This window comes from Pseudomonas sp. GW460-LB5, from assembly GCF_059423245.1.
The window spans coordinates 1-41,313 of the sequence record NZ_JBWKXT010000056.1 but is presented as its reverse complement, the minus strand read 5'-3'; the positions used below and the strand labels follow the sequence as shown (position 1 = coordinate 41,313).

At 62.6% G+C, this 41,313-nt stretch carries 21 protein-coding genes; 10 read left to right on the top strand and 11 right to left on the bottom strand.

Going from position 1 to position 41,313, the window contains the following annotated elements; genetic code table 11:
- From AC07XM_RS25345 to AC07XM_RS25335, 3 genes are all read left to right on the top strand, one after another.
- Positions 1-5,116 (top strand): amino acid adenylation domain-containing protein (locus tag AC07XM_RS25345; protein ID WP_495045747.1); only part of this gene is annotated, 5,116 nt, incomplete at its 5' end.
- The gene (locus AC07XM_RS25340) at positions 5,113-17,439 is read left to right on the top strand and encodes a non-ribosomal peptide synthase/polyketide synthase (RefSeq protein ID WP_102689649.1); all 12,327 of its coding nucleotides are present in this window, start codon (positions 5,113-5,115) and stop codon (positions 17,437-17,439) included. The genes AC07XM_RS25345 and AC07XM_RS25340, both read left to right, overlap by 4 nt.
- A 31-nt stretch (positions 17,440-17,470) precedes the next feature.
- Positions 17,471-18,433 (top strand): alpha/beta hydrolase, encoded by a 963-nt coding sequence (locus AC07XM_RS25335; RefSeq protein ID WP_024717920.1) that lies wholly within the window; start codon positions 17,471-17,473, stop codon positions 18,431-18,433.
- A 154-nt stretch (positions 18,434-18,587) separates the two neighbouring features.
- Here the strand turns inward: AC07XM_RS25335 and AC07XM_RS25330 are convergent, their stop codons facing one another.
- The 6 genes from AC07XM_RS25330 to AC07XM_RS25305 form a co-directional block, all read right to left on the bottom strand.
- On the bottom strand, positions 18,588-21,014 hold the full coding sequence (locus tag AC07XM_RS25330) for a TonB-dependent siderophore receptor (protein WP_102689650.1): 2,427 nt from the start codon (positions 21,012-21,014) through the stop codon (positions 18,588-18,590).
- 118 nt (positions 21,015-21,132) lie between these two features.
- A complete protein-coding gene (locus AC07XM_RS25325; protein ID WP_102689651.1) occupies positions 21,133-22,782 on the bottom strand; it encodes a cyclic peptide export ABC transporter in 1,650 nt (549 codons plus the stop codon).
- 18 nt (positions 22,783-22,800) lie between these two features.
- Entirely contained in the window at positions 22,801-24,129 is a 1,329-nt protein-coding gene (locus AC07XM_RS25320) for a lysine N(6)-hydroxylase/L-ornithine N(5)-oxygenase family protein (protein WP_102689652.1), read from the bottom strand.
- 245 nt (positions 24,130-24,374) lie between these two features.
- Entirely contained in the window at positions 24,375-25,469 is a 1,095-nt protein-coding gene (gene ptaA / locus AC07XM_RS25315; protein WP_060519872.1) for a pyoverdine biosynthesis transaminase PtaA, read from the bottom strand.
- A gap of 21 nt (positions 25,470-25,490) precedes the next feature.
- Complete coding sequence (pvdO, locus tag AC07XM_RS25310) at positions 25,491-26,366, bottom strand: dihydropyoverdine dehydrogenase (RefSeq protein ID WP_016488303.1); 876 nt, start codon at positions 26,364-26,366, stop codon at positions 25,491-25,493.
- Positions 26,363-27,739 carry a dipeptidase gene (locus AC07XM_RS25305; protein WP_172455940.1) on the bottom strand — a complete coding sequence of 459 codons (1,377 nt, stop codon included), beginning with the start codon at positions 27,737-27,739 and terminating at the stop codon, positions 26,363-26,365. The genes pvdO and AC07XM_RS25305 overlap by 4 nt, the downstream gene beginning before the upstream one ends.
- A 146-nt stretch (positions 27,740-27,885) precedes the next feature.
- Here AC07XM_RS25305 and pvdP point away from each other — a divergent pair, with 146 nt between their 5' ends.
- Positions 27,886-29,496 carry a pyoverdine maturation tyrosinase PvdP gene (gene pvdP / locus AC07XM_RS25300; RefSeq protein ID WP_016488301.1) on the top strand — a complete coding sequence of 537 codons (1,611 nt, stop codon included), beginning with the start codon at positions 27,886-27,888 and terminating at the stop codon, positions 29,494-29,496.
- Between the two features lie 72 nt (positions 29,497-29,568).
- On the opposite strand, the gene AC07XM_RS25295 is transcribed toward pvdP, so the two are convergent.
- The 3 genes from AC07XM_RS25295 to AC07XM_RS25285 are packed head-to-tail and all read right to left on the bottom strand — an operon-like array spanning position 29,569 to position 34,134.
- Positions 29,569-30,987: an efflux transporter outer membrane subunit gene (locus tag AC07XM_RS25295; RefSeq protein ID WP_060519869.1), complete on the bottom strand. Its 1,419-nt coding sequence runs from the start codon at positions 30,985-30,987 to the stop codon at positions 29,569-29,571.
- The gene (locus AC07XM_RS25290; protein WP_016488299.1) at positions 30,984-32,951 is read right to left on the bottom strand and encodes a MacB family efflux pump subunit; all 1,968 of its coding nucleotides are present in this window, start codon (positions 32,949-32,951) and stop codon (positions 30,984-30,986) included. The genes AC07XM_RS25295 and AC07XM_RS25290 overlap by 4 nt, the downstream gene beginning before the upstream one ends.
- 1 nt (position 32,952) lies before the next feature.
- Positions 32,953-34,134, bottom strand: coding sequence for an efflux RND transporter periplasmic adaptor subunit (locus AC07XM_RS25285; protein ID WP_031312009.1), 1,182 nt, complete (start codon positions 34,132-34,134; stop codon positions 32,953-32,955).
- A gap of 230 nt (positions 34,135-34,364) precedes the next feature.
- Here AC07XM_RS25285 and AC07XM_RS25280 point away from each other — a divergent pair, with 230 nt between their 5' ends.
- Positions 34,365-34,865, top strand: coding sequence for a sigma-70 family RNA polymerase sigma factor (locus AC07XM_RS25280; RefSeq protein WP_095116961.1), 501 nt, complete (start codon positions 34,365-34,367; stop codon positions 34,863-34,865).
- Between the two features lie 37 nt (positions 34,866-34,902).
- Here AC07XM_RS25280 and azu read toward each other — a convergent pair whose 3' ends face one another.
- Positions 34,903-35,364, bottom strand: a complete 462-nt coding sequence (azu, locus tag AC07XM_RS25275; protein ID WP_023048064.1) for an azurin — start codon at positions 35,362-35,364, stop codon at positions 34,903-34,905.
- Positions 35,365-35,663: 299 nt separating this feature from the next.
- Between azu and AC07XM_RS25270 the strand changes: the two genes are divergently transcribed.
- From AC07XM_RS25270 to AC07XM_RS25255, 4 genes are all read left to right on the top strand, one after another.
- Positions 35,664-36,143: a hypothetical protein gene (locus AC07XM_RS25270; RefSeq protein WP_023048065.1), complete on the top strand. Its 480-nt coding sequence runs from the start codon at positions 35,664-35,666 to the stop codon at positions 36,141-36,143.
- Positions 36,144-36,215: 72 nt separating this feature from the next.
- Positions 36,216-37,541, top strand: coding sequence for an MFS transporter (locus tag AC07XM_RS25265; RefSeq protein WP_060519867.1), 1,326 nt, complete (start codon positions 36,216-36,218; stop codon positions 37,539-37,541).
- A gap of 94 nt (positions 37,542-37,635) precedes the next feature.
- Positions 37,636-37,932: a type II toxin-antitoxin system MqsR family toxin gene (locus tag AC07XM_RS25260; RefSeq protein ID WP_060519866.1), complete on the top strand. Its 297-nt coding sequence runs from the start codon at positions 37,636-37,638 to the stop codon at positions 37,930-37,932.
- Positions 37,933-37,934: 2 nt separating this feature from the next.
- Positions 37,935-38,336, top strand: coding sequence for a type II TA system antitoxin MqsA family protein (locus AC07XM_RS25255; RefSeq protein ID WP_024717924.1), 402 nt, complete (start codon positions 37,935-37,937; stop codon positions 38,334-38,336).
- A 70-nt stretch (positions 38,337-38,406) separates the two neighbouring features.
- On the opposite strand, the gene AC07XM_RS25250 is transcribed toward AC07XM_RS25255, so the two are convergent.
- Positions 38,407-40,089: an electron transfer flavoprotein-ubiquinone oxidoreductase gene (locus tag AC07XM_RS25250; protein ID WP_080641073.1), complete on the bottom strand. Its 1,683-nt coding sequence runs from the start codon at positions 40,087-40,089 to the stop codon at positions 38,407-38,409.
- 533 nt (positions 40,090-40,622) lie between these two features.
- On the opposite strand from AC07XM_RS25250, the gene AC07XM_RS25245 reads away from it, so the two are divergent.
- Positions 40,623-41,313, top strand: a 691-nt coding sequence (locus AC07XM_RS25245; RefSeq protein WP_102667914.1) for an electron transfer flavoprotein subunit beta/FixA family protein, incomplete at its 3' end; no start/stop codon positions are given.

Below are 41,313 nucleotides of genomic sequence, written 5' to 3'. Positions count from 1 at the left end.
GGTGGTGCTGGACATCGACGGGCCGGGTGGCAAGCAGCTGGCGGGGTATCTGGTGGTCGGCGAAGCACCGGCCGACCTGCAGCAGCAGAACGCACTGCGCAGCGAACTGCGCGAGCACCTCAGGCACGGGCTGGCCGACTACATGGTCCCGACCCACCTGCTGTTCCTTGAGCCCCTGCCGGTAACGGCCAACGGCAAGCTGGACCGCAAAGCCCTGCCCAAACCCGACGCAAGCGTGCTGCAGGACAGCTACGTGGCCCCGCGCAGCGAGCTGGAGCAACAGATCGCGGCAATCTGGGCCGAGGTCCTGAAGCTCGATCGGGTCGGCGTGACGGACAACTTCTTCGAACTGGGCGGGGATTCGATCATCTCGATCCAGGTGGTCAGCCGGGCGAGACAGGCCGGGATCCACTTCACACCCAAAGCGCTGTTCCAGCATCAGACCGTACAAGACCTGGCCTCGGTGGCCACGCGCATGGAAGGCAGCGGCCCGCAGATCGACCAGGCCCCGGTGGTCGGCGAGACACGCTTGCTGCCTATCCAGCAGGCGTTTTTCGAACAGTCGATCGCCGAGCCTCATCACTGGAACCAGGCGGTCCTGCTTGCTTCGACGAGGCTCATCGATGGCGCCGCGCTGGAAAAGGCCTTGCACACGCTGGTCGAGCATCACGATGCGTTGCGCCTGCGCTTCACGCCACAACAGGACGCAGGCGCATGGCTCGCCGCCCATTGCGCCCCGGGCGACGTTGAGGCCGGGCTGCTGTGGGCAGAGACCCTGACCGACGCGAACGCGCTACAAGCCCTGTGCGAGCGAGCGCAGCGCAGCCTGAACCTGCAACAGGGTCCGCTGTTGCGCGCTGTACTGGCGACCTTGCCCGATGGCAGCCAGCGCCTGCTCCTGGTGATTCATCACCTGGCGGTGGACGGGGTGTCCTGGCGCATTCTCCTGGAGGACCTGCAGAACGCCTATGACCGCCACGTGGCAGGCCAACCTGCCGTGCTGCCCGCCAGGACCACCTCGACCAAAGCCTGGGCCGAACGGCTGCAGGCCTACGCGCAGAGCGATGCAGTGCAGGCAGAGCTCGGTTACTGGCAGTCGCAGTTGCAAGGGGTCGACGCGCAACTGCCCCAGGACAGGGCTGATGGATCGCTGCATGGCCGCCACACCGCGACGGTGCATGCGCGCCTGGACCGGCAGCAAACGTCGCGGCTGTTACAACAGGCGCCAGCCGCCTACCGCACCCAGGTCAACGACTTGCTGCTGACCGCCCTGGCCCGTGTGATCGCCCGTTGGACGCAGCGCGATGAGGTGCTGGTGCAACTGGAAGGGCATGGCCGTGAAGACCTGTTCGATGCGGTCGACCTGACCCGTACTGTCGGCTGGTTGACCAGCCTGTTCCCGGTGAAGCTGACAGCGGCGCCGACCCTCGATGCCTCGATCAAGCAGATCAAGGAACAACTCCGCGCGATCCCCGACAAGGGCATCGGTTATGGCGCGCTGCGTTATCTGGGGGATTCGCACGCACGGGATGTGCTGGCTCGCCTGCCAGTGCCCCCCATCACATTCAATTACCTGGGGCAGCTTGACAGCACCTTTGCCGAAAGCCCAGGCACAGCCACGGAGCGATTCCTGCAGCCGGCCAGCGAGAGCAGCGGGGCTAGCCAGTCTGCCGAGGCCTTGCTGGAAAACCTGCTGTCCATCAACGGGCAGGTCTACGCTGGCGAGCTGAGCCTGGCCTGGACGTTCAGCCAGGACATGTTCGACCGCGCCACGGTACAGGCCGTGGCCGACGACTATGTCAGCGAGCTTCAGGCGCTGATCGACCATTGCGTCGATCAGGACGTAGTCGCCCTGACACCGTCCGATGTCCCGCTGGCTGCGCTGGATCAGGCCCAGCTGGATGCCTTGCCGATTCCGGCAGGTGCCATCGAGGACATCTATCCGCTTTCGCCCATGCAGCAGGGCATGCTGTTTCACACGGTCTTCGAGCAAGGCCAGGGCGAGTATGTCAATCAGATGCGCGTCAACGTTTCGGGCCTGGATATCGAGCGGTTCAAGCGTGCCTGGCAGGCAATGCTGGACCGACACGACGTGTTGCGCGCCGCATTCGTCGCCAACCTTGAACGCCCGGTGCAGGTGATCCGCAAACACGTCGAGCTGCCGTTCGACGTGCTGGACTGGACCGCGCAGGAGGACATCGAGGGGCGGCTGGATGCCTGGGCCGAGGCCGATCGTCGGCGTGGCTTCGACCTGCAGGCGGCACCCTTGTTGCGACTGACAGTCATCCAGACAGACAGTGCGCAGCATCACCTGGTCTTCACCAGTCACCATATCCTGATGGATGGCTGGAGCAATGCGCAGCTGCTGGGCGAGGTGTTGCAGCGCTACGCGGGCGTTGCTTTGGCGCGACCGGCCGGGCGCTACCGCGACTATATCGAATGGCTGCAGCGCCAGGATGCCGAGCAGAGCGAGACGTTCTGGCGCCAGCAATTGCTGCACCTCAGCGAGCCCACGCGACTGGCCCAGGCGCTGCGCCTGGATAGAAGCCGCGCGGACACCGGCCATGGCGAACATCATCAGACGCTCGACGCAGCCTGCGCCCAGGCGTTGAGCGCGTTTGCAAGGCAACGACGGGTGACGGTCAATACCTTGCTGCAGGCAGCCTGGCTGCTGCTGTTGCACCGCTATACCGGCCAGGAAGGCGTGGCATTCGGTGCCACGGTTGCCGGCCGGCCGGCGGACCTGCGTGGCGTCGAGCACCAGCTGGGCCTGTTCATCAACACGCTACCAGTGGCAGCCAGGCTGCAGCCTGACCTGCGGGTGGGGGAGTGGGTCGAACGTCTGCAGGCACAGAACCTGAGCATGCGCGAACATGAACACACGCCGCTCTACGACATTCAGCGTTGGGCGGGCTCGGCCGGTGAGCCGTTGTTCGACACGCTGCTGGTGTTCGAGAACTACCCGGTCGGGGAAGTCCTGCAGCAGGGCTCCAGCGCAGGCCTGGCGTTTTCAGGCACGCAGAATCGCGAGCGGACCAACTATCCGCTGACGCTGATGATCGAGTCGGGCAATGCCCTGACGATCCACTACCACTACGACCGCAGTCACCTCGGCGACACCGGCGTCGAGCAGATCGCCCGGCACTTTGCCAATCTGCTGAACGCCCTGGTGCAGCACGCCGATACCCCGGTCGGTGAACTGCAGATGCTCGATGACGAAGAGCGACAGCGCATCGTCCACGACTGGAACCGTACCCAGATGCAGTACCCGCATGAGTGCAGCCTGCCCGAGCTGTTCGAAATGCAGGTCGCGCGCACCCCTGAGGCCCCGGCACTGTTGTTTGCCGAGCAGACCTTGAGCTATGGCGAGCTCAATCAGCGCGCCAACCGCCTGGCGGGCAAGCTGCGCACAATGGGCGTCGGGCCGGATGTGCTGGTCGCGATTGCCGTCGAGCGATCGGTGGAAATGGTCGTTGGCCTGCTGGCGATCCTCAAGGCCGGTGGCGCCTATGTGCCATTGGACCCGGAGTATCCGCGCGAGCGCCTGGGGTACATGATGGAGCAGAGCGGGGCGCATCTGCTGCTGACCCTCAGCCATCTGCTGCCGCAGCTGCCCACCCACAGCGTGCAGACCTGGTGCCTGGACAGCGACTGGCATCAGGTGGCGGCCTTCGATGGCGAGAACCTCGGTATCGAGCAGCATCCCGAGCACCTTGCCTATTGCATCTACACCTCCGGTTCCACCGGTCGGCCCAAGGGGGTCGAGGTGCGCCACCAGGCACTGGTCAACTTCCTTGCCAGCATGGCGGTCGAGCCTGGGATCGACGCCGGCGATCGGGTCCTGGCGCTGACCTCGCTGTCGTTCGACATTGCCGGCCTGGAGCTGTACCTGCCGTTGCTGGCCGGGGCTTCGGTGGTGCTGATCGGCGAGCGCCAGAACAAGGATCCGTCGGCGCTGCAGGCTGTGATCGAGCGCCACGCCATCACCACCCTCCAGGCCACACCTTCGACCTGGCGCATGCTGCTGCAGGCGCTGCCTGCGCAGACCCTGCGCGGTTGCAAGGTCATCAGTGGCGGTGAGGCGCTGCCTGTCGACCTCGCCGAGCAGTTGCTGGCGCTGTGCGGGCGCATCTGGAACCTGTACGGGCCAACCGAGACGACGATCTGGTCGGCGGCGTACTGCCTGGACAACCAACATCCCTTGCCGTTGCTGGGCAAGCCGATCGCCAACACGACCTTGCAGGTCATGGCGCACGATCTGTCGACTGCCGCGATCGGCATGGCCGGGGAACTGATGATCGGTGGCGATGGCCTGGCGCGGGGTTATCAGCGCCGCGCGGCATTGACGGCCGAGCGCTTCGTCCCGGACCCATACGATCGCAGCGGGCAGGGTGGTGGCCGGCTTTACCGTACCGGTGACCTGGCCAGCTATCGCAGCGATGGGGTGCTCGAGTACGTGGGCCGCATCGACCACCAGGTAAAGGTGCGTGGCTATCGCATCGAACTGGGCGAGATCGAGGCAAGGCTGATCGATGATCCTGCTGTGCGCGAGGCGGTGGTCATCGACATCGATGGCCCTGGTGGCAAGCAACTGGCCGGCTACCTGGTCTCGAGCGGCGAAGCAGCGGTCGTGACGGAGGAACAGCGCAGCGCCCTGCGTCGCCATCTGCGCGAACAGCTGCGCGCGACCTTGCCGGATTACATGGTCCCCGCGTACCTCACCTGGCTCGATGCGCTGCCGCTGACACCCAACGGCAAGCTCGACCGCAAAGCGTTGCCCCAGCCTGATCCTGGCGTATCGCAGCAAGGCCATGTCGCGCCGCAGAGCGAGGTGGAGCAGCAGATCGCTGCCGTCTGGGCGCAGCTGCTGAATGTCGAGAAGGTCGGCCTCAATGACAATTTCTTCGAGTTGGGAGGGCACTCGCTGTTGGCGCTATCAGTGCTCTCGCGCTTGCAACTTTCGCTGGGATTGACCGTGGAACCGGCCGTTCTCTTCCAGCACCCGGTCCTTGGCGATTTTGCCAGATACATCGAATCCATCGGCGATGCGTCGGCTTTCGACGAAAAACTGCAGCGTCTGGATAGGCTTTTTGAAGAGTTCGAGGTGAATGAATGAGTAACGATGCCGCGCTGAATATCGCCACGCGTTTTGTCACGCTGCCGCTGGCCAAGCGCAAGCTGTATCTGCAGAAGATGCACGCCGAGAACATTTCTCCGGCTAACTTGCCAGTGCCTTGCACCCAGGCGCTGTTCGACCGCGTTCCGGTATCGTTCGCCCAGCAGCGTCAATGGTTCCTGTGGCAGATGGATCCGCAGAGCACGGCCTACAACCTGGCTATTGCGCTGAGACTGCAGGGCGCACTGGATATCGACGCCCTGCGTGGCGCCTTCCAGGCCTTGATCGTACGGCACCAGACCTTGCGCACCACGTTCTCGCTCGATGACGAACAGCTCGTTCAGGTCATTCACCCGCCAGAATCGTTCGAAATCGACGCGCAACCCGTCGACGTCGGGGCGGCGCCGGAAACCGACTTGCAGATCAAGGCATGGGTCGAATCTGAGGCTCGCACGCCCTTTGACCTGGAGCGCCAGTGGCCGACCAGGGTCAGGTTGCTGCGTTTGCACGCGCATGACCATGTGTTGATCATCACCCTGCACCATATCGCTACCGATGGCTGGTCAATGCAGGTGCTGGTCGACGAGCTCATCGGGCATTACGCCCACGCATGTACCGGCGAGGCCGTGGACCTTGCTCCGCTGCCCATTCAGTATGCCGACTATGCCATCTGGCAGCGGCACTGGATGGAGGCAGGCGAGCAGGAGCGTCAGCTGGCGTATTGGCGGGCCCACCTGGGGGATGAACACCCGGTGCTGGAACTGCCCAGCGACCGGCCGCGTCCGGCGACGCAGCGCTTCGAAGGCGCGAGCCTGAAGTTCGAGCTCGAATCAGCACTGGCCGACGCGCTCAAGCAACAGGCGCAACAGCAGGGGGTGACGCTTTTCACACTGCTGCTGGCCAGCTTCCAGACCCTGCTGCACCGGTATTCTGGTCAGGATGAAGTGCGTGTCGGGATTCCCATCGCCAATCGTAACCGGGTCGAAACCGAGCGGCTGATCGGTTTCTTCGTCAACACCCAGGTACTCAAGGCGCAGTTCGATAGCTCGCTGACATTCACGGGCTTGCTCAGCCAGATGCACAAGACCACGCTGGCCGCTCAGGCGCATCAGGACCTGCCTTTCGAGCAACTGGTAGAAGCGCTGCACCCGGAACGAAGCCTGAGTCACAGCCCGTTGTTCCAGGTCATGTACAACCACCAGGCGCAAGCCAGGGGAAATGCCCGGCGCCTGCAGGGTCTGCAGGTCGAAGGCATCGCCTGGGAGCGACAGACCGCGCAGTTCGACCTCACGCTGAACACGGTCGAGCATGAGCATGGGATTGCGGTAGAGCTCAACTACGCGACTGCGCTGTTTGAAGCATCGACGGTCGCGCGCATGGCTTCGCATTTGACCCACTTGTTGGAGGCAATCGCCGAGCGGCCTTGGCAGCTTGTCGCCGAGTTGCCGATGCTCGGGCAGCAAGAGCATCGCCAGATTGTGGAGCAGTGGAACAGCACTCAAGCGTCCTACCCTGCCGACCAGGGCATGCATCAGCTGATCGAAGCGCAAGCCCGTGCGACGCCCCAGGCCCCTGCGGTGCTGTTCGGCGAGGATGTGTTGACCTACCGTCAACTGAACCAGCGCGCCAACCGGCTCGCTCACGCGTTGCGCGACAAAGGCGTGGGCCCGGACGTGCTGGTAGGGATCGCGGTGGAGCGTTCGCTCGAGATGGTGGTCGGGCTGCTCGCCGTTCTGAAGGCCGGGGGCGCCTATGTGCCGTTCGATCCCGACTACCCGGCCGAGCGCCTGGCCTACATGATGGAGGACAGCGGCATTCGTCTACTGCTGACCCAGACTACCCTGCGCGACCAGTTGCCAATCGCCCCCAGCATGGCCTGCATTGTGCTTGATGACGCAGATGAATGGCTGGCTGCCTATAGCGACGTCGACCCTGTCAACCTCAACGTGCCGGCCGATCTAGCCTACGTGATCTACACGTCGGGCTCGACCGGCAGGCCCAAGGGCGCCGGCAACACGCACCAGGCGCTGGTCAACCGGCTCTGGTGGATGCAGAAGGCCTACGGTCTGGATCACGGCGATACCGTGCTGCAGAAGACGCCCTTCAGCTTTGACGTATCGGTGTGGGAATTCTTCTGGCCACTGTTCACCGGTGCGCGGCTGGCAGTGGCTCGCCCTGGCGATCACCGGGACCCCGAACGCCTGGTGGAGGCGATCAGGCAACACAGGGTCACGACCCTGCATTTTGTTCCGTCCATGCTTCAGGCCTTCATGACCAGCGAGCACGTGGAGCGGTGCGAAACCCTCAAGCGCGTGGTGTGCAGTGGCGAAGCGTTGCCTGCTGACCTTTCAGAGCAGGTCCTGGCCAGGCTCAAGCACGTCGGGCTTTTCAACCTTTACGGCCCGACGGAAGCGGCGATCGACGTTACCCACTGGACCTGCCAGGCGCAAGCCAATGGCAGTGTGCCGATCGGCACACCTATCGACAACCTCAAGACCCATGTCCTCAGCAGTGCCTTGCTGCCGGTGCCGCAAGGTGTGGCAGGCGAGCTCTACCTGGGTGGTGTGGGTCTGGCGCGTGGATATCATCGTCGTCCGGGGCTTACGGCGGAGCGGTTCGTGCCCGACCCGCTTGATCGGAGCGAGCAGGGTGGTGCGCGCCTTTACCGCACCGGGGACCTGGCGCGGTACCGCTCGGGCGGCGTAATCGAATACGCTGGCCGCCTCGACCATCAGGTGAAGATTCGCGGCCTGCGCATCGAGCTTGGCGAGATCGAGTCCAAGCTCCTGGAGCACGACAGCGTGCGCGAGGCCGTGGTAATCGATATCGATGGGCCGGGTGGCAAGCAGTTGGCCGCCTATCTGGTGGTCGATGTACACGCTGGCGAGCTGGAAGAACACCTGCGCCGGCACCTCAAGGCCACACTGCCGGACTACATGGTTCCCAGCCATCTGCTGTTCGTCGACGCGCTGCCGCTGACCCCAAACGGCAAGCTGGATCGCAAGGCATTGCCACGCCCGGATGTACGTCAGCGGCAGAAACACCATGTGGCGCCGCGCACCCCTCTCGAGGCGCGAATCGCCGCGATCTGGGCTGACGTCCTCAAGCTTGAACGGGTAGGGGCCACCGACAATTTCTTCGAACTGGGCGGCGACTCGATCATCTCGATCCAGGTGGTCAGCAGGGCCCGCCGCGAGGGCATGACGTTCACGCCCAAACAGCTATTCCAGCTCCAGACAGTCGAGGGGCTGGCGGCCGTGGTCGCCAAGGGGCACGCCCCGGCCATGCAGATTGATCAGGGCGCGGTGCAGGGGCGCATGCAGCTCTTGCCGATTCACCAGGCATTCTTCAACGAAGACATCGCCGATCGTCACCACTGGAACCAGGCCCTTCTGCTCAAGCCCGGACAGGCCTTGGACAGCAACGTGCTCGACCGCGCGCTGCAAGCGCTGCTGGCCCATCACGATGCGTTGCGCGTGAGCTTCCAGCAGGAAGACGGCAGCACTTGGTCGGCCTGCTATCGCCAGATCGGCGAGCCAGCCCAGGCGACTTGCCTGTGGCAAGCGCAACTTCAGCACCCGTCCGAACTGCAGGCGCTGTGCGACAAGGCGCAACGCAGCCTCGATCTGCAGCAAGGGCCACTGCTGCGAGCCGTGCTGGCAGACCTGCCCGACGGTAACCAGCGGCTACTGCTGGTGATCCACCACCTGGCGGTGGATGGCGTTTCATGGCGAATTCTGCTCGAAGACCTGCAGGCCGCCTACCGTCAGGAGGCGCTGGGTCAGACCATTTCCCTGCCAGCCAAGACCAGTTCCGTCAAGGCATGGGCCGAGGCGCTGCAGACGTACGCCAACAGCGAGGTATTGCGCAATGAACTGCCGTATTGGCAGGCACTGTCAGCGGTCGATGCCACGCTCCCTTGCGACAACGTTGACGGTTCACTGCAGGCCAGGCATGCAGCTGTCGCCCGGACACGGCTCGATGAGCGCTACACCCGCCAGCTCCTGCAGGACGCTCCTGGGGCTTATCGCACTCAGGTCAACGACCTGTTGTTGACGGCCCTGGCCCGCGTGATCGCCCGCTGGACGAAGCAGGAAGAGGTGCTCGTGCAACTGGAAGGGCACGGTCGTGAGGAACTGTGCGATAACGTCGATCTCAGCCGTACCGTTGGTTGGTTCACGAGCATGTTCCCGGTCAGGCTCAGCACCGCCGAGGCGATGGACACCTCGATCAAGACCATCAAGGAGCAGCTGCGTGCGGTTCCCAACAAGGGGCTTGGGTTCGGAGCGCTGCGCTATCTGGGCGACCAAGAGGCCAGCCAGGCCTTGGCGGAACTGGCACCACCCAGGATCACCTTCAATTACCTCGGGCAGTTCGATGCCAGCTTCGACGAGCCTGCCGGCGAACTCGGCCAGGCAGCCTTCCTCATGCCTGCTGCCGAGCACAGTGGCGCAAGCCGAGGCGAGACAGCGCCGCTGGGCAACTGGTTATCGATCGATGGGCAGATATTCAAAGGCGAGCTGGGCCTGAACTGGACCTTCAGCCAGGCCATGTTCGAGGTCACGACGGTCGAACGCCTGGCAGCCGAATACGCTCGGGAATTGCAGGATCTGATTGATCACTGCGTATCCGAAAGTGCCTTCGGCAGGACGCCTTCGGATTTCCCCCTGTGCAACTTGAACCAGGCGCAACTCGACGCCTTGCCTGTGCCCCTCGTCGAAATCGAGGACATCTACCCGTTGTCGCCGATGCAGCAGGGGATGCTGTTTCACAGCGCCTATGAGCAGACCGGAGATTACATCAACCAGATGCGTGTCGACGTTCAGGGCCTGGACGCTGCGCGCTTCGATCAAGCCTGGCAAGCGATGGCGGCGCAGCATGATGTGCTGCGTGCCAATTTCATCACCTTGTTCGAGCAGCCCTTGCAGATCATTCGTGAGCAGGTGCAGATACCTTTCACCGAACTGGACTGGTCGGCGTCCAAGGATCTGCAACGCGAGCTCTGCGTCTGGGCCGAGCACGATCGTCGCAAGGGCTTCGACCTGCAGCATGATCCGTTGCTCAGGATAACCGCGATCCGTACAGGCCCCGATAGCCATCACCTGATCTATACCAGCCACCACATCCTCATGGATGGCTGGAGCAATTCGCAGTTGCTTGGCGAGGTGCTGCAGCACTACGCGGGGCAGCCGGCCGAGCGTAAGCCTGGACGTTACCGTGACTACATCCAGTGGCTGCAGGGACAGGGCAAGGATCGCAGCGAAGCCTTCTGGCGAGAGCAGCTTCAGGATCTGCAGGAGCCGACACATCTGGCGCAAGTGTTCCGACAAGGCAAGTCGAACAAGGACAGCGGTTATGCCGATCATTATCAGGTGCTGGACTGGCAGCCCACGCTGAGTGAGTTCGCCCGTGAACGACGGGTTACCGTCAATACGCTGGTGCAAGCGGCCTGGCTGTTGCTGCTGCAACGTTATACTGGCCAGGAATGCGTCGCCGTGGGCGCCACGGTCGCTGGCCGACCGGCGGAAGTGGCCGGTGCGGAGCATCAGCTGGGTCTGTTCATCAATACGTTGCCGGTGATCAACCGGCTGCAGCCGACGATCACCGTGGAGCAATGGGTCACCGAACTGCAGGGGCGGAACCTGGCACTGCGCGAGCATGAACACACCGCGCTGTATGACGTCCAGCGCCTGGCTGGCGTAGCGGCGGATGGGTTGTTCGATACCTTGCTGGTGTTCGAGAACTACCCTGTCTCCGAAGCGCTGCGCGAGGGTGCTCCCGCAGGCTTGAGGTTCATCGACACGCACATTCACGAGCAGACCAACTACCCCTTGACCTTGGCCATTGGCCTGGGTGCGCAGTTGTCCGTTCACTACAGCTATGACCGTTCGAGCTTCAGTGACCGGGACATCGAGCAAATCGCCGGGCACTTCGCCAACCTGCTGCATGCCATCATCCAGAAGCCGCAGCGCCTTATTTCCGAGCTGCCGATGTTGGGTGTGGATGAATGCCGTCGCATCGTGGAGGAATGGAACCACACGACGGTCGATTACCCTGGCGCTCACTGCGTGCACCAGTTGTTCGAGGCCCAGGTACTGCAACGACCCGAGGCCGTCGCCCTGGTATTTGCTGGGCAGCAGCTCACGTACCGGCAGCTCAATGTCCGCGCCAATGGCCTGGCGCACCGCTTGCGCGAGCGCGGCGTGGGCCCGGACGTATTGGTCGGTATTGCCCTGGAACGCTCGGTGGACATGGTTGTGGGATTGCTGGCAATCCTGAAAGCAGGGGGGGCCTATGTCCCTCTCGACCCTGAATATCCCCAGGACCGTCTGGCGTACATGATCGAAGACAGTCGAATCCAGCTGCTGTTGACCCATCGAAATGTCCAGCTACCTGCCTGTCCACACATCCACACCCTGATGCTTGATGAGCTGGATGACTGCCTGACGTGGCCGGCTGACAACCTGGCGTTTGCAGGGCACCCTGGCAACCTGGCCTATGTGATCTACACCTCCGGCTCGACGGGCAAGCCCAAAGGTGCCGCCAATACCCACGAAGCGCTGCTGAACAGGCTGTTCTGGATGCAGGACGCCTACGCGTTGCGCACCGATGACAAGGTCCTGCAGAAAACCCCTTTCAGTTTCGATGTGTCGGTCTGGGAGTTTTTCTGGCCGTTGATGACGGGAGCCCGACTGGTGCTCGCCCAACCGGGCGAACATCGCGACCCGGCGCTGCTCATGCGGCTGATCGAGACCGAAGCCATCACCACGTTGCACTTCGTGCCATCGATGCTGCAGGCCTTCATCAGTGGTGACAGCCCGCAGGCGGCCTGTACTTCGCTACGGCAGGTGATGTGTTCCGGCGAGGCGCTGCCGCTTGAGCTGCAACGCAGCGCGATGGCATTGCTGCCGGGTACCCAGTTCTACAACCTGTACGGGCCTACCGAAGCGGCTATCGACGTCACCCATTGGCACTGTGTGGACGAGCAAAGTCACAGCGTTCCGATCGGCCGGCCGATTGCCAACCTGCATACCTACATTCTTGACGATGAGCTCAACCCGGTGCCTGCGCCGGTCACGGGCGAACTGTATCTGGGCGGTATCGGCCTGGCCCGCGGTTACCATGAGCGCGCGATGCTGACGGCCGAGCGTTTCTGTGTCAGCCCCTTCGGTGACGGGGAGCGTCTCTACCGCACAGGTGACCTGGCGCGCCAGCGTGAAGACGGGGTGATCGAGTACGCTGGGCGGATCGACCACCAGGTGAAGATCCGTGGCCTGCGTATCGAGCTTGGCGAGATCGAGGCGAGCCTGCTGGAGCACCCGGCCGTGAAGGAAGCCGCTGTCCTGGCAATCGACCTGGCGACCGGCAAGCAACTGGTGGCGTTTGTCGTCATCGACCGTGAAGAACACCTGAACGATGTAAAGGCCGTACTGGCGCGCCGGCTGCCTGATTACATGGTGCCTTACCATTACGTTCTGCTCGACAGCATGCCGCTGTCACCCAACGGCAAGCTGGACCGCAAGCGCCTGCCGATGCCCGAGCTCAAGGCCAACGTGCAGCAATACAGCGCCCCGAGCAACGAAGTCGAAAGCGCCCTGGCGCTGATCTGGCAGGAAGTCCTGCAGCGGGAACAGGTAGGTATTCACGACAACTTCTTCGAGCTTGGTGGCGACTCGATCGTGTCGATCCGCATCGCCAGCAAGGTGCGGCTTGCAGGTTACGACGTCTCTCCGAAACGGGTATTCGAGCACCAGACCATCGCTCAGCTCGCCGCGACGTTGGAGCGCCATGCGCCTGTATCCGAAGCGCCAGTCATTGCCCGAGTCGCCGTCAGTGAAGAACAGCGAGCGTTGTTGCCCCTGTCCGCCGACGTCATCGAAGATGTCTACCCGCTCTCGCCGATGCAGCAGGGCATGCTGTTCCATTCCATCGAGGAGAAGGGTGAAGGGCTGTATATCCATCAGGTCAGCCTGCCGGTGACCGGCCTGAAGACCGCACCTTTCATTCAGGCATGGGCAGCGGTGACCGCGCGTCACGAGGTGCTGCGTACCAGTTTCCACTGGGCCGGCCTGGCCGAACCGCTGCAGGTTGTCCATACACAGGCGCAGATGCCCGTAAGGGAAATCGATCTGCAGGGCAGCGAGGCGCCTGACGCGACCGTGCAGGCGCTTGCCCATGAAGAGTGGCTGAACGGTTTCGACCTGACCCAGGCACCTCTGCATAGGCTATTGCTGGTGAAGCTGGACTCGAACACCTATCACATGATCTGGACCAGCCACCACATCTTGATGGACGGCTGGAGCACCTCCCGGCTGTTTGCCGAGGTCATGCAGCACTACGCCGGCAAACCAGTGTCCGGCAGTGTCGGTCGTTATGGTGATTTCATCGCGTGGCTGCATGCCCAGGACAAGGGGCGGCAGGAGGCCTTCTGGCGTGAAAGTCTGGCAGGTGTCGAGCCTACCTTGTTGGCCCAGACGATTCACCCGCGACACAGCGCCAACGAAACCGGGCACAACGCACTCTATTCACGCTGGGACAAAGCGTGGACGACGCGCCTGCAGGATTACTGCCGAAGCCTGAGAGTCACGCCCAACACCGTAATCCAGGGCGCCTGGCTGTTGTTGCTGCAGCGCTACACGGCCAAATCTGCAGTCACCTTCGGGGCGACCGTCGCTGGTCGGCCGGAGTCGCTGCCGGGCGCCGACAGCACCTTGGGGCTGTTCATCAACACATTGCCGGTATCGCAGGAACTTGACCCGACCGCCTGCCTGGAGGACTGGCTCCGTGACCTGCAGGCTTACAACCTGGAGCTGCGCAACTGGTCACATACCCCACTGAACGATGTCCAGAGGTGGTCCGGTACCCCAGGTCAGACGCTGTTCGACAGCATTATCGTGTTCGAGAACTACCCGATCGACGAGAGCATGCGCGAGTCGTCCGATGCCGAAGTGGGCTTTGGCGAATCCAGTGGCGTGGGTGTGACCAACGTTCCCATGGACTTGGCCGTGCATCTCAACGACACCTTGTCGATTGAATACCTGTACCTGCGCAACAGCTTCAGTGAAGCGGCGGTACAAGGCATCCGGCAGACCATGGAAGCCACACTGGACGCCATGTTGAGCCAGCCTCGGGCGAGGCTTGGCAATCTGCAGTGCTTGCTGCCTGCCCAACTGGAGCAGGCAGCGCAATGGGGCGCCGAGCCTGCGACGGTCTATGGTACGCAGACACTGGCGCAGTCGATTGCAGCGCAAGCTCAGCGCCAACCGGATGCCGTCGCGCTGGTGTGTGCCGAGCGAAGCCTCACCTACGCGGAGCTGGAGCGGCAGGCCGAGCATCTGTGCACCGTGCTGCGGCTCAAGGGTGCCGCGCCCGAAGTGATCGTCGGCGTGGCCCTGGAGCGGTCGCTGGAGCTGGTCGTGACGTTGCTGGCGATCATGAAGACGGGGGCTGCCTATGTACCTCTGGATCTCGAGTACCCGGCAGATCGCCTGGCCTGGATGATCGAGGACTCGGGCATGCAGCTGCTGGTGACGCGCCACTCGCTGCTGCAGCGCCTGCCGTCACTGGAACGTGTACACGTCATCGAGCCTGTTGCTGATCAGCAGGTCCCCCAGCCGGCGCTGCCTCCTGCGGCCATCGAAGACGGCAACCTGGCCTACCTGATCTACACCTCGGGCTCGACCGGCAAGCCAAAAGGCGTAGCTGTCGCCCAGGGCCCATTGAGCCGGCATTGTCAGGCTATCGTGGAGCGATACGAAATGGGGCCCTCGACGCGAGAACTGCATTTCATGTCGTTCGCCTTCGATGGTGCTCAGGAGCGCTGGCTGAGTACCCTGCTCTGCGGTGGCACGCTGGTCATACGCGACGGTGACGTGTGGACAGTGGAGCAGACCCTGCAGGCTTTGTGGCGCCAGCGCATCACCATCGCCTGTTTCCCGCCGGCCTACCTCAAGCAGTTGGCAGAGTCGGTGCAGGCCAGCGGCGATCAGCCGCCACCGGTGCAGATCTACTGCTTTGGTGGCGATGCGGTGCCCGAACAGACGTTCGAGCAGGTCAGGAAGACCCTCAAGCCCACCTGGATGACCAATGGCTACGGCCCTACCGAAACGGTGGTGACGCCGCTTTTGTGGAAGGTGCCTGGAGACGGTCATTGTGCGGCTGCCTATGCGCCTATCGGCCATGCGGTAGGTCGGCGCTCCCTTCGTGTACTCGATGACGAGCTCAACCCGCTGCCTCCGGGCTTCGCGGGCGAATTGATGATCGGCGGCGACGGCGTCGCTCGCGGCTATCATGGCCGCCCGGCCCTGACTGCGGAGCGCTTCGTGCCTGACCCATTGGGTAAGGAGGGTGCCCGTCTGTACCGCAGCGGTGACCTGGTACGTAGACGGGATGACGGTGTGGTCGACTACGTGGGCCGTATCGACAACCAAGTCAAGATCAGGGGGTTCCGGATCGAGCTCGGTGAAGTCGAAGCCGCTCTGCGTACCCAGGACGGGGTGCGGGACGCCGTCGTTGTCGTGCACGAAACGACGGTGGGCAAGCAACTGATCGGGTATGTGGTAGGCGAAGACACGAGCATGGCGAAGGCTTTGAGAGCCGTACTGGCTGCCCAATTGCCGGAGTACATGGTGCCGTCGCAGATCATCGTGTTGCCTTCATTCCCGGTCACGCCGAACGGCAAGCTCGACCGCAAGCGCCTGCCGGATCCGGTATTCGAGTCGTCAGGGCATGTCGCTCCTCGCAATGAACAGGAGCGATTGCTGGCGCAGATCTGGGAAGAGGTACTGCAGGTCGATCCCATTGGCATTACGGACAACTTCTTCGAGCTTGGCGGCGACTCCATCCTCAGCCTGCAGGTGGTGTCTCGGGTGAGGAATCACCCGACCTTGGACATGGAACTCAAACTCCGTGATGTGCTGCGTTATCAGACGATCGAGGCGATCGTCGGCAAACAGGAGCAGGCCGACCATGCGCCCGTGCAGGTGGCCGACACCGGGGCGGTCGACGGCCTGTTCAATCTGCTGCCCATCCAGGAGTGGATGTTCGCCGAGGCGCTTGCGGACCCCGCGCACTTCAACCAGGCCCTGATGCTCAAACCGCGCATCGCGCTGGACCTGGATGCGCTCGACCAAGCGCTTGCCTGCATCGAAGCGCACCATGACGCCCTGCGGCTACGCTTCGTTCAGGAGAACGGTCGTTGGCTGCAACGCTACCTGACACCTGATGAGGCCAGGCAACCGCTGCTGCAGCGGGAACAGGCTTGTGACGAGCAGGCGCTGATGACGCTGGCGAATCAGGCTCAACGTAGCCTGAGGCTTGTCGATGGACCTGTCTGGCGAGCTGTGCACGTACAGCTTGCCGATGGGCAGGCGCGACTGTTGCTGGTCATCCATCACCTGGTCATGGACGGTGTGTCATGGCGGGTACTGCTCGAAGACCTGCAGCGGGCTTACCAGGCCTGTACCCAGGGTGACACGCCGGCATTGCCTGCTCGCACCACGAGCTACAGGGCCTGGGCAGAGCTTCTGCGAAAAGAGGCTGCATCGATTGGCGCGCAGCAGGGTGACTGGTGGCTTGCTCAACTCGAACCGCTGTCGAACGAGTTTCCTTGCGACAACCCGCGCGGGCGCAATGAGGTCAGCGAGCAGGCGGCCGCCCATCTGTACCTGACACGGGAAAAGACTGCGCAGTTACTCAAACAGGCGCCTGCCGCCTATCGCACGCAGGTGAACGACATCCTACTGGCGGCGCTGGCACGTGTGCTGTGCCGTTGGAGTGGCGAAGAGGCCGCATTGATCCAGCTGGAAGGCCATGGTCGCGAAGACCTTTACGAAGGCGTGGATCTGTCCCGGACAGTGGGCTGGTTTACCAGCATGTTCCCGGTACGTCTCGCCCCTGGCGAGGCTGCGGCGGTCGGTGAGTCGATCCTGGCCACGCAACGGCAATTGGCGGCGGTACCTGACAAGGGGGTCGGTTATGGCGTGTTGCGTTACCTGGGCGAACCTCGGATGCGCGAGCGCCTGGCGGCAGTAGCTCAACCGCGGGTGACGTTCAACTATTTCGGTCAGTTCGACCAAAGCTTTGACAAGCACGCTTTGCTTGAGCCTGCGCCGGAAGGGTCAGGCGATTGCTATAGCCCGAGGGCGCGCCTGGCCAACTGGCTGGAGATCGTCGGCCAGGTCTACGACGGCTCGCTTTCATTGCGATGCGTCTACAGCAAACGTCGTTATCGGGCGCAGACCATCGACGCCCTGATGGAAAGCTATCGCGAAGAACTTGAACTGCTGATTGATCACTGCCTCTCCGTGACTGGCGCTGCCTGAGTGCAAGCGCCAGGCGGTTTTTTCAAGGAATATCAAGTTGAATAACGATCTGGAAGCGTTTCTCGATATGGTTGCAATGAACCCACAGGATCAGGCCTTGCATCGGCTGGGTCCGGTGCAGGCACGCACCCGTTTCGAGTTGGCCACGCAGCGTCTTCGCTGGCAAGCGCCGCAGGACCTGGCGCTAGGTTCGCTGACCTGCACCGCACGCGATGGTACGGCTTTGCCGTTGCGTGTTTACAAACCCGCGCAGGCCGATGGCCGGCCCCTGCCGGTGCTGGTTTATTACCATGGCGGTGGCTTTGTCGTCGGCAGCCTGGATTCACATGATGGCGTATGCCGTGAGCTGTGCGCACGGTCAGGCTGCGCGGTGGTTTCGGTAGGCTATCGCCTGGCCCCTGAGCACCGGTTCCCAACGGCTTTCGAGGACGGTTGGGATGTGCTCGAAGCGCTGCCCTCCATCGCCCAGGCACAGGGGCTGGACCTGCAACGCGTCGTCCTTGCGGGCGACAGCGTGGGCGCGACCCTGGCCACCACCTTGGCCCTGCATGCCGCCAGGCAAGGCCTGGCGGCCGCGGTACGGCCGATCGGGCAACTGTTGTGTTACCCGGTCACGGATGCGGGGGGCGAATACGCCTCGCGCACCCTGTTTGGGGAGGGGTACCTGCTGGAAGACGAAACGCTCGAATGGTTCTATGACCTTTATGCACGCGAACACCTGGATCGTCACGACTGGCGTTTCTCTCCCTTGCGCGCAGAAAGCCTGAGCGGTGTCGCTCCAGCCATCGTCCTGCTGGCCGGCCTGGATCCGCTGCTGGATGAAGGGCAAGCCTACGCTGAGCGATTGCAAGCATCCGGGGTGGATGTGGAAATCATCCTGGCGCAGGACATGACCCACGACCTGCTGCGCATGATGTCAGTGACTGCAGAAGTTTCGACAGTGTACAAGCGATTGGTCGACAGTCTGCTTGCGCTTATCGCCAAGGCACGATAGACCTCCAGCCCCAAGGGCATTGTGGTCGCGCTGAGCGCAATGCCCTGGCGAGCCCCGCGTCAGGGCCCTGCTGAATCAAGCAGACAGGTGGTGTAGGAACAGAGGAGGGAAAGGCGCCAGCCACCTTCGGCGGTGGCTGGCGCAGGGGGGGGGATCAGTTTTCGTAACGCAGGGTAAGCGCGAAATTGCGTGGGGCGCCGTAGTAGTTGCCGGTGTCTTCGCTGAAGATGGCAGTGTAGTATTTCTCGTCAAACACGTTGTTGAGGTTCAACTGCACGCTAACGTTCTGGTTGACCCGAAAGTTGGCATTGAGATCGACCAGGTTGTAAGCGCTCTGGGTGATGTTGTTCAGGTAGAGCTTGCTCTGGTGATAGACGCTGGTACCCACTCGCCACTGGTCCAGCGCACCCGGCAGCTGGTAGGTGGTAGCCGCCTTGAACAGTCGCTGGGGCGAGTTTTCCGTACCGTAGGTGTCGCCCTTGTTGGCCCCGGCAACGTACTTGGGATGGCTGTAGGTGTAGCCCATCGAAGCATTCCACCCAGGCATCAGCTCGCCTGACACTTCGGCATCGAAACCGCGATTGCGCACCTTGGCACCTTCGGTATAGCAACGTGCATCGCGGTTCGGTCCGCACACACGACCGGCTTCTGGCACGACCTGGGGCAGGCCAGTCTGATCGACCTGGAACAGCGCCAGAGAGGTGTTGAGCCTGCCGTCGAACAGCTCGTTCTTGAGGCCGATCTCGTAGTTGCTGCCCGTGGTGGGGGCCAGCAGCTTGTTGTCGACACTGTAGTTGCTTTGCAGTTTGTAGATTTCAGTGTAACTGGCGTAGACCGAGGTCTGATCGGTGATGTCATAAACGATGCCCCCATACGGAATGACCTTGCGGTCTTCCTTGAAGCGATCGGTTTCCCAAGGCCCTTGGGTATCGTAATCGACCCAGCTCAAGCGGCTGCCGAGGATTACGTGGAGGTCGTCGGTAGGATTAAGACGGGTAGCCGCGTAGATCCCTTTGTCCTTGCGCACGTGGCGGCTTGGCGTAAGGTTGCCGACTATTTCCGGTTTGGGGAATTGCGAAGCATTGAAGTCGAGGACGTCTACCTTGGGGTAGAAGCTCGGCGAGCCGGTCACGTACTGCAGGCGATCGCGGCGCATGCTTGTGCCCACGACCACTTCATGCTTCTGGCCCATCAGGTTGAACGCACCATTCAGCGCTGCATCCAGGTTGACCTGCTCGTCATCGTATCTGGCGCTGTTGGGGTAGTACTGCATCGACGAGTCGGTCTCGCCGGTGTGATAACCGACCTGTGCCAAAAAGTCCGCATTGGACCAGATGAGGTTGGTCGCGACGGTCAGGTTCCAGTCTTCGTTGAACGAATGCTTGATATCGGCGAAGACGTTGCGGTTCAGCTTGTCCAGATAGGCCCATTTGCCGGCCAGGGAGGTCGTGCGGGAGAAGTCGTAGAAACTGCCGTCCTGGTGTGTTGGCAGGCCACCCCAGTCGTAACCATTGTTGTTGTCCTGCTGCAGCGAGCCACCGAGGGTCAAGGTGGTCGAGTCACTCAGGTCAGCTTCGCCGATGGCATAGAACAGCTGGTTTTCCTTGCCGGCGTAATCCTGGTAGCTATTGCGGTTGTTGTACATCAGTACCGTTCGACCGCGCAGTGTCCCTTCGGCATTCAACGGACCGCCGACATCCAGCTGGGTGCGGTAGTTATCCCATGAACCTGCGCCGATCTCGGCCTTGAGCTGATAGCTCCGGGTAGGCCGCTTGCGCACCATGTTGATGGCTGCCGACGGGCTGCCCGCCCCCTGCAGCAGGCCATTGGCGCCGCGCACGATCTCGACCCGATCATACATGGCCATGTTATTGACCGACATGACGTCCATCGAGAAGCTTTCAGTCACGCTGGTCGGCAGGCCATCGACCTGCAGGTCGTCCACCTGGAACCCTCGCGAGTAATACAGTGGGCGCTCGGTGCCGAAACCCTTGACGGTATTGATCCCTGTCGCGGCCATGGCCACGTCTTCCAGGGACTGCATGTTCTGGTCGTCCATCTGTTGGCGGGTGACGACGCTGACCGATTGGGGCGTCTCCCGGGGTGACAGCCCCAGCCTGGTGGCCGTGCTGGTCACACCCGTGGTGTATGAGCCTGTGTTTTCGGTAGTTGCACCCAAGGCAGCGGACTGGATGCTCGTGGCATCGAGGAGCATTGCGCTGTCACCCTCGTTGCTCGCCTGCAAGGTCAATGTGTTGTCGCGCAGCTGATAGCGCAGCCCACTCTCCCCGAGCAAGATACGCACCGATTGATCCAGGCTGTGACGACCGCTTAACGCACCCGAGCGAAGGTTCTGCACGGCACCGGGCTCGTACAGCACCTGCACGTCGGTCAGTTCTGCAAACTTCTGCAGCGCCGAGCTCAGTGGCTGTGCCGGGATATTCAAAGTCAGTTGCTGATCTTGCGCCTGGGCCGCCAGGGGCAGCGCCAGGGTGAGCGCCAGCGCTGGCAGTTGTGCATTGAAAGCGCGTCGAAGGCCAAGCGCCCTGGTCAAGTGATTCAATCGAAGGTGGGTGGGCATTTCGGTGCTCGTTGTAGATGTTGAGTGGGCAGGCTGGGCAGATCTGTTTTTATGTCGACTACGGGTATGACGCACGATGGGTGACAAACCGGAATGCAAATGTTTCGCTTTTGTTGCATCAGGCGACGCACGTTTCGACCAGCACCCTACCGGCCTCCATGCGCACCAGTTGGTCGGCGACATCGAAATAGCGGTCATCATGGCTGATGACGATGATGGTCTTGCCCAGGCGCTTCAGTTCGGGGAGCAGCTCGGTATAGAAGATGCGCCGGAATGTCGGGTCCTGGTCCGCTGCCCATTCATCGAACACCAGCACCGGGCGCTCCTCGAGCCAGGCGTTGATCAGTGCCAGCCGCTTGCGTTGCCCGGTCGAGAGGTCGGTGGTGGTGAAACTGCCGTCGCGGATGCTGACCTTGTGTGCAATTTCCAGCCGCTTGAGATAGACCTCGGCGCTCTCCGGCACCTGCTGCGCGCCCAGGAAGGGGTCGTCGAACAGGTAGTAATCAGAAAAGACAGTGGTGAAGAGCTGGCGGTAATCGTCGCGATTGCGCGCGGTGATGGGTTGGTCGTTGATGCGTATCTCGCCTTTTTGCGGCGGATACAGACCTAGCAGCAGCTTGATCAGGGTGGTCTTGCCACAGCCGTTTTCACCGACGATGAACACGATATCGCCCTGGCTGACCTGCAGGTTCACCGGCCCAAGGGTAAACGGCGCATTGCCGTCGACCGGAGGGAAGGCAAAACGCACGTCATGCAACTCGAGAGTACGCAAGACGGGCAGCTGGCTGGCCTTGTCTTCGAGCAGCAGGTGCGGCTCGGGGGAGGAGAACTGTTCGGACAACTCGGCAATCCGGCGGAAGGCGATCTGAGCCCGGCTGACGATGGGCAACGTGCCTACCAGATATTCCAGCGGGCCTTTCATGTACAGCAGTACCAGCACGAAGCCGCTCATTACTGCCTTGTCGCCGCTAGGCCACAAGGATTGCAGGGCAAGGGCCAGGCCGATAACCACGAAGAACAGCATCGAGCCGAAGGTCTTGGCGATGACGAAGGTATTGATGGAGCGGATCTGGATATCGCGTATCTGGTCAGCTGTGCCTTGGATATTGCGGCTGAACATGCGTTGGCGGCGCGCGCGGTGGATGCGCAGCTCCTTGGCACCGGCGGCGATCGCATTGTAATGCCGTTGCAGTTCATCTTCGGCGTCCCGTGCCGCAACAAACCCTCGAATGCCCTTGGATCGGGCGATGTACTGCACGACGGTACCGAGTGCGATCGCTGCCAGCATCAGCAGGAACATCGGCCAGGAAAGCAATGCCAGATAGCCAAGGCAGCCCAAGGTAACGGTCAGGGCGATCGCCAATGGCGCGAAAGCGAAAGCGAAATCGCTGATGGTGTCCACGTCGTGCGTCAGCACGGGGATCAGTCGATGGCTGCGATAGCGCTCGATCTGTTCGATGGGGGCAGACAGAACCTTCTCGCCCAGTTCCTTGCGCAAGGCGGCGATGATGTTCTGGCCCACCCGGTTGCTACCGATGTCGGAAAACACCGAGCTGGCCAGGGCCACCAGGCAAAGCCCGGCGAAACCCCAGACAACGCCTTGGGTCAGGCCGCTGTCGTCGTGCAGGGCGCGGTTGATGGTGGCCAGCAGGAAGGTGATGCTGAGGCCGCCGACCATGCCCAGGATGACGGACAGCGCGACGGTATATTTGAACGGCTTGAGCAGGGCGAAGAGATCCTGCACGGCGCCGCGGGAGGACTGGGACATGATGGGCTCCTGAGTTGATCAGCCGACGCTGGCAAGGGGTTTGGTTTGCGCCTGGTGTGCGCTGCTGGAAAGGTTCAGGGCGCCATAGAGCGCTTTTCCGATCTCTTCGCTGCGCATCGGCAGCACTGAAAGCAAGGTGTCGCTCAAGCCGTGGGTGGCCTCGCAGAAGCCTTGCAGGAAGACTGGCGCCTTGAGCTGCGGGGTGGCCAGGGCGCGATAGGTACGGTCCACTTCCAGGCCATGCAGGTAAGGCAGAAGCGGTTCGAGCAGGTGCTGATGGCTGTTGCGCTCGTAGCCGGTGGCCAGTATCACGGCATCGTAGCGGTGGGTCTGCTGTTGCCCGGTGGCGAGGTCGCGCAGGGTCAGTTCGATGCCCCCTTCGACATCGACTGCCGCTTCCAGGTGTTGACGGCAGAGCACCGCGTGGCGGGGCTGACGGGTGATCTTCTGCCGGTACAGCACGGCATAAATGCGCTCGATCAGCCCCAGGTCGACGACCGAGTAGTTGGTGTTATGGTATTCGCCGATCAACTTTTCGCGGTCTTGCGGTGCTTGCTGGAAAACCAGGTCGGTGTACGCAGGGGCGAAAATTTCGTTGACGAAAGGCGAGTCGTCGGCGGGCTTGAGGGCTGAGCTGCGCAGGATCATTTCAGCCCGCACCGAAGGAAAGCTGTCGTTGAGGTCGATGAACGCTTCGGCGGCACTCTGCCCGGAACCGATGATCGCGATACGCATCGGCTTGCCTTCGCTGCAGGCCAGGTGCTGCATGCCGGTGAGGTAGCGGGAATGATGAAAAACCCGGGCATTGTTGCGCAGCGGGGCGAAAATGGCTGGAATCTTCGGTGAGCCACCGGTGCTGATCACCACCGAACGCGTGCGGCGGGTGCGCTGCATGCCTTGTGCATTGCGCGAGATCAGCCTGAGGTGATGAATGACCCCATTATCGAGCTCGGGCTCGATGCGCAACACTTCTTCGCCATACAGTGCCTGCTCGGCGAACTGCTCGGCGACCCAGGCCAGATAGTCGTTGTACTCCAGCCGGCACGGGTAAAAGGTGCCGAGGTTGACGAAGTCGACCAGGCGGCCCTGCTGCTTGAGGTAGTTGACGAAGCTGTAGGGGCTGGTGGGGTTGCGCAGCGAAACCAGGTCCTTGAGGAACGAGATCTGCAGTTCGCTCTGCGAGGACAAGGTATCCCCATGCCAGCGATAGTGCTCCTGCTTGTCCATGAACAAGGCGTCAATGGGCTTGCCATTGTTCTGGGAAAGCTCCTGCAGGGCGATGGCCAGGGCCAGGTTGGACGGGCCGAAGCCTACGCCGATCAGGTCGTGGAGAGTTGAGGCGCTCATGTCGTTGACTCCTGCTGTTGCTGGTGAGCGGTGAGTAGGTGTTAAACGAAGCCGCAGAGGCTGGATTTAGCCGGTCACGACCAGCCGGGCATGCACCCCACGCAGGTGTTCGCAGAGACGCAGAAGTTGTGATCCGAGGAGGGGCATACGTTGCGCGCTGGCGCACGAAAACCCCGCAGGCATGCTGCGCCAGGCGCCCGCCGGGGTTCGTGGCTCAGGGTAGATGCGGGTAGGCGCAGCGCAGCCTAGCGTTGCATGACGTCGAAGAACGCCTTCAGAAAGGCTTGCATCTGCTCCGCCGTGCCGACACTGACGCGCATCCACTGCGGCCACGCCTCGAATACCCGTCCAACCCGGACCCGGCGTTGTGCAAGTGCTTCGATCACGGGTTTGGCAGGTCGGCCAAGGGCCACCATGAAACAGTTGGCGTGTGCGTCGGTGCAGCGGTAACCGGCCTTTTGCAGGGCGTCGGTAGTGGTCAGAAGAATGTGGCGATTGATGCGTTTGCGTTCGCTGACCAGGTCGCCTTGTTGCAGGCTGGCGATACCGCCCATGGCGGCGGCAAGCGGCACGAAGTTGTAGCCGTTCAGGCGTTGCAGGTCGTGCAGCAACGCCGGTTTGCCGATCGCCAGCCCCAGGCGGGCACCGGCCATGCCATAGAGCTTGGAGAATGTCCTCAACACCAGGACATCGTCATGGCTGACCGCCAGATCCAGGCAGGAAGGGGCGTCGCAAAAGTGGATGTACGCCTCATCGATGATGGCCAGGCTGCCTGCCGGCTTGTGGCTGACCAGGTGCTCGATGTCGGCGCGTGGCGTCAGCGTGCCGGTGGGGTTGTTCGGATTGCACAGGTACAACACCCCGGGCTGGGGGTTGGCGGCAAGCATGCCGCGCACGTCATGGGCGTGGCGGGCATCGAGCGGCACTTCATGCACGGTCGCGCCGACGGCTCTGGCGCCATTGGCCACGGAGTCATAGGTCGGCGCGGCGGTGACCACGGCCCGCTTGTCGGCGTGGCGGGCCAGGGCATATTGCAACGGTGAGCGGGAGCCGCAGAAGACTGCCACATGGTCTTCGGGCACGTTGTGCTGCCGCGCGAACAGCTCGATCAGGCGATATTCATGCTCCGGAAAGTAATGCCCGCTCTGGCGTATCCCCAGGCTCATTGCCTGGAGCGCCGAGGGGCAGGGGCCGTAAGGGCTCTCGTTGTAGTCCAGGCGGATGATGTCATCGTCCACCGTCGGATCGCCCGCTGCGCCCGCCGCCCAGGCGGGCATGGCGGGTACGAGGCCGGTCAAGGTGGCTGCCGCTACGAAACGGCGTCTGCTCAAAGCGGACATGGTCACTCTCCCTGTAGGTTGTCAGTTGTGCTCGCCGTCCTTGAGGTCGCGGGCTACCCGAAAGCCCAGCCAGTCACCGCGCACTTCGGGTTCGCGCTCGTTGCGGTTGCCCGAGCGGGAGAAGATGGGCGGTTCCAGGTAGTCGTTGCCGCGGATCTGCCGGTGCGTGCAGGTGCCACCTGTGGTCCAGGCGCTGCCATCGGTGGGCGCACCGACATAATCGGTGTGCCAGCAGTCTTCGACCCACTCGTAGATATTGCCATGCATGTCATACATGCCGAACGCATTGGCCGGGAAGCTGCCGACCGGCGCCGTGTAGGTGAAGCCATCCCGTGGCCCGTAGGTGTTGGCATGCTTGCTGATCTGATACTCGCCTTCCTCATCGAAGGGGAACGGGAAAGGACCGGTGGAGCCAGCGCGACCTGCGTATTCGCGTTCGGCCTCGCTGACCATGCGGTAAGGCTTGCCGGTTTTCTTCGCCAGCCAGCCAATATAGCCGCGCGCTTCCTCCCAGGTCATGCAGACCGCTGGCTGGGTAGGCCCTTGCGGGTAACTGGGCTTGCCGTTCTTGCACAGACGGCCCGGGCGATCGTCGCCGTCGGGCAGCACGGTGTGGGTGTCCCTGGCATAGGCTTGCCATTGGCTGGCCGTCACGTGGAAGCGACTCATGGCGAAGGCCTTGGCGAATGTTACGGTATGCAGCGGACCTTCATCGTCCTGTTTGCCCAGTTCGTCATCGGGGGTGCCCATCACGTAGCTGCCGGCGGGCAGCACGACCATTTCCGGGCAATCCTTGCAGTCCTTGAAGACCTTGCCCGGTGCACTCGGGGCGCCAGCGAGGGCATCGAGCGACAGCGAGAGACAACCGAGTGCAATCAGTGAGGTCAGCCGTTTCATGGGGTTCCTTGCGGGTAGTGGGCAATGGGAGGTGGGGTGGGCTTGGCAGCTTCCTGGGCGGCTTCCCAAACACGCAGGAAGTTGGCCCCCCAGAGCTTGGCGATGTCTTCATCGGAATAGCCACGCTGCATCAGTTCGGCGGTGAGATTGCGGCTCTGGCTGACATTTTCCCAGCCGACCACACCGCCGCCGTCGTTGAAATCGGAACTGATGCCTACATGGTCGATACCGATCTTCTTCACCGCGTAATCGATCGAGTCGACATAGTCGGCCAGGGTGGCCTCTGGCTCGGCGCCGAGGATTTCGTAGAACGGTGTGAGGTATTCACCGAACTTCTTCTCTGACCAGATCGAGAACACCGGGTCGGTGGTGGTGCCCATCTGGGTCTGGTTTTGTACGTCGGGCAAGCCATGCCTGGCACGCAAAGCGTTCATCTTCTCGATGGTCGGGCGCGAGAACGGCTTGAGGTAGTGGGAGTAGGCCACGATATTGACCAGCCCATCGGTGGCCTTGATGTGTGCCAGGTCGGCATCGCTGAGGTTGCGGCGAATGTCCATCAGGCCTTGTACGCCGGTGTGCGAGGCCATGACCGGCGCTCGGCTAAGCTGGGTGACCTGGGTCAGCGCCTGGCTGGACATCTGCGACACGTCGATGACCACGCCGAGGTCGTTGAGCCGGGTGATGGCGCGCCGACCAATCGCGGAAAGCCCGCCCAGCGGGTCGACCGAATCGCCGAGGAAAGGCAGGGGCCGTGCCGAGTCTACCCAGCTGTTGTTACCGACGTAGCCTGGTCCGAATACCCGCATGCCGCGTGCGGCCCAGTGGTCCAGTTTGTCAATGTCGTCGCCCAAAGGCGCGGCATTGAGCATGCTGATGATGATGGCGAACTTGCCTTCACTGACCAGTCGGCGGAAGTCAGCGGGGGTGTAGGCGATGCCGGCCTGTGCAGGGAAATCCTTGGCGATGCTGGTGATGATCCGGTAGCGCACTTCCAGTTCGTTGGCCATTGCGGCCTCGAAGCCTGGGGTGGGGCGGTGTGGCCAGTTGGGCCCACTCCAGAATTCCGGCCATGACCAGATCGCGATCGAAGCGCCGCTCAGGCGGCCTTTGGCGGCTTTCACCAGATCGAACTGTGTCGGGCCATCGCGGTTTGCTTCCTCGCCATCGGTGCCATAGCTCAGCGGCACATCGAGGTGCGCATCCAGGGCCGGGATGCGCGCCTGCAGGGCGTTGGCTCGCTGTTCGATTTCCCGGCTGTAGGGGTGCTTGGCAAGGTAAACCCAGTACCACCAGGCGCCTGCGGCCATCAGGAGCAGGAGCAGAAGTGCCAATGCCCATGGCCATCTGCGCGAAAACAAAGCCGGTTTCTTCATTGCGTACTCGATCGCCTGCACGACGGCCCCATGCCGTTCGAACTTGCTGGGTGAAACGAGCCGGGGCAAAGAGAATTTAGCAACCCTCTAAATCGCTTCCTCAACCATTCGTTTTTGCAGCAGTAGTCACGTCATGAGTACAGTGGATGAAAGTGTCACGTCGAAAGATCCTGGCAGGCCTGGTGGCTGCCGGTGTAGCTCTGCCTGCCGGCTATTACGCACAGCAGGAGTGGCAGCGGGCCCAGGAAGCGGAGCTGAGCAGTGACGAACCTGCGGTGCCGGTCGACGACCTGCCCAATGCGCTGCTGGGGGAACGCCTGGTCGGGATCTGGGACTGGCGCCTGACAGGCAATCACCCGGCGCTGGCTGTGCTGGCCGGGCCGCAGCAGCTGTTGCTCGACGTCGGGCAGGGTGCCCGTGCCTTGCGTGGCTACCTGGGTACCGCGCCGTATGGCGACCGGGGTTTGCAGGTTTACGGGCCGCTGGCTGCCGACCGATTGCCAGCGGTGCGCCTGAAGATAATTGCCGGCTCTGGCGAAGCCTATGACTGCGACGCCGTGCTGGATGAGATATGGGGCGACTGGAGCGAGGGCGGAGGCAGCGCCACCCTGAGTGGGCAAGTGCGTCTGGCAGGGACGCAGGCGGGGCATTCCGGTGTGCAAGCGGGTTTTGTCGCGGTCCGTCGACCGTTTGTGCTGGCGCGTGAGCGGCTGCCATTTGTGGCGGCCCTGCACGAGGACCTGATTTCGCCGCAGCGCCGCTACTATCATCAGCTGTGGCATGCCAGCCGCGATCGTTGGCACCGCATCGATGATTCCCGACGGCAGATGGTGCGTGCGCTGGGCTGGCAGGTCGGCCCGTTGGGCAAGGAGCGCAACGCCCGCGGGCATGATCGCCATCGCAACGGCTCCGGCGAGGATTTTCTGTTCATGCATCGGCATATGCTGCACGGGGTACGTAAGGTCCAGGACCTGCGTTCCTGGGCCAGCCTGCCCGCGGCACGTCCTTCGATCGGGCATGGCGCCCAGGCGTTTTTCGATTACCTCGACAACCGCGACGGCTACAGCGTCCCGCCCAATTGGCAGGCGGCCGGCGATGATGCCTTCAGCCAGTGGCTGTACTACGTGAAGAGCACTCAGGGCCTGCACGCCAACTTCCAGTTGTGGGAAGCCCAGCTGCATGACCCGGAATATCTCAGCACCTTGTGCCTGGGAGAGTTGGGGTCGCGTATCGAGTTGGGGGTCCACGATTGGTTGCACATGCGCTGGGCATCCCTGGGGCGCGATCCGAACTCGGATTACCCGATGCCCTACGGGCGTCGCAACTATGATTTTTCCGAACGTTGGTTTCGCGCCGAGAACGACTTCCTTGGCGATCCGTTTTCATCCCACGTGAACCCGGTGTTCTGGGCGTTTCATGGCTGGATCGACGACCGTCTGAACGACTGGTACCTGGCCCACCAGCAGGCGCACCCGGGGGAAGTGAAGCCGCGAATGATCGAGGGTGTTCCGTGGTTTGCGCCGGGGCGCTGGGTGCGTGTGGCCGAGCCTTGGCTAGGGCCCACCCGTGACGGTTGCGGTGCCTGGGGGCTGGGCAATGGAGGCGGCACCGGGAAACTGGACATCGAGACCATGAAGCTGGCCTTGCAGGTCATTTTCAGCCCGGAAGAAGACGCCGATCGCCTGTCTGGCAGGGTGCCACAGCGGCCCTGGTATGCTCGCCATCTTGCACCTGGCCCGCGGCGTGACGGGTTGTAGCGCGGGTGCCCGGCATCGGATCTTCAGTGCCTGTGAGCGCGGGCTCACAGGCACTGAAGATAGCGTGACGAACTACCTCACCGTCATCAGCGCATCCGTGCCTGTCCACCCCCCGCCCAATGCCTTGTAAAGCGCAACACTGGCCTGCAGCCGCGCCTCACGCAGGCGTACCCGCTCGGCCTGTGCTGCAAACAGGCTGCGTTGCGCCTCCAGCACGCTGAGCAGGTCTTCGGCCCCGGCCCGATAGCGGTTTTCGGCCAGGTCGAACGCGCGCTGTGCCTGGCTAAGCGCCTCATTCTGCCAGCGAGTCTGGCGGTCCAGGCCGTCCACGCTGTTCAGTGCCTTCTCGACTTCGCCGAAGCTGGTTATCAGTACGCTGCGATACGCATCGAGCAACTCGTCCTGGCGAGCGATGGCGCGATCACGCGCAGCGCGCAAGGCGCCATTGTTGAAAATGGGGGCCGTCAGACCGGCACCGAGGTTGAACGCCGGGTTGTGCAGCAGGTCGATGGCCTTTCTGTCGCCGGTGGCCAGGCTGGCCGTCAGGCTTACCGTGGGGAACAGGGCTGCCCGTGCAACGCTGACATCCGCCTGAGCCGCTGCCAGGCGCGCCTCTGCGCTGGCAATGTCCGGGCGACGGGTCAACAGCTGGCTGGGAATGCCGGCGGCAATGCTCGGGCCGCGCAGTTGATCGAAAGGCTGATCGGCAAGCTCAAGTGCCTGCACCGGCACACCGAGCAGGGTTGCCAGGGTGATCTGCGCATCGCGGGCTTCTTGCTGGTAGAGCGGCAACTGTCGTTGCTGATTGGCCACCAGGCTCTCTTGTTGGGCCAGCTCCAGGGCAGTTGACGAGCCAGCCTGAAACCGCGTGCGCACCACATTGAGGATCTTGTCGGCGTTTTCCAGGTTGAGCGTGGCGATGTGGGCCTGCTCGCGAGCGGCGAGGGCTCGCAGATAGGTGTCGGCAACACTGCTCGTCAGGCTCAGCTCGAGGGTGTCACGGTCAAATGCAGTGGCTTGCAGGCCAAGCCGGGCACTGTCCCGCGCAGCGGCATTTGCGCCCCAGAAGTCCAGCTCGTAGCTGGCCGTCAGGGCCGTGTCGAAGTAGCGGTAAGTCCGTTTGCTGCTCGAGGTGTCCTGTTCGCTGTACCCTTGGCCTCGCAGCAGGCGCTGCTGATAGGCGTCGGCGCTGGCGTCCAGGCTCGGCAGCAGAGGGCCACCGGCAATGCGAAGGTCGGCCCGAGCCTGCCTGACCCTGGCCATGGCGGCGCGCAGGTCATGGCTGCCGTGGCGCGCCTGCTCGATGAGCTGGCTCAATTGAGCGCTGTTGAAGGTTGTCCACCACTGCGCCGAGGCAGCCGTGACCCCAGTCGGACCTTGCCAGCTGGCGGGCGCAACAATACCGCTGTCCAAGGGGGCGGGTGGGTGGCTGCAAGCGCCAAGCAGGGTCAGCAGCGGCAGCAGAAAAAGCGGGGTTCTGGTCATGGTCATTCACTGGTCAGAGCGGCGACAGGGTCGAGGGCGGCAGCCTTGCGCGCGGGCATGAAGCCGAAGATGACGCCGGTGGCTACCGAGCAGGCGAAAGCACCCACCATCGCCAGGGCGGAAAACGCCACGGCCACCTGGGCCAGGCTGAGTACCACACCGATCAGCAGCGCCAGGCACACGCCGATAAGGCCACCGGTGAGCGAAAGCACAACGGCCTCGGTCAGAAACTGGCGCAGGATGTCGCGCTGCCGGGCACCGGTGGCGATCCGTATACCGATCTCGCGGGTGCGTTCGCGCACGGTCATGAGCATCACGTTCATCACGCCGATTCCGCCCACCAGCAGCGAAATGGCGGCAATGGCCCCCAGCATCAGGGACAACCCGTTGCGCGTCGCAGCTTCGGCCTGGATCATCGCCGCGCTGTTGTCGATCTCAAAATCTTCGATGCCATTGTGCAGTCTCAGCATCAACTGGCGTATCGCCCGTTCGGCTTCATGCACCTGGGTGCTGTCGGCGGCGCCGATGATCACGTATTCCGGGTGCTGTGTGCCGGACAGCCGTATGGCAGTCGCTGAGTACGGCACTGCGATGCGCAGGTCGTTTCGCTGATTGGCGCCGCTGGAGCCTTTGCTGGCCAGCACGCCGATCACCTGGAAAGGCACGTTCTCGATGAGGATGTATTGGCCGATCGGGTCTTGGCCGTCCACGAACAGCTTTCTGCGCACTTCAGAGCCGATCACGGCCACGGCGGCAGCCGTAGCCAGGTCGTTGTCGGTAAAGAAACTGCCCTCGCTGACGGGCCAGCTCATCAGGGTCGGGAACACCGGCGTATAGCCGCCTATGGTCGATTCGAGATCGCGGTTGCCGAAGCGCACCTGCGCTTCCAGCGTCATGGCCGGCATGATGGATTTCACCTGGGGCAGCTCGGCCAGCGCCTGTACGTCGCTGAGGCGAACGTCGCCGGGTGGGGCGCGCGGAGCGGGAGAGGCGCCGTTCATGAACATGATGTTCGAGCCGAACGCGCCCATCTGGGCCATGACCTGGCGCTTGCTGCCTTCGCCCACCGCCAGCATCACGACCACCGACGCGACGCCGATGATGATCCCCAGCAGGGTCAGCGCGGTGCGTGTACGGTTGCTCCACATGACCCGCCAGGCGGCCTGCAGCGCGTCGCGGGTTTCGCCCAGCCAAGGGCTGCGCTGGGTGTCGGCCCGGGCCAGGCGATGGGCCAGATCATCTGCCTGCAGTGCGCCTTGGCGATCCTGTGGCGGCGCCTGACCGGCGCCACTGTCGCTGATCACTTCGCCGTCGCGGATCTCTATGATGCGCTGCGCACGAGCGGCCACATCGCGGTCATGGGTGATCAGAATCACCACGTGGCCCTGCTCGGCCAGCTCATCCAGCAGGCGCATGACCTCGGTGCCACTGTGGCTGTCCAGCGCACCGGTGGGCTCGTCCGCGAGGATGATGTGGCCGCCGTTCATCAATGCCCGGGCGATGGATACCCGTTGTTGCTGGCCACCTGAAAGCTGGCGCGGGCGATTGCCGGTGCGCTCACCCAGGCCCAGGCGTTGCAGCAGGGCCCGGGCCCTTTCGGCGCGCGTGGCAGCGGTGGTTCCGGCGTAGATTGCCGGCATCTCCACGTTCTCCTGCGCCGAGGCGGAGGGGATCAGGTGGTAGCCCTGAAACACGAACCCGAACGCCTCGCGGCGCAACCAGGCCAGCTCGTCATTGTTCAGCCCGGCAACATCCTGGCCGGCGAAGCGATAGCTTCCGGCGCTCGGGCGATCGAGGCAACCCAGGATGTTCATCAGGGTCGACTTGCCGGAACCCGAGGTGCCGACGATGGCGATGAATTCTCCGGCATGGATCTTCAGGTCAATGCCGCGCAACACATCGACCTGAGGGCTGTCACCGCCACCGTAGGATTTACGGATGCCGACCAGTTCTATCAGCGGAGTGTTCATGTCAACCCTCGCTGCCGACAGGGCCGATCAGCAACTTGTCACCTTCATCAAGGCCCTCGAGTACCTGCACGCGCAGGCGGTCGCTGAGCCCGGTGCGTACCTGGCGCGTCTGGACTTCGCCCTTGCCGGTCAGCACGTGGGCAGTCTGCAGCCCCTCGCGCTGGCCGCGTCCCTGCAGTGCGGCGATGGGCACGGTCAATACGTCCTTGGCGGCTCCGGCGACGAAGAACACCTGTGCGGTCATGTCGGCCATCAGCGCATTGTCATCGTTGTCGACGTCCAGCAGCACGGTGTAGAGCACCACGCGCCCGGTCCCGTTGGCACTTGTACCGCTGGCGGCAACCGGGCTGCCGCCGCCTTGACTGAGCTGGTCCAGCGGCTTGGGCGGGATTGGCAAAATTTGCCTGACGGTGCCGGTCCAGCGCCTGCCGCCACTGCCCAAGGTGGTGAAGTAGGCCTGCATGCCGGTCTTGACCTGGCCGATATCGGCTTCCGAGACTTCGGCCCAAACCGTCATCGGCGACAGCTTGGCGATCCGCAGGATCAGCGGGGTGCGCTGCTGTGCGTTCAAGGTCTGCCCCTCGCGTGCATCGACCGCCACCACCGTGCCGCCAATTGGAGCATAGATGCGCGTATAGCCAAGCTCGGCTTCTGCGCTGCGTAACGTGGCCTGTGCCTGGAGAATCTGTGCCTGGTACATGTCAATCCGCGCCTGGGTTGTCAGCACTTTCGCCTGGGCGGTTTGCACATCTTCCTCGCGCGTGGCGCCGTCGTTGGCCATCCGCTGCTGACGCCGCAACTGCTGCTCGGCCAGGACATGCTCGGCGCGTTGCTCCTTGACCTGCGCTTTCAGGGTTTCGATGGCATAGCGCTCGGCATCCAGCCGGGCCTGTTGCGTTGCGGGGTCGATTTCCACCAGCAACTGCCCTTGCTTGACGGTGTCCCCTACCTCGACATGCAAGGTACGGATCTGGCCGGAGGCCTGCGCGCCGACATCGACGTACTGGCGGGGTTGCAAGGTGCCCAGAGCGGTGACGCTGGCTTCGATGTTGCCACGGCTGACGCTGACGAAAGGCCGCTTATCGGCTTCGCCGGGCAACAATTGCCAGGCTGCGAGTGCGGCCAGCGGGATCAGGCAAAGCACGAGTGTGACGGCGCGACGAGTAAGGCGTTGAGGGATCATGCAGTATTCCGACCATGAGAGGGCCGCTGTCACCAAGGAGCAGCTAGGGAGGCTGCCGATTAAACGAAAGCGCCAAGGACGGATTTAGCGGGAAGCGCCCGTTGCGGGCGGGGGAAATGTAACAGCGTCTTTAAACTTGATGAGAATTATTATAGTTTAAGCGCCGGCAATGCCATTACTTGGCCTGCACTGCAGTCATATCATCATCGGAAAACAGGGAAAGCGCTTCGATGCCGTCTTCGGGTGTACTGCTCGAGCAATACTATCGTGAACTGGTCGGGTACCTTCGTTCGCGTCTCGGCAGCCGCCATGCTGCCGAGGATATCGCTCAGGAGGCCTATCTGCGGATACTCGAGCGGTGTGACGACACGCAGATCTCCCATCCGCGCGCTTTCCTTTATCGCACGGCCCTGAACCTGGTCACCGATGGCCATCGGCGCAGCAAGGTCCGCCGCGCCGAGCCTTTGGAAGTACTGGAGACCGACGAGCGGTTCTTTGTCGCGCCCGTGCACGGTGTCTGTCGGCAGGAAGAGCGCTTGGCGTTGCTGCAACGTGCGGTGGCCGAATTGAGCGAAACCTGCCGGCAGTGCTTTTTGCTCCGCAAGCTCGAAGGCCTGTCGCATGGCGAGATCGCCACGCGGCTGGGTTTGTCCAAGGCCACGGTGGAAAAACACATCGTCAACGCCATGAAACATTGCCGCCTGCGCATGCGCGAGTGGGCCGAGGCCTGAGCGCACGCGCGGCTGCGCGGCGCGGGTTGCGTTCGCATCAGTTGCCTGACGGTGCACCGAATGTCAGGGCGCCCTTCATCATTGTCGAATGGAAAGGGTAGGAGCAGAAGAACGCGTACGCCTGGCCGGCCTGCAGCACGCGGGTGTCGAAGGTGACCGAATCCTTTTCGCCGCCACCGATTAACCGGGTATGGGCGAGCACGCGCTGGTCGCCCGGCTGGATATAGTCATCGGCTTCACCGGCTGCAGCGCCATCGGTGGTCACGCCTTTTATGTCTTCCTTTTTGGCTAGCACCCAGTTGTGGCCCATGATGTTCCTGGGCATCGTGCCGGTGTGCTGCAGGTTCACCGTGAAGCGTTGGCAGGACTGCGGCACGGTGATCGTCTTCAGGTCGTAGGTCATCTGGTCGGTACTGCGAATGTCCACGGAGCAGGGCTCGGCGGACCATGCGACGCTGGAAAGGCTCAGGGCGAAAAAGGCGAGGGCAGGGCGAAACATCTGGGTACTCCGAAAATGTAAGAGGCAATGCCTTGGGGCATGCGCCTTTTTTATACGAAGCCCGGACGTCAGGGTTTAGGGCGGGCGCTAGCCGCTCGCTTTGCCGGGGGGAGCACGGGTGGTAATCCTGCTTGCCGGGTTAAAGGCAAATGCAAATTCCGTCAGTCAATCACTTGATTTATGCGGGTTTACCGACTTCTATCAAAGAAGACCGCTGCCAGGCGTGACCTTGGCAGTAGCCGTTACTGGCGCAGTACGGTCATGGAGCGTACCCATTACCCAACTGCCCAGGTCCCACCATGGCAAACAAGACCCTGCGCATCCTCATCGCCGACGCCCACCCATGCCAGCGGCTGCAGCTGGAACGGTTGCTCAATGGCCTGGGCTATTACCGGATAGCCCCCGTGGAGAGCTTCGAGGAGCTGCAGCGCCTGGTGCATTGCGCCTTGCAGCCCTTTCATCTGTTGCTGGGCAATATCGAGCTGGCAAACCATGCAGGGGTTGACCTTGAGCGCTTCTGCCGGGTCAGCACGCAAATCCAGCACGCCCTGCTTTACCACTCCAGTCAATTGAGGGTGCCTTCAGTACCGGCGACCGAACGCCAGGCGGTCAGCCTGAGCCTGCCGCACGTGCCAGATAACGAGGCGCTGGAGTCGTTCATGGCGATCATCGACGCGCCACTGCTGGTCGGCAAATTGCCGCTGCCGAGTGGCATGCCGGCTGCTACGGTGCGGCCACGGCCGCGGGCCAACTTCGCGCACACGGTGTTCAACCGCTAGCGGCGCAGCGGGCAGGGCAACGGGGCCGCTATTTGTTATCCTCTTGCCCTTTGCCGATTTGCGGACCCTGCCATGACTGCCATCGATACCGCTCGCCCGCCCCGGTTCAGCCGCGGCGATCACCGGACCTTGGGCCTGGCTGCGTTGGGCGGCGCGCTGGAAATCTACGACTTCATCATTTTCGTGTTCTTTGCGCTTACCCTCAGCCAGTTGTTCTTCCCGCCCGAAATGCCGGAGTGGCTGCGCCTGCTGCAAAGCTTCGGCATCTTCGTCACCGGGTACCTGGCGCGGCCGCTGGGCGGCATCCTGATGGCGCACTTCGCGGACCACCTGGGGCGCAAGCGGGTCTTCAGCCTGAGTATTCTGATGATGGCCTTGCCATGCCTGTTGATCGGGGTAATGCCGACCTATGCCGACATCGGTTATGCCGCGCCGCTGATCCTGCTGGCCTTGCGCATCCTGCAGGGCGCGGCGGTGGGGGGCGAAGTGCCGAGTGCCTGGACCTTCGTCGCCGAACATGCGCCCATCGGGCGGCGCGGTTACGCCTTGGGCTTCCTGCAGGCCGGGCTGACCTTCGGCTACCTGCTGGGGGCGCTGACCGCGACCTTGCTGGCGCAAGTATTCACACCGCAGGAGATCCTCGACTACGCCTGGCGCTACCCGTTCCTGCTCGGTGGGGTGTTTGGTGTGATTGGCGTGTGGCTGCGCCGCTGGCTCAGCGAAACGCCGGTGTTCCTGGCCCTGCGCGCGCGCCAGGAGCAACCGGTGAAGTTCCCGCTGCGAAGGGTACTGGGCGAACACCGCCGGGCGCTGATCCCGGCGGCGTTACTGACCTGTGTGCTGACTTCTGCCGTGGTGGTGCTGGTGGTAATCACCCCAACGGTGATGCAGCAGCGCTTCGGCATGAGCGCCGGGCACACCTTTGCCCTCAGCAGCGTGGGGATTGTCTTCCTCAATATCGGCTGCGTGCTGGCCGGCTTGCTGGTTGACCGCGTGGGCGCCTGGCGCGCGCTGATGCTCTACAGCGTGCTGCTGCCGCTGGGCATTGGCACGTTGTACGCCAGCCTGAATGGGCAGTGGGGCATGACCTGGCTGGCCTACGCGTTGGCGGGTTTGAGTTGCGGTGTGGTGGGGGTGGTGCCGTCGGTGATGGTCGGGCTGTTCCCGGCCGAGATCCGGGTGTCGGGCATTTCCTTCACCTACAACGTGGCCTACGCACTGTGGGCCAGTACCACGCCGCTGGCGCTGATCGCGCTGATGCCGTGGAGCCCGTGGGTGTGTGTCGGGTTTTGTCTGATCATGGGTATGGTTGGGTTGCTGACGGCCCTGTATTTCGGGCGCCGTGAGCCATTGGCGTTTGCGGCAGAGCCGATGGCGATCATGTGTGGTGACAAATGATCGGGTAACGCGCATGGGGCCTTGAGTCATCCTTCCGGGCGGGGGTTATTGGAATAACCTATTGGCCAAATTTAACCTGGAAGGTTAATTTCTCATGGAAAAGAGAACGCCTCACTGTCCGTTGGAAAGGGTAAAAGTCTTGGCTGCTGCCAGGCGCATCAGCCCTACAGGCGCTGCACTGAGAGGCGCCAGAGCCCTGGGAATGGATTATCCGGGCATGCTTGAAGTGATCTCCTGTTTGGAGCGTACTGATTTCTACAAGAGCATGACCAGCCATATGGATCACCGCGTTTGGCAGGACGTCTATCGTCCGCTTACAGCATTTGGGTACGTTTATCTGAAAGTGTCCGTGGTAGACGACGTGCTCATCGTGTCTTTCAAGGAGTTGTAACCATGAGATGTCCAGTATGCGGCGGTGCGGAGCTTGCACCTGATGTTCAGGGGATGCCCTATAGCTATAAAGGAGAGGCGACCGTCATCCCTGACGTAAGTGGCGATTACTGTTGCGCCTGTGGTGAATGTGTACTTAGCCACGATGAAGCCATGCGTGTCAGTAACCTGATGACGGCATTCGAGCGTCAAGTCAACGCAGCTGTTGTGGATCCTTCCTTCATTGCTTCAATCCGCCGTAAGTTCGACCTCGACCAGCGTGAAGCGGGGGAAATTTTCGGGGGTGGCGTCAACGCGTTCTCCCGTTATGAAAACGGCAAGACCACACCACCCGTGGCGTTGGTGAAACTGCTCAAGCTGCTGGATCGCCATCCAGAACTCTTCGAGGAAGTGCGTACTGCCTGATTTTGGCACGTAACAAAAAGCCCCCGGCTCATGAGAACCGGGGGCTTTTTGTTACGGCAAGGGCAGGGCCTTACATGTTCGGGTAGTTCGGCCCGCCAGCGCCTTCAGGGGTAACCCAGGTGATGTTCTGGGCCGGGTCCTTGATGTCGCAGGTCTTGCAGTGCACGCAGTTCTGCGCGTTGATCTGGAAGCGCTTGTTGCCGTCTTCCTGGGTGACCACTTCGTACACGCCCGCCGGGCAGTAGCGCTGGGCCGGCTCGTCGTACAGCGGCAGGTTGCTGGCGATCGGGATGCTCGGGTCGGTCAGCTTCAGGTGGCAGGGCTGTTCCTCTTCGTGGTTGGTGCTGGAGAGGAATACCGAGCTGAGCTTGTCGAAGCTGAGCTTGCCGTCCGGTTTCGGGTAGTCGATCTTTTTCGAGTCGGCGGCCAGCTTGAGGCAGGCGTAGTCCGGCTTGGTATCGTGCAGGGTGAACGGCAGCTTGCCGCCGAACCAGTTCTGGTCCACATAGTTGAACGCGGCGCCCAGCAGCGGGCCGAACTTGTGCATGGCAGGGCCGAAGTTGCGGCTGGCGAACAGTTCTTCGTGCAGCCAGCTGGCCTTGAAGGCGCTGACGTAGCTGTTCAGCTGGTCACCGCCTTCGCTGCCGGCGATCAGGGCGTCCGCCACCGCTTCGGCGGCGAGCATGCCGGACTTCATGGCGGTGTGGCTGCCCTTGATCTTGGCCACGTTCATGGTGCCCAGGTCGCAACCGATCAGTGCGCCACCCTTGAAGACCATTTTCGGCAGCGAGTTGATACCGCCCTTGGCCAGGGCACGGGCACCGTAGCTGATGCGCTTGCCGCCTTCGAGGTACTGGCTGATCACCGGGTGGTGCTTGAGGCGCTGGAATTCGTCGAATGGCGACAGGTACGGGTTGGCGTAGGACAGGTCGACGATCAGGCCAACCACCACCTGGTTGTTTTCCAGGTGATAGAGGAACGATCCACCGGTGTTGTCCTTGGCGACCACATCCAGCGGCCAGCCGGCGGTGTGCACCACCAGGCCCTGCTCGTGTTTGGCCGGGTCGATCTCCCAGATTTCCTTCAGGCCGATGCCGTAGTGCTGGACGTCGGACTCGCTGTCGAGGTTGAAGCGCTTGATCAGCTGCTTGCCGATATGGCCGCGGCAGCCTTCGGCAAACAGGGTGTACTTGGCGCGCAGTTCCATGCCCGGGGTGTACAGGCCGTCCTTCGGGTTGCCTTCGCGGTCGACACCCAGGTCGCCGGTGACGATGCCGCGGACTACGCCGTTGTCGTCGAACAGCGCTTCCTGGGCGGCGAAGCCCGGGTAGATTTCCACGCCCAGGTTCTCGGCCTGCTGGGCCAGCCAGCGGCACAGGTTGCCCAGCGAGATGATGTAGTTGCCATGGTTGTGCATGGTTTTGGGCACGAACAGGTCAGGCACCTTGGTGGCGCTGCCGGCATCCTTGAGCACATAGATGTCGTCGCGCTTCACTTCGGTATTGAGCGGTGCGCCGAGTGCTTTCCAGTCCGGGAACAGTTCGTTCAGGGCGCGGGGTTCGAACACCGCGCCAGAGAGGATGTGGGCGCCGACTTCAGAGCCTTTTTCCACCACGCAGACGCTGATTTCGCTACCGGCTTCGGCGGCCTTCTGCTTCAGGCGGCAGGCGGCGGACAGGCCTGCCGGGCCGGCGCCGACGATGACCACGTCGAATTCCATGTATTCGCGTTCCACTGGTTCTCTCCTACTCATCAAGGCTCGTGCTGTTGCTTTGTCTTATTGGGTGCTTGCGCGCAGTGGCTCATCACGGGAGCGGAACTGTAGCTGCGCAAATGACGGACTACACCGTTTTGTCTTGGCCGCGCATTATATCTACACCACTTGGCAGGTCCAATACAAACGTTTGTTTGAATTTGCCGCAGGCCAGTAAAATCACAGGAACGCGGCTGGAGGGTGACCGATTTGCCGTATTGACCGGATGGGGTGTTACGGTCAAGATACGAGCGGTTTTACGTTCGCCGTAGGCTTGCAGCCGGGCGCAGGTACACCTCTAAAGACCAGGTGTGGAGCAGGGTTTTGCGGCCTTTGGCCGGTTTGTAGTGGAGTTTACACGCCACGACAGAAAATGACCCGTGAGTATTTGTCTCAGGAGTCCGGACAAGACTGTTCGGTCACTGTGAAGTTTGCTCGCTCCGGTACGTTTTTAGAGGTGCCCTTGTACCCACGCGCATCGCCGGGCTCAGCCCCAGGCGACTATCTATTCACCGGAGAGTAACGAGGAATCCATGAAGGTTCTTGTAGCTGTCAAACGAGTGGTCGACTACAACGTCAAGGTTCGCGTCAAGGCGGACAACTCCGGCGTCGACCTTGCTAACGTCAAGATGTCCATGAACCCCTTCTGCGAAATCGCCGTGGAAGAGGCCGTACGCCTGAAGGAAAAAGGCGTTGCGACCGAGATCGTCGTCGTTTCCGTCGGCCCGACCACCGCCCAGGAGCAGCTGCGTACTGCGCTGGCCCTGGGTGCCGACCGTGCCATCCTGGTCGAAGCCGCCGATGAGCTGAATTCGCTGGCCGTGGCCAAGGCGCTGAAAGCCGTTGTCGACAAAGAGCAGCCGCAGCTGGTCATCCTTGGCAAGCAGGCCATCGACAGCGACAACAACCAGACTGGCCAGATGCTGGCTGCGCTGACCGGCTACGCCCAGGGCACCTTCGCCTCCAAGGTCGAAGTCGCTGGCGACAAGCTGAACGTCACCCGTGAAATCGATGGCGGCCTGCAGACCGTATCGCTGAACCTGCCAGCCATCGTCACCACCGACCTGCGCCTGAACGAGCCACGCTATGCGTCGCTGCCGAACATCATGAAGGCCAAGAAGAAACCGCTGGAGACCGTCAACCCTGGCGATCTGGGCGTTTCGCTCGCCTCCACCAACAAGACCCTGAAAGTCGAAGCGCCGGCTGCCCGCAGCGCGGGTATCA

What these genes read in the sequence shown, in the direction of transcription:
- AC07XM_RS25325 (WP_102689651.1), bottom strand. Translation starts at nt 22,782, where the DNA reads ATGTCCCAGTCCTCCCGCGGCGCCGTGCAGGATCTCTTCGCCCTGCTC.
- pvdP (WP_016488301.1), top strand. Translation starts at nt 27,886, where the DNA reads ATGAAAGTGTCACGTCGAAAGATCCTGGCAGGCCTGGTGGCTGCCGGT.
- AC07XM_RS25250 (WP_080641073.1), bottom strand. Translation starts at nt 40,089, where the DNA reads ATGAGTAGGAGAGAACCAGTGGAACGCGAATACATGGAATTCGACGTG.
- AC07XM_RS25260 (WP_060519866.1), top strand. Translation starts at nt 37,636, where the DNA reads ATGGAAAAGAGAACGCCTCACTGTCCGTTGGAAAGGGTAAAAGTCTTG.
- AC07XM_RS25265 (WP_060519867.1), top strand. Translation starts at nt 36,216, where the DNA reads ATGACTGCCATCGATACCGCTCGCCCGCCCCGGTTCAGCCGCGGCGAT.
- AC07XM_RS25330 (WP_102689650.1), bottom strand. Translation starts at nt 21,014, where the DNA reads ATGCCCACCCACCTTCGATTGAATCACTTGACCAGGGCGCTTGGCCTT.
- AC07XM_RS25340 (WP_102689649.1), top strand. Translation starts at nt 5,113, where the DNA reads ATGAGTAACGATGCCGCGCTGAATATCGCCACGCGTTTTGTCACGCTG.
- AC07XM_RS25290 (WP_016488299.1), bottom strand. Translation starts at nt 32,951, where the DNA reads ATGAACACTCCGCTGATAGAACTGGTCGGCATCCGTAAATCCTACGGT.
- pvdO (WP_016488303.1), bottom strand. Translation starts at nt 26,366, where the DNA reads ATGAAACGGCTGACCTCACTGATTGCACTCGGTTGTCTCTCGCTGTCG.
- azu (WP_023048064.1), bottom strand. Translation starts at nt 35,364, where the DNA reads ATGTTTCGCCCTGCCCTCGCCTTTTTCGCCCTGAGCCTTTCCAGCGTC.
- AC07XM_RS25280 (WP_095116961.1), top strand. Translation starts at nt 34,365, where the DNA reads ATGCCGTCTTCGGGTGTACTGCTCGAGCAATACTATCGTGAACTGGTC.
- AC07XM_RS25285 (WP_031312009.1), bottom strand. Translation starts at nt 34,134, where the DNA reads ATGATCCCTCAACGCCTTACTCGTCGCGCCGTCACACTCGTGCTTTGC.
- AC07XM_RS25320 (WP_102689652.1), bottom strand. Translation starts at nt 24,129, where the DNA reads ATGAGCGCCTCAACTCTCCACGACCTGATCGGCGTAGGCTTCGGCCCG.
- AC07XM_RS25255 (WP_024717924.1), top strand. Translation starts at nt 37,935, where the DNA reads ATGAGATGTCCAGTATGCGGCGGTGCGGAGCTTGCACCTGATGTTCAG.
- ptaA (WP_060519872.1), bottom strand. Translation starts at nt 25,469, where the DNA reads ATGTCCGCTTTGAGCAGACGCCGTTTCGTAGCGGCAGCCACCTTGACC.
- AC07XM_RS25270 (WP_023048065.1), top strand. Translation starts at nt 35,664, where the DNA reads ATGGCAAACAAGACCCTGCGCATCCTCATCGCCGACGCCCACCCATGC.
- AC07XM_RS25305 (WP_172455940.1), bottom strand. Translation starts at nt 27,739, where the DNA reads ATGAAGAAACCGGCTTTGTTTTCGCGCAGATGGCCATGGGCATTGGCA.
- AC07XM_RS25295 (WP_060519869.1), bottom strand. Translation starts at nt 30,987, where the DNA reads ATGACCATGACCAGAACCCCGCTTTTTCTGCTGCCGCTGCTGACCCTG.